54 protein-coding genes, 4 tRNA genes and 1 pseudogene are annotated in these 56317 nt (G+C 64.8%); 23 read left to right on the top strand and 36 right to left on the bottom strand.

What is annotated here, in order from left to right:
* The 3 genes from B4U45_RS10515 to ygfZ form a co-directional block, all read right to left on the bottom strand.
* Window positions 1-1004, bottom strand: a 1004-nt coding sequence (locus B4U45_RS10515) for a PE family protein (protein WP_219859394.1), incomplete at its 3' end; no start/stop codon positions are given.
* Between the two features lie 363 nt (window positions 1005-1367).
* Window positions 1368-1550, bottom strand: a complete 183-nt coding sequence (locus B4U45_RS10510; protein WP_075549438.1) for a DUF3073 domain-containing protein — start codon at window positions 1548-1550, stop codon at window positions 1368-1370.
* 157 nt (window positions 1551-1707) lie between these two features.
* The gene (gene ygfZ, locus B4U45_RS10505; protein ID WP_219859393.1) at window positions 1708-2799 is read right to left on the bottom strand and encodes a CAF17-like 4Fe-4S cluster assembly/insertion protein YgfZ; all 1092 of its coding nucleotides are present in this window, start codon (window positions 2797-2799) and stop codon (window positions 1708-1710) included.
* A gap of 128 nt (window positions 2800-2927) precedes the next feature.
* Between ygfZ and B4U45_RS10500 the strand changes: the two genes are divergently transcribed.
* Window positions 2928-3842 (top strand): aminodeoxychorismate lyase, encoded by a 915-nt coding sequence (locus B4U45_RS10500; protein WP_075549436.1) that lies wholly within the window; start codon window positions 2928-2930, stop codon window positions 3840-3842.
* Between the two features lie 242 nt (window positions 3843-4084).
* Here the strand turns inward: B4U45_RS10500 and B4U45_RS10495 are convergent, their stop codons facing one another.
* From B4U45_RS10495 to lmeA, 8 genes are all read right to left on the bottom strand, one after another.
* Window positions 4085-5596 (bottom strand): sensor domain-containing protein, encoded by a 1512-nt coding sequence (locus B4U45_RS10495; RefSeq protein ID WP_075549435.1) that lies wholly within the window; start codon window positions 5594-5596, stop codon window positions 4085-4087.
* Window positions 5597-5705: 109 nt separating this feature from the next.
* Window positions 5706-8108, bottom strand: a complete 2403-nt coding sequence (locus tag B4U45_RS10490) for a hypothetical protein (RefSeq protein ID WP_075549434.1) — start codon at window positions 8106-8108, stop codon at window positions 5706-5708.
* A gap of 111 nt (window positions 8109-8219) precedes the next feature.
* A complete protein-coding gene (locus B4U45_RS10485; RefSeq protein ID WP_075549433.1) occupies window positions 8220-8891 on the bottom strand; it encodes a heme-binding beta-barrel domain-containing protein in 672 nt (223 codons plus the stop codon).
* A 132-nt stretch (window positions 8892-9023) separates the two neighbouring features.
* Window positions 9024-9326, bottom strand: a complete 303-nt coding sequence (locus B4U45_RS10480) for a DUF1416 domain-containing protein (RefSeq protein WP_023367979.1) — start codon at window positions 9324-9326, stop codon at window positions 9024-9026.
* Between the two features lies 1 nt (window position 9327).
* Entirely contained in the window at window positions 9328-10170 is an 843-nt protein-coding gene (locus tag B4U45_RS10475; protein WP_075549432.1) for a sulfurtransferase, read from the bottom strand.
* A 38-nt stretch (window positions 10171-10208) separates the two neighbouring features.
* On the bottom strand, window positions 10209-10676 hold the full coding sequence (locus tag B4U45_RS10470) for a DUF4395 domain-containing protein (RefSeq protein ID WP_075549431.1): 468 nt from the start codon (window positions 10674-10676) through the stop codon (window positions 10209-10211).
* A gap of 99 nt (window positions 10677-10775) precedes the next feature.
* On the bottom strand, window positions 10776-10943 hold the full coding sequence (locus tag B4U45_RS30370; RefSeq protein ID WP_368076808.1) for an Ms5788A family Cys-rich leader peptide: 168 nt from the start codon (window positions 10941-10943) through the stop codon (window positions 10776-10778).
* An 18-nt stretch (window positions 10944-10961) separates the two neighbouring features.
* Window positions 10962-11762 (bottom strand): mannan chain length control protein LmeA, encoded by an 801-nt coding sequence (gene lmeA / locus B4U45_RS10465; RefSeq protein WP_075549430.1) that lies wholly within the window; start codon window positions 11760-11762, stop codon window positions 10962-10964.
* A gap of 631 nt (window positions 11763-12393) precedes the next feature.
* On the opposite strand from lmeA, the gene B4U45_RS10460 reads away from it, so the two are divergent.
* The 6 genes from B4U45_RS10460 to pstB all read left to right on the top strand — a co-directional run bounded on the left by B4U45_RS10460 (window position 12394) and on the right by pstB (window position 18128).
* Window positions 12394-13158: a winged helix-turn-helix transcriptional regulator gene (locus B4U45_RS10460; RefSeq protein ID WP_075549429.1), complete on the top strand. Its 765-nt coding sequence runs from the start codon at window positions 12394-12396 to the stop codon at window positions 13156-13158.
* A complete protein-coding gene (gene mshD, locus B4U45_RS10455; RefSeq protein ID WP_075549428.1) occupies window positions 13155-14099 on the top strand; it encodes a mycothiol synthase in 945 nt (314 codons plus the stop codon). The genes B4U45_RS10460 and mshD overlap by 4 nt, the downstream gene beginning before the upstream one ends.
* A gap of 117 nt (window positions 14100-14216) precedes the next feature.
* Entirely contained in the window at window positions 14217-15341 is a 1125-nt protein-coding gene (pstS, locus tag B4U45_RS10450) for a phosphate ABC transporter substrate-binding protein PstS (RefSeq protein WP_075549427.1), read from the top strand.
* Window positions 15342-15399: 58 nt separating this feature from the next.
* Complete coding sequence (gene pstC, locus B4U45_RS10445) at window positions 15400-16425, top strand: phosphate ABC transporter permease subunit PstC (protein WP_075549426.1); 1026 nt, start codon at window positions 15400-15402, stop codon at window positions 16423-16425.
* Window positions 16422-17336 (top strand): phosphate ABC transporter permease PstA, encoded by a 915-nt coding sequence (pstA, locus tag B4U45_RS10440; protein ID WP_075549425.1) that lies wholly within the window; start codon window positions 16422-16424, stop codon window positions 17334-17336. Before pstC ends, pstA begins: the two co-directional genes overlap by 4 nt.
* A 15-nt stretch (window positions 17337-17351) precedes the next feature.
* Window positions 17352-18128 carry a phosphate ABC transporter ATP-binding protein PstB gene (gene pstB, locus B4U45_RS10435; RefSeq protein ID WP_036407678.1) on the top strand — a complete coding sequence of 259 codons (777 nt, stop codon included), beginning with the start codon at window positions 17352-17354 and terminating at the stop codon, window positions 18126-18128.
* Window positions 18129-18138: 10 nt separating this feature from the next.
* Here the strand turns inward: pstB and phoU are convergent, their stop codons facing one another.
* From phoU to B4U45_RS10410, 5 genes are all read right to left on the bottom strand, one after another.
* Window positions 18139-18807: a phosphate signaling complex protein PhoU gene (phoU, locus tag B4U45_RS10430; RefSeq protein WP_023367957.1), complete on the bottom strand. Its 669-nt coding sequence runs from the start codon at window positions 18805-18807 to the stop codon at window positions 18139-18141.
* A 44-nt stretch (window positions 18808-18851) separates the two neighbouring features.
* Window positions 18852-21014, bottom strand: coding sequence for an LCP family protein (locus B4U45_RS10425; RefSeq protein ID WP_083028380.1), 2163 nt, complete (start codon window positions 21012-21014; stop codon window positions 18852-18854).
* A gap of 149 nt (window positions 21015-21163) precedes the next feature.
* Window positions 21164-22354: a tRNA dihydrouridine synthase DusB gene (dusB, locus tag B4U45_RS10420; RefSeq protein ID WP_075549144.1), complete on the bottom strand. Its 1191-nt coding sequence runs from the start codon at window positions 22352-22354 to the stop codon at window positions 21164-21166.
* A gap of 18 nt (window positions 22355-22372) precedes the next feature.
* Entirely contained in the window at window positions 22373-23389 is a 1017-nt protein-coding gene (locus tag B4U45_RS10415) for an acyl-ACP desaturase (protein ID WP_075549143.1), read from the bottom strand.
* Between the two features lie 110 nt (window positions 23390-23499).
* Window positions 23500-24141: a TetR/AcrR family transcriptional regulator gene (locus B4U45_RS10410; protein WP_075549142.1), complete on the bottom strand. Its 642-nt coding sequence runs from the start codon at window positions 24139-24141 to the stop codon at window positions 23500-23502.
* Window positions 24142-24217: 76 nt separating this feature from the next.
* On the opposite strand from B4U45_RS10410, the gene B4U45_RS10405 reads away from it, so the two are divergent.
* A complete protein-coding gene (locus B4U45_RS10405; protein ID WP_075549141.1) occupies window positions 24218-25267 on the top strand; it encodes an oxygenase MpaB family protein in 1050 nt (349 codons plus the stop codon).
* A gap of 9 nt (window positions 25268-25276) precedes the next feature.
* On the opposite strand, the gene B4U45_RS10400 is transcribed toward B4U45_RS10405, so the two are convergent.
* The 3 genes from B4U45_RS10400 to B4U45_RS10390 are packed head-to-tail and all read right to left on the bottom strand — an operon-like array spanning window position 25277 to window position 26502.
* Complete coding sequence (locus B4U45_RS10400) at window positions 25277-25516, bottom strand: zinc transporter Slc39a7 (protein WP_232341706.1); 240 nt, start codon at window positions 25514-25516, stop codon at window positions 25277-25279.
* Window positions 25517-25565: 49 nt separating this feature from the next.
* Complete coding sequence (locus tag B4U45_RS10395; RefSeq protein ID WP_082275612.1) at window positions 25566-25946, bottom strand: ArsR/SmtB family transcription factor; 381 nt, start codon at window positions 25944-25946, stop codon at window positions 25566-25568.
* Window positions 25947-25992: 46 nt separating this feature from the next.
* Entirely contained in the window at window positions 25993-26502 is a 510-nt protein-coding gene (locus B4U45_RS10390; RefSeq protein WP_075549146.1) for a nucleoside deaminase, read from the bottom strand.
* Window positions 26503-26594: 92 nt separating this feature from the next.
* On the opposite strand from B4U45_RS10390, the gene B4U45_RS10385 reads away from it, so the two are divergent.
* On the top strand, window positions 26595-27497 hold the full coding sequence (locus tag B4U45_RS10385; protein ID WP_075549140.1) for a class I SAM-dependent methyltransferase: 903 nt from the start codon (window positions 26595-26597) through the stop codon (window positions 27495-27497).
* Between the two features lie 21 nt (window positions 27498-27518).
* Here B4U45_RS10385 and B4U45_RS10380 read toward each other — a convergent pair whose 3' ends face one another.
* Together B4U45_RS10380 and B4U45_RS10375 are read right to left on the bottom strand one after the other, a co-directional pair.
* On the bottom strand, window positions 27519-28334 hold the full coding sequence (locus B4U45_RS10380; protein WP_075549139.1) for a TIGR04255 family protein: 816 nt from the start codon (window positions 28332-28334) through the stop codon (window positions 27519-27521).
* Between the two features lie 229 nt (window positions 28335-28563).
* Window positions 28564-28636 (bottom strand) — tRNA-Lys (locus B4U45_RS10375).
* A 123-nt stretch (window positions 28637-28759) separates the two neighbouring features.
* Here B4U45_RS10375 and B4U45_RS10370 point away from each other — a divergent pair.
* The 3 genes from B4U45_RS10370 to B4U45_RS10360 all read left to right on the top strand — a co-directional run bounded on the left by B4U45_RS10370 (window position 28760) and on the right by B4U45_RS10360 (window position 29051).
* Window positions 28760-28833, top strand: a tRNA-Glu gene (locus B4U45_RS10370).
* A gap of 38 nt (window positions 28834-28871) precedes the next feature.
* Window positions 28872-28945 (top strand) — tRNA-Asp (locus B4U45_RS10365).
* Between the two features lie 29 nt (window positions 28946-28974).
* Window positions 28975-29051, top strand: a tRNA-Phe gene (locus tag B4U45_RS10360).
* Window positions 29052-29083: 32 nt separating this feature from the next.
* Here the strand turns inward: B4U45_RS10360 and B4U45_RS10355 are convergent.
* The 5 genes from B4U45_RS10355 to B4U45_RS10340 all read right to left on the bottom strand — a co-directional run bounded on the left by B4U45_RS10355 (window position 29084) and on the right by B4U45_RS10340 (window position 33142).
* A complete protein-coding gene (locus B4U45_RS10355) occupies window positions 29084-30241 on the bottom strand; it encodes a site-specific integrase (RefSeq protein ID WP_012396382.1) in 1158 nt (385 codons plus the stop codon).
* Window positions 30242-30472 (bottom strand): helix-turn-helix transcriptional regulator, encoded by a 231-nt coding sequence (locus tag B4U45_RS29135; protein WP_012396381.1) that lies wholly within the window; start codon window positions 30470-30472, stop codon window positions 30242-30244.
* Between the two features lie 10 nt (window positions 30473-30482).
* Window positions 30483-31829, bottom strand: a complete 1347-nt coding sequence (locus tag B4U45_RS10350) for a cell division protein FtsK (protein WP_009954443.1) — start codon at window positions 31827-31829, stop codon at window positions 30483-30485.
* Window positions 31826-32248: a hypothetical protein gene (locus B4U45_RS10345; protein ID WP_012396380.1), complete on the bottom strand. Its 423-nt coding sequence runs from the start codon at window positions 32246-32248 to the stop codon at window positions 31826-31828. Before B4U45_RS10345 ends, B4U45_RS10350 begins: the two co-directional genes overlap by 4 nt.
* Window positions 32249-32347: 99 nt before the next feature.
* Window positions 32348-33142, bottom strand: a complete 795-nt coding sequence (locus tag B4U45_RS10340) for a GntR family transcriptional regulator (RefSeq protein ID WP_012396379.1) — start codon at window positions 33140-33142, stop codon at window positions 32348-32350.
* 77 nt (window positions 33143-33219) lie between these two features.
* Here B4U45_RS10340 and B4U45_RS10335 point away from each other — a divergent pair, with 77 nt between their 5' ends.
* The gene (locus B4U45_RS10335; RefSeq protein ID WP_012396378.1) at window positions 33220-33648 is read left to right on the top strand and encodes an NUDIX hydrolase; all 429 of its coding nucleotides are present in this window, start codon (window positions 33220-33222) and stop codon (window positions 33646-33648) included.
* Between the two features lie 70 nt (window positions 33649-33718).
* On the opposite strand, the gene B4U45_RS10330 is transcribed toward B4U45_RS10335, so the two are convergent.
* The gene (locus B4U45_RS10330; protein ID WP_031349047.1) at window positions 33719-34318 is read right to left on the bottom strand and encodes a TetR family transcriptional regulator; all 600 of its coding nucleotides are present in this window, start codon (window positions 34316-34318) and stop codon (window positions 33719-33721) included.
* Between the two features lie 405 nt (window positions 34319-34723).
* On the opposite strand from B4U45_RS10330, the gene B4U45_RS10325 reads away from it, so the two are divergent.
* Window positions 34724-35335, top strand: a complete 612-nt coding sequence (locus B4U45_RS10325) for a TetR/AcrR family transcriptional regulator (protein WP_080677207.1) — start codon at window positions 34724-34726, stop codon at window positions 35333-35335.
* Window positions 35336-35380: 45 nt separating this feature from the next.
* Window positions 35381-35803 carry a DUF6188 family protein gene (locus B4U45_RS10320; protein ID WP_012396375.1) on the top strand — a complete coding sequence of 141 codons (423 nt, stop codon included), beginning with the start codon at window positions 35381-35383 and terminating at the stop codon, window positions 35801-35803.
* A gap of 115 nt (window positions 35804-35918) precedes the next feature.
* Here B4U45_RS10320 and B4U45_RS10315 read toward each other — a convergent pair whose 3' ends face one another.
* The gene (locus tag B4U45_RS10315) at window positions 35919-36812 is read right to left on the bottom strand and encodes an alpha/beta fold hydrolase (protein ID WP_014941273.1); all 894 of its coding nucleotides are present in this window, start codon (window positions 36810-36812) and stop codon (window positions 35919-35921) included.
* Window positions 36813-36826: 14 nt separating this feature from the next.
* Entirely contained in the window at window positions 36827-39895 is a 3069-nt protein-coding gene (locus B4U45_RS10310) for an MMPL/RND family transporter (RefSeq protein WP_012396373.1), read from the bottom strand.
* A gap of 800 nt (window positions 39896-40695) precedes the next feature.
* On the opposite strand from B4U45_RS10310, the gene B4U45_RS10305 reads away from it, so the two are divergent.
* A complete protein-coding gene (locus B4U45_RS10305; protein WP_012396371.1) occupies window positions 40696-41382 on the top strand; it encodes a TetR/AcrR family transcriptional regulator in 687 nt (228 codons plus the stop codon).
* A gap of 12 nt (window positions 41383-41394) precedes the next feature.
* On the opposite strand, the gene B4U45_RS10300 is transcribed toward B4U45_RS10305, so the two are convergent.
* Window positions 41395-42588, bottom strand: a complete 1194-nt coding sequence (locus tag B4U45_RS10300; RefSeq protein ID WP_031349045.1) for a cytochrome P450 — start codon at window positions 42586-42588, stop codon at window positions 41395-41397.
* A gap of 66 nt (window positions 42589-42654) precedes the next feature.
* Between B4U45_RS10300 and B4U45_RS10295 the strand changes: the two genes are divergently transcribed.
* A complete protein-coding gene (locus tag B4U45_RS10295) occupies window positions 42655-43236 on the top strand; it encodes a TetR/AcrR family transcriptional regulator (RefSeq protein WP_012396369.1) in 582 nt (193 codons plus the stop codon).
* A 425-nt stretch (window positions 43237-43661) separates the two neighbouring features.
* Here B4U45_RS10295 and B4U45_RS10290 read toward each other — a convergent pair whose 3' ends face one another.
* Both B4U45_RS10290 and B4U45_RS10285 read right to left on the bottom strand, forming a co-directional pair.
* The gene (locus B4U45_RS10290; protein ID WP_012396368.1) at window positions 43662-44003 is read right to left on the bottom strand and encodes a hypothetical protein; all 342 of its coding nucleotides are present in this window, start codon (window positions 44001-44003) and stop codon (window positions 43662-43664) included.
* Between the two features lie 53 nt (window positions 44004-44056).
* Entirely contained in the window at window positions 44057-44614 is a 558-nt protein-coding gene (locus B4U45_RS10285; RefSeq protein WP_014941276.1) for a CAAX protease, read from the bottom strand.
* A gap of 295 nt (window positions 44615-44909) precedes the next feature.
* Between B4U45_RS10285 and B4U45_RS29130 the strand changes: the two genes are divergently transcribed.
* On the top strand, window positions 44910-45350 hold the full coding sequence (locus B4U45_RS29130; RefSeq protein WP_012396366.1) for a hypothetical protein: 441 nt from the start codon (window positions 44910-44912) through the stop codon (window positions 45348-45350).
* Here the strand turns inward: B4U45_RS29130 and B4U45_RS10275 are convergent.
* From B4U45_RS10275 to B4U45_RS10265, 3 genes are all read right to left on the bottom strand, one after another.
* Window positions 45329-46831: a rolling circle replication-associated protein gene (locus tag B4U45_RS10275; protein WP_012396365.1), complete on the bottom strand. Its 1503-nt coding sequence runs from the start codon at window positions 46829-46831 to the stop codon at window positions 45329-45331. The two genes, B4U45_RS29130 and B4U45_RS10275, sit on opposite strands and share 22 nt — an antisense overlap.
* A 319-nt stretch (window positions 46832-47150) precedes the next feature.
* Entirely contained in the window at window positions 47151-47879 is a 729-nt protein-coding gene (locus B4U45_RS10270; protein ID WP_075549138.1) for a hypothetical protein, read from the bottom strand.
* 253 nt (window positions 47880-48132) lie between these two features.
* Window positions 48133-49553 (bottom strand): IS3 family transposase gene (locus tag B4U45_RS10265; protein ID WP_423734687.1). Its coding sequence is split into 2 segments (ribosomal slippage): window positions 48133-49220 and window positions 49220-49553, totalling 1422 coding nucleotides; the frame shifts between segments, so codons are not numbered across the junction.
* 166 nt (window positions 49554-49719) lie between these two features.
* On the opposite strand from B4U45_RS10265, the gene B4U45_RS29125 reads away from it, so the two are divergent.
* Window positions 49720-50112 (top strand): HipA domain-containing protein, encoded by a 393-nt coding sequence (locus B4U45_RS29125; protein WP_232341708.1) that lies wholly within the window; start codon window positions 49720-49722, stop codon window positions 50110-50112.
* 63 nt (window positions 50113-50175) lie between these two features.
* On the opposite strand, the pseudogene B4U45_RS10255 reads toward B4U45_RS29125, so the two are convergent.
* Window positions 50176-50814: pseudogene (locus tag B4U45_RS10255) on the bottom strand (amidohydrolase family protein); the annotation flags it as partial.
* 88 nt (window positions 50815-50902) lie between these two features.
* Here B4U45_RS10255 and B4U45_RS10250 point away from each other — a divergent pair.
* The 4 genes from B4U45_RS10250 to B4U45_RS10235 all read left to right on the top strand — a co-directional run.
* Window positions 50903-52147 (top strand): molybdopterin dinucleotide binding domain-containing protein, encoded by a 1245-nt coding sequence (locus tag B4U45_RS10250; protein WP_198929501.1) that lies wholly within the window; start codon window positions 50903-50905, stop codon window positions 52145-52147.
* A 3-nt stretch (window positions 52148-52150) separates the two neighbouring features.
* The gene (locus tag B4U45_RS10245) at window positions 52151-52381 is read left to right on the top strand and encodes a hypothetical protein (protein ID WP_075545073.1); all 231 of its coding nucleotides are present in this window, start codon (window positions 52151-52153) and stop codon (window positions 52379-52381) included.
* Between the two features lie 220 nt (window positions 52382-52601).
* Window positions 52602-53990, top strand: a complete 1389-nt coding sequence (locus B4U45_RS10240) for a class-II fumarase/aspartase family protein (protein ID WP_075545075.1) — start codon at window positions 52602-52604, stop codon at window positions 53988-53990.
* Between the two features lie 831 nt (window positions 53991-54821).
* On the top strand, window positions 54822-56317 hold a 1496-nt coding region (locus tag B4U45_RS10235; RefSeq protein ID WP_219859392.1), incomplete at its 3' end, for a PE family protein.

Raw genomic sequence — 56317 nt, 5'->3', positions numbered from 1 at the left:
CCACCGCCGGTGCCGCCGATCCCGCCGCCGCCTCCGCCGCCGGCACCAAAGCCGGAGCCGGAGTCGCCGGCGCCACCGGCGCCGCCGGCGCCGCCGGGTGCCCCGGGACCACCTGCTCCACCAGCACCTCCACCACCCCCACCATTAGCCCCGGGGGCGGTGCTGTCGGTGCCGCCGGTGCCGCCGCTGCCCCCAGCTTGCCCGCTGACCGTGCCGTCGGAGCCGGGCCCCCCTCCGGCATGGGCGCCGGCGTTGACGCCGTGAGCCGCGGGCGTGGTTGGCGCGGCGAGACCGGGATTCACCCCGTCCGTGCCGAGTCCCCCGGCTCCACCGCGCCCACCGGCTCCGCCGAACCCGAACAATCCGGCGTCACCGCCGGCCCCGCCGCTGCCACCCAGGCCCCCCGCTACGGCCGCGGCCCCGCCGGACCCACCAACGCCGCCGTTGCCGTACAGCCAGCCGCCCGCACCCCCGGCGCCCCCTGCTGCCCCGGCCCCACCAGCACCCCCAGCGCCTCCATTGCCGATCAATCCCGCGGCCCCCCCAGCACCACCGGCAACCCCCGCGGTCGTGCTGGCACCACCATTGCCGCCGTTGCCGTACAGCAGGCCCCCGGGCCCACCGGGTTGACCCGGTGCGCCCGGCGTCCCGTCACCAATGAGCGGACGTCCCAACAACGTACGCGTAGGGGCGTTGACCGCATCGAGCACCAGCTGCTGCACATTGACCGCTTCGGCACCGCCATACGAGTTTGCTGCGGCCACCAACGCCCGCACAAATTGCTGTTCAAAGACAGCAGCCTGGGCGCTGAGCGCCTGATAGGCCTGCCCGTGGTTAGCGAACAACGCCGCGACGGCCACCGACACCTCGTCGGCAGCAGCAGCCTCTACCGTCGTGGTAGCCCCCGCCACGGCGGCATCCGCAACGCCAACCGCCGATCCCACCCGGGCCAAGGCCGCCGCCGCCTCTACCATCCATGCGGGTTGGGCCACCACTAACGACATCGCACGCCTTCCGTTCGACGGGCCACACCGAAATCAGACGTCCCGAGTATGACAGCAGATACTCACCCGGAATCCCGCATTTCGTCGCAACAGTGCGGATCATGCCCACGTGCTGCTCAGGATGACTGAGCGGGACAACAAACGGACAACGTCGTTGCCGTCCTTGCCGGAGGGGCACCGAAAGCAACACCACCCCGGTCCAGCCGTTAACAGGCCCACTCGTACCTACGGTTGGGGTGGATCGCCCCTACCGATGGCTCATCGGAAAACGCGGCCCGATCGCCGGGTATTCATTCGCGTAGTTGTGGATCCGACGGCCCGCACGGCCGCAGAACGGGGGAAAACGCGGCCCTGGGTGCGCTTCTAGCGGCGCCAGCTGTCCTCGTCGGCCCACGAGTCGTCGACGTCGTCGTCTACGTGGTCGGATGCATCGGCACTTGCTCCCGACAGCTCACGCTGAAGCCGCTGGAAGTCGGTCTGCGGGGAGCTGTATTTGAGTTCTCGAGCAACCTTGGTCTGCTTTGCCTTAGCCCGGCCGCGGCCCATGGGGGGACCCCCTCGCGAAATAACGGAGCGGCCTACGAGGAGGCGGCTCCGATCTCTTAGTGTCGTTATTGTCCTGCCGACAGCTTACCGTGCCCGTGCGCGAGCGTGGGCACGCCCTGGCACCCAAGTGCGGCCAGCATGGCGGACGTCACACGTTTCACCGAACACCGCGTCGTAATCGTTCGACGGCCAGCCGCCCGGCGCCAACGTGGTCGGCAGGCGGCAAGGACTCGGCGTCGATCACCGCGGCGATATCGGCATCGGGGCCGGTCGTGAGCTCGGTGTCGACAGGCAGGCCACGCTTGACCAGAGCCAGAGCGATGGGGCCGAGGTCGACGTGCTCGACCACCGTTCCGACGCGTCCGACGGCGCGACCGCCCGCCATCACCGCGTCACCGGTGGACGGCCGATCCCCCGACCCGTCCAGATGCAACAGCACCAGCATTCGCGGCGGTTTGCCGAGGTTGTGCACCCGCGCGACGGTTTCTTGTCCGCGGTAGCAGCCCTTGTCCGGGTGTACGGCCCCGAGCCGGGGCCCGCCGATCCCGCCCACCTCGTGGGGAATGGTGCGTTCGTCGGTGTCGACGCCCAGCCGGGGGCGTCTGGCGGCCACGCGGTGCGCTTCGTAGGTCCACACCCCGGCCGGTCGGACACCGGCGTGCGCCAAGCGGTGCTGCCAGTCAGCGCAGCCAGCGCGGGGTACAAGCAGGTCTGATTCGATATGCCCGGCGGGAGCCGGCATCCGGCGCACGAATCCACCGCCGGCGAGCGGGACCGCGGCCATTTCGGACGGCAATGCATCCAGGCCCAACACGTCCAGTACCGCTGGATCGGCCAATCGGGGGCCCAGCAGCGACAGCACTGCCAGGTCGGCGGCCTCAGGGGTGACGGCGGCCCAGAACACCATCTTTCGCAGATAGCTCAACAGCGGTTCGCCCCGCCACGGTTCGGTGTCGAGGTAGGTGGTGTCAGCCAACTCGGTTTGGATCCAGTGGTCTTCTACCCGGCCTTGCCCGTCCAGGCTGAGATTCTCGGTGCTGGCACCTTCGGGCAGATCACTGACATGCTGCGTGGAAATGCTGTGCAGCCAGGTCTGCCGGTCCTTGCCGGTCAAGGTGATGACGGCCCGGTGGGAGCGGTCGACGAATACGGCCTCGATTTCGGCCGCGCGCTGTTCACCCAACGGATCACCGAAATGCCAGATCGCGCCGGCGTCGGGACCTGGGTCTGGGGCTGGCACTGCGTTCACACGTCGACTCTACGGAAAGACTCTACGGAAACTCGACGCAGCGAACTCCCCGAACCGAGCGGGCTCGACCCGCTGCGCGCGGCACTGCCGCGCTTGCGATCACGGTGGCGCCATTAGGCTCCTGGGGCATGGCTGGGCAGACTGGCGTTGTCGTCACGCTCGACGGGGAAATCCTCGAGCCGGAGACGCCGTTGTTGCGCGCCGATGACCTCGCCGCGGTCCGGGGTGACGGTGTCTTCGAGACGCTGCTGGTGCGCGACGGCGCGCCATGTCTGGTGGAGCCGCATCTGCAACGGCTGACCCATTCGGCCCGACTGATGGATCTGCCCGAACCGGACCTCGCCGGCTGGCGGCACGCGATCAACCTGGCGACGCAGCGGTGGGTTGCCGGCACCCGCGACGAGGGTGCGATGCGGCTGATCTACAGCCGCGGCCGGGAGAGCGGTCCGCCGCTCGCGGCAGGTGAGCCCGCCGCGACCACGGCCTACGTGATGGTCAACCCCGTCCCGGACCGGGTCGGCGCGGTCCGGCGTTCCGGCCTCGCGGCGATCACCCTGGACCGCGGACTGCCGGCCGGCGGCGCCGACACCATGCCCTGGCTCATGGCCGGCGCCAAGACGCTGTCCTACGCGGTCAACATGGCCGCCCTGCGTCACGCCGCCCGGCAAGGCGCCGGCGACGTCATCTTCGTCAGCACCGACGGCTACATCCTCGAAGGACCCCGCTCCACGGTGATCATCGCTACCGACGATGACGGCATGGCCGGCGGTAATCCGTGCCTGCTGACGCCGCCGCCGTGGTATCCGATCCTGCGCGGCACCACCCAACAAGCCCTCTTCCACGTGGCCCGGGCCAACGGCTACGACTGCGACTACCGGGCCTTGCGAGTATCCGATCTGGTTGCCGCTCAAGGGGTTTGGCTGGTATCGAGTATGACCCTGGCGGCTCGCGTGCACACCCTCAACGGCCGGCGACTACCCCCCGCACCGATCGCCGCCGCGTTCGCCGAATTGGTCGATGCGGCCATCGTCAGCGACCGCTGAAGACGCCAATTCTGTTGTCGGCAGCTCGAAGTGAGGGTACGGTCAGCCGTACACAGGAAAGGAGGTGGTCCGCGAAATTGATAGCTTCATGGACATGTGAGGTGGCTACGCGCTAGCTGCAATGGCTCGGAAGAGCCGGCGTTCAACGCGCGCTGGCGAATCCCACGTAGCCACCCGGCCCTCGAGCTTCCGGTCTGTCCAACCGGAAATGCGCTCGGGGGCCGCTCCATTTGTAGCCGGTGTCACTTCGCCGCTTTGGTGCTCATCTGTTCCGCGATCTGGCCGGCTCCGTCACCGATGTCGGTACCGCAGGCCTCCACCTCGATGACCACATCCGATACCGCCCTCATGACATGTTGGCAGGCTTTCCCGCTGCCGCCGGTCTCGGTGCGTACCTGGGCGATCTTGGGGGAAGCCCCGGTCACATCCCCGAAGGTCCATTCGCTGGTTTTGGTCGAAGTGGTGAACTTGACTGTCTGGTTAGCGCAGGCCGCCCATTTGTCTGCGGACGCCTGTACAAATGCCCGAGCTTTCTCGGCCGACGGGAAGGTAGCTGCGGCTTCGATCACCCGGTGCGCCGGGTTCTCGCCTTGGGTGTGCAGGACTTGGCTGCGCACCTCGGTAGGGGAATGGGGCCGATACACCGACTCCTGGAGGGGTTCGTAGGCCCCCAGGCATGCCGGGTCCGAGAGCGTCCCCTGCGGGGTGCGCAGTTGGTCGCCGTGCGCAGAGACCATCATGTTCTGGTCTCCGAGAATCTGTCCGACTTCCGCGGCGCCGACCAGCATCGGTTCGATGCGGGATGAGGCCGCCGGAGCCGCCGGAACCGTGGAGCCACCCGGCTTGGCCACCGGTTTCCGGTTGCCGCCCTGAGTGGCGAACACCGCGATCAACGCGACCGCGACGACGACGGCCAAGACGGCGCCGCCGATGACGAGCAGCCGCTTGTTCGACTGGCCGTTGGCCCCGCTTGGCGCCACTTGCGCCGGCGATGGCCGAGACTGGGCGCTGGGTGCGGGCGCCGCCTCGGTCGCCGGCACCGGAGTCGGTTGCGGTTCGGCTTGCGGCGCTGACGATGCGGCGGCCGGGCCCGCTTCGACGGCGCCGATTTCGGCGAGCACATTGTCGATTTCGGTGCGGGTGCGGTAGGTGACGTCGTGTCGCATCCGCAGCATGCGCAGCAGCTGCGCGATATCGCTGCGAGCGCTCGGATCGTCACCGTCCTCGTCGAGCCCCGACCGCAGCTCCACCAGCATTTGGAGCTGTTGCTGGGGGCTGAGCTCCTTTTCGGCCAGGGTGTCGCCGAGCCGCATCAGATAGCCGAACGGTACGGGTGGTTCCTCCGGCAGCGGCGAGGGCAGCGGCGGCACTTTGTCGCGCAGCGCGTGGATCGCCGTGACCAATTGAATGCCGGCATCAACGGTCGGGTTCTGGTAGTTGATGATCTGCAACGTCGAGACCGGATTTACCCGCACACTGTCGACCGGCCCGACCTGTACCGGAAGGATCGGCCGTTGCAGAGCTTGCGCGTAGCGCAATTCGGCCTGGCTGGGCTTGGACTGCAGCCAGTGATTCGACAGCGCGACGATGAACACGTCCGATGCGCGAATCTGCTCCAGGATCTTGTTCCACCAAGCATCGCCGCCGCCCAGCTCTTGATCGAACCAAACCTGCTGCTGGGCACGCCGAAGCGCCGTCGTCAGGGCTTCCAGCGACGACCGGTCTTGGCTCGAGTAGCTGATAAATATGGCCATAGCAGTCTCCGATTGAGGGGGCGCGGGGAGCTAACACGGCGAATCCGTCAAGCGACGGTAGCGCATGGCATTGAGCACAGCAATCTGGCTTTGGCAAACGTGCGCCGCATCATGACGCCGGTTGGCGCCGATGGGTAGTACTATCCGGTCCCTCGTGGATGTCCGCATCCTCCGGCGGACGAAGTTCGACGTAGCGGCGGGCGAACTCGTCCCCGGGAACTGGCCATTGCTCGCCGTCACTGCCGCGTACCACCCAGTCTCCGTCCGCGGCGGTCGTCGGCCCCTCCAGGGTGTTGATCGTCTCGCCCGCGTGCGCGGGCCGACCCTGCACCTGCCCCTTCCTGCGCCATTGTCCGTCGCCAACGTCCTCGTAAGTGGCCCTGAAGATGTCGTCGCGCACCGACCAGGTCTTGCCGTCGGCGTGGACGGCCCAGTCTCCCGCGGCCGCGCGCATGGTCTGGCCCGAATCCGACTTCCATGTCCACGGGCTGCTCCGCTGCTCAGCGGTGACCGTCCCGACACGAGTGAAGGATCGCCACATCGGGCGTGACCGGTAGCCCAGCTGGCGCAGGCTCCACAGGGTGGCCGCCAGGCTGCGCACCGCGGCGTTGAGCAGGTCGGGATTGCTCTCCACCTCCGACCAGTCGACCAGCTTGTCGTGGATTCGGCGGGAATCGTCGCGGGGGGTTCCGTACTTCCAGCCGTTTCGACGGTAGTAGCGACACCAGTCCTCGTGTTCCGCCTTGGCCATGCTCAGCGCCGAGTAGCGGTCGAAGCCCATCAGGGCGAGCTGTTCCAGCGGCGGCAGATCGGCCATGTCCCGGCCGGAGAGCTGGGCCGGCGGGGTGCCCCAGGTGTTCCAGGTGTGTCCGGCGATCCGTTCGACCATCCAGAGCGCGTTGCGCACCTGGCGACGGTTGGACCCGCGGTAGAACTCGTCGAGTTGGGCCCACGGCATCACCGCCGGGGATCTCGGCGCGTTCGGGTCGATGGTGGCGACATAGCGCTCGTGGATCAGCCTCGCCGCGCGTTCCCAGGCGTCCTGTACCTGACCCTGGCGGGTGTCCAGCGCCAGGCTGTAGGTCTGCAGCAGGCCGACGATCTGCGAGGAATCGTCGGTGCCCCGGGCGTTGGGGTCCCAGGCGTAGACGGGCATCGCGGGCAGGCGGGCGCCCAGCCTGGTTCCGGTGGCCGCGGAATGGGTGTCGACCAGAATCACCGCGCACGTCGCCGGGTCGGCGTCACCGATCAGACGCAGCAGAGTCGGGACCGTCGGCGCCTCGGGCACCGCGTCGATCATCGGGCCCTCCGACAAGAAGCCAGCCTGCTGGCGGTAGAACTGGTGGTCCTTGAGGTAGTCGTCGGCGTCTCGTTCCACCAACGTGAGCGCCGGCAGCGGCGGCACCCCGGGCGGGGTGTAGAAGTCGCGTTCGAGGGCTCGCCGAGTCAGGTCGGCACACAGTGCCAGCGTCAATTGTGAAGTGCCGCAGATAAATACGCGCCGTATATTGGGTGTCGCGATGATGCCGTCGAGCAGTCGGCCGGCGGTCACCTCGTACCGGCCGACCACGTCGGCGGCCCATCTGGTGTCGGAGCCGCCGAACTGCTGGGCCCGCCATGCCTCGGCCAGCCACGGGTCGTCGATGCGAACGATCAGCGGCAACCGCTGTTTGTCGCCGATCTCGGCGAGCCGACGACCGATCAGGTCCAGCCACATCAGGTTGGTCGCCGGATCGGGCGACATCAGATAGAGCCGCCCGAGATGTCGCCACAGTCGCAGCGACACCAGGGTGGACGGGGCGTTGAGGTCGACCAGCACCACCCGGGCGCCCAACCTGCGGACCCGCTGCACCCGGTCATCGCCGGCGTTGGTGATCACCACCAGGGTGCTGCGCCGGTCCAGCGTCCGCGCGATCGCGCTGACCATCGATTCGGTGTCGTCGTCGACACCCACGATCGCGGTGACCGAGTCGGCGAGGTTGGCCCGCAGCCGGTCCACCTGGGAGCGGAAGACGCCGACCACGACGCCGCCCAAGCCGGTGAAGATCGCCGACAGCGCCGCTATGCGGGCCAGTTCCAGGCCGACGGGCGTGGGATTGGGGCAGGTGCGCCCGCTGAGCGAGGTGTCCCCGGTGCTGCCTTTGACTAGTTGGGCGGTCCACATCAGCGGGGTGAAAAAAGCCGGATGGTTGGCGTCATGACAACCCCAGTACGAGCTGAGGCCCAACACCGCGCTCATGGTGATGAGCAATGCAATCACGGTGAACGAAACACCCACCAGCCGGTGACTGCTGTTTCCCCGGAAGTTCAGCACCGAGACCGCGATCAAAACCGACACCACGACCGCGATGGTCGCCATCGATCCCGGGCGGCCGAACCAGCCCAGCCATGACGGCAGCAGATCGAGAATCGCTGGTTGCAGGGCTACCGCGGCGAGATATCCGATCAACAGCACCCCGATTACCGACACCACCCAGCGAGCCACCGGCGAGGGTGTCCTGCTGCGCGCCATCCGCCGGCTCCTTTCTTTGGTGTATCGGCTGCTCGGACGTCGAACAGTACACGCAGAACCAGTGGCCGAAGGCAACAAATGGGCCGGTGACCGTCAGCGGATCACGTGTCGTCAGCCCACGAATCTGGACAGGCGCGCCGACAGATGGGGTACCAATCCGCCGTCGGCGTCCACCCGCTCCTCGACATAGGCGAGGTCGCCGCCTTCGACGATGCCGTAGAGCCGCTTGGCCCCGCCGACCAGCACGCCGGAGCGGCTCCGGGCCAACGCGTCGGTGACCAACTCCCAGGACGACTGGTTGCGCGGGCGGCCATAGAACAACTCGACGTAACCGGCGGAGTGCGCCAGCAGCAACTCGATGGCCTGCGACTCGCTCGGGTCGTCGGGATCGCTGACAAAACGCCAGAAGCCCGTCTCGCGTAAACCCGGTTCGTGGTACTCACCGGTGTCGGTGAGACGCCACGACCGGGCTTCCCAATTCAAATAGTCTCCGCCGTCGTGGGAGACGACGATCTGCTGGCCGAAGCGGTAGTCCCCGTCGTGCGCGCGGCCCTCCCCTTCGCCACGCCACACACCGACCAGCGGCAGCAGTGCCAGCAGTGCGTCGTGCAGGCTGGCGCCTTGGCGCAGGTTCGCGGTGTCGGCGGGCAGCGGCAAATCATCGAAGGCGGGAATATTGCGGGCCGCGGTCAGCTTCGCGCGTTCGGCCGCTTGAAAAATTCCAGCGACGGCGCGGTCGCCGGAGCCCGCAACCGGCCCGTCACGGCCGTCGTCTGGGGTCACGACTCGTCGGTGATCAGCCGATACAGCGCATACAGCGCGAACCAGGAGATGACCACTGTCGCCAGGATCAGCATGATCTCGAAGAACAGCACCACGCGGATGAGTCTATCCGGGATCAGCCTGGAGCGGCCGTCAGGCGATCTTGACGTCGACCTCGTGAATGCCCGCGCCCGACGGTCTGACCACCGCGTCACCATTGCCGACTTTCGACAGTGCGCGCACCGTCCAGGAGCCCGGCGCGGCGAAGAACCGGAAGTCGCCGGTGGCCGACGCGACCACCTCCGCCGTGAACTCGTCGGACGAGTCCAGCAGTCGGACGAAGGCGCCGCCCACGGCTTGGCCGTCGCGGTCCACGACACGACCGGTGATCACTGTTTCCTTCTCCAGGTCGACACTGGCAGGCAGCGTCAGTCCTTGCTTCGGCGCAGTGCACATATCAGTTTCCCAACTCGATCGGGGCACCCACCAGGGAGCCGTATTCCGTCCAACTGCCGTCGTAGTTCTTGACGTTCTTGTGCCCGAGCAATTCGTGCAAGACAAACCAGGTGTGCGAGGACCGCTCCCCGATTCGGCAGTACGCGATCGTCTCTTTCGCGCCGTCCAGGCCGGCATCGGCGTACAACTGGGCCAGTTGCTCGTCGGACTTGAAGGTGCCGTCCTCGTTGGCGGCCTTGCTCCACGGCACGTTGATCGCCCCGGGAATATGGCCGGGCCGCTGGCTTTGTTCCTGCGGCAAATGCGCCGGCGCCAGGATCTTCCCGGAGAATTCGTCGGGGGATCGCACGTCGACCAGGTTCTTGACGCCGATGGCCGCGATCACCTCGTCGCGGAATGCGCGGATGGCATTGTCCGGCGGGGCCGCGCTGTAGGAGGTCGCGGGCCTGGTGACGGCGTCGGTGGACAGCGGGCGGCCGTCGAGTTCCCACTTCTTGCGGCCGCCGTCGAGGAGCTTGACCTTCTCGTGGCCGTACAGCTTGAAATACCAGTAGGCGTAGGCGGCGAACCAGTTGTTGTTGCCGCCGTAGAGGACCACGGTGTCGTCGTTGGAGATGCCGCGGTCGCTGAGCAATTTCGAGAATTGCTGGGCGTCGACGAAGTCGCGCTTGACGGGGTCCTGCAGATCGGTGCGCCAGTCCAGCTTGATGGCACCGGGGATGTGGCCGTCGTCGTATGCGCTGGTGTCCTCGTCGACTTCGACGAAGACGACGTTGGCTGCTCCCGGATTGCTGAGATTGCTCTCAGCCCAGTCGGCAGAGACCAGGACGTCGGAGCGTGCCATGGTGGGAATCCTTTCGATGAGCGTCAGATAAACAGCAGTTAGGCGGGAAGGGCGCCGCGCCGCAGCCGGGTTAGCAGCGGGTAAAGCTGGCAGCCCAGGCAGATGCCGAAGGCCGCGTTCAGGAACGCGGCCGCCAGCGCGAACGAAGTCGCAACGACACCCACCACGACGGGGCCGACGGCGAAGCCGATGATGCCGCAGACCGCGAAAACAAATCCGACCAGTTGGGCAAACTTCAGCGGTGGCACCGGCTCTCGTTCTCGCACCGGGCTCAGGCGGGGCGACACAAACGTCGAGAACAGCAGCCCATAGGGATGCCGGCGCGGCCCAAATGCGGCTCCGACCGCGAACACGACGGCCTGGATGCCCAAAGCGACCGCGGCAGCTACCGGGCTGACGGCGGAAATGATCAAGACGAGCCCCAGGACTCCCGTCGTCAGCCACGCGGCGAATCGCGGCCCGCGGACATCCACACCCAGTTGGGCGGGGGTGGTATCACTCGACACGAATTACTCCTAGATACGCCGATTGCACGGAAAAGGTGGGAGATATGCCACGGTGGGTCTCCGAGGCTGCTCCGAGCGCTGCGCGGACGACGCGGCTACTCAGCAGCTACAGCAACAACAACAGCCCGTGACGCGACACAGATCAACTGCGCGTCGCTTGGTGAGCTTGAGCTCGAGGCGGGCTGACACGTCGGTCAGCTTACCCAATGGCGTAGTGATCAAGCCAACAGCCTCGTCGGGGTGGGGCTGGCGGCGTTGAGCTGCCATGGGGCGTCGATCCGGTGGTCATGACTGCCGAAATCCGGTGAGCGCAACGGTGACGTCATAGGTGATGCCTTCGATGATGACGTCCGACCCGCGTGCGCCCACAGTGTTCGGCGCCACCCCGAATGGCAGTTTCTGGTTGGGCAACCTGCTACTGAAGGCGTGCAGTACCGCCTCCCGCTTGTCGTCCGGAACGGGCTGGTCCGCGGTGTCGGGGCCGGTCACCACTCCGGTCGGTGTGATCACCAAGGTCTCCCGGCTGCCAGGATCGATGGACAGATCCACCGCGACACTGACCCGACGATCGAAGTTGGCTGACTTCGGTGTTCCGCTGAAAACGAGCCCGCGACTGCCCGATATGCCCGATTCGGTGGTGCCGCCGGTGGCATCGTTGCTCTCCTGGGGAGGCGCCTGCACCATCAGATCGGACATTCCCAGGTAGCGGCCCAGGTGCATGGAGTCGATGATGATGCGGCTTTCCAGCTCGTGCACCGACAACCTCGAGTCGGGCCGTATCAGCCAGGATGCGTGAGACAAATCGATGGAGTGCATGGTGGCTTCGAGCGTGGCGGTGCCCACCGTCGGGTGCTCGATGGCGTACGCCTTGATCTCCAGCTCGCCGTAGCGGTCTCGCATCGCTTGTGGGATGAAGGGAAAGCCGAGGATGGCGACGAAGGGATCAGAGTTCAGGTTGGCTGCCTCGCGCACGCTGGTCGAAAGCCGATATTCGGCGTAAATACTGGCGCCGAAGTCGACGCCGACAGCGCCGAGGACGACGACGGCCACGGCGGCGACACCGATCAGCACCTTGCGCATCCGCATATTGTGGCCTATCGCCCCGAGCTATCCGATCGTCTGGCCGAGTTCGCTGGCGTCGCCGTCCACGGCGTTTCATGGCGATCGTGTCTGAAGTTGCCCATTTTGGGCGCAGCGTGTGGACGGCATCTGAATTTTGACCCGCTGGACGCAGGCCTGACGTCGGGTGTGCGCTGGTGGCGTCGGGTGTGCGCTGGTGGCGTCGGGTGTGCGCTGGTGGCGTCGGGTGTGCGCTGGTGGCGTCGGGTGTGCGCTGGTGGCGCCGGGTGTGCGCTGGTGGCGCCGGGTGTGCGCTGGTGGCACCGAGTGTGCCGTCAGGGCGGCCGATCGTGGTCAGAGCCGCCCTACATGCACAATCAAAGCCGTCGCCGCACACTCGATACGGTGGCATGACAGCCGATTCGGTGAGCACGTGAGACATGCCTCCCGGGCTGGTGTCGATTGCCCGGCTCCTCGGCAGGCAAAGCCCGCGTCGTCGCCGGGCTGGTGTCGATTGCCCGGCTCCTCGGCAGGCAAAGCCCGCGTCGTCGCCGGGCCAAAGACCAGGTGGCGAGTTATCGTTAGACGATCTGGCCGCTAGAGTTCACCGGTTGCGCTGAATCAGGGAGATGCCTTCCCCCGACGCTGGAGGGGATCGTTGGAATTACTACTACTGACCTCGGAGCTGTATCCCGACCCAGTCCTGCCGTCGCTGTCGCTGCTTCCGCATAACGTGCGGACGGCCCCGCCGGAGGCTTCGTCGCTTCTGGAGGCCGGTAACGCGGATGCGGTGCTTGTCGACGCGCGCAACGACCTGTCGGCCGCGCGCGGTCTGTGCCGTCTGCTGAGCACTGCGGGCCGGTCCGCGCCGGTATTGGCCGTGGTGACCGAGGGCGGGCTGGTGGCAGTCAGCGCTGACTGGGGGCTGGATGAGATCCTGCTTCCCAGTACCGGGCCGGCCGAGATCGACGCCCGACTGCGCCTGGTGGTTGGCCGCCGCGGCGGTCTATCCGAGCAGGAAGGCGTCGGCAAGGTCAGCCTGGGGGAACTGGTGATCGACGAAGGCACCTACACCGCGCGACTTCGCGGCCGACCGCTCGACCTCACCTACAAGGAATTCGAACTACTGAAATACCTCGCTCAACATGCCGGACGGGTTTTCACGCGTGCGCAGCTACTCCACGAGGTATGGGGATACGACTTCTTCGGCGGCACCCGCACTGTCGATGTGCACGTTCGGCGATTGCGGGCCAAACTCGGCCCCGAGCACGAAGCCCTGATCGGCACCGTCCGCAACGTTGGTTACAAGGCGGTGCGGCCCGCGCGGGGCCGAACCGCGGTCGTCGAGCCCGACGACGAAGGATCGGGACCCGACTCCGCAGATTTTCAGGACCCGCTGGTCGACCCGCTGCGCAGTCAGTGACGCCAGGGGAGTGGCGCTCGGCGCTGACAGCCGATCAGCAGCAGGAAGTACGCGAAATAATCTCGGCGGCAACAGAATTCGACGGCGTAGCGCCGGTGGGCGAGCAGGTGCTGCGAGAATTGGGACAGCAGCGCACGCACCATCTGGTGGTCTCTGATTCAAGAGCGGGCAACGCGATTGTCGGCTATCTCAACCTGAGCCCGGCTCACGACGCCGATTCCGCGATGGCCGAGTTGGTCGTTCACCCGCAGGCCCGGCGTCGCGGTGTCGGCACCGCCATGGTGTGCGCCGCGCTGACAAAAACCCATGGGAAAAACCAATTCTGGGCGCACGGCACCCTGCAAGCCGCGCGGGCCACCGCCGCGGCGCTGGGTCTGGCCCCGGTGCGCGAACTGGTGCAGATGCGCCGCTCGCTGCGCGATATCCCCGAACCGGCAATCCCCGACGGGCTGCGGATCCGCCGCTACGCCGGCCCGACCGATGATGCCGAGCTGCTTCGGGTCAACAACGCCGCGTTCTCATACCACCCGGAACAAGGTGGCTGGACGCAATTGCAGTTGGCCGAACGGCGCGGCGAACCATGGTTTGATCCGGCGGGCCTTTTCCTGGCGTTCGATGTTTCCTCGGGCCGCGAGGCCAAGCTGCTGGGTTTCCACTGGACCAAGATTCACCACGACCAGCCGGGCCTTGGCGAGGTCTACGTTCTCGGCGTCGATCCGGCAGCCCAAGGACGTGGACTCGGTAAGGCGTTGACGTTGATCGGTCTCAGCTCGTTGGCGCGGCGGCTGGCCGGCGCCGGCACTGCCCAAGAACCCACCGTGATGCTGTATGTGGAGTCGGACAACGTCGCAGCCATGCGGACCTATCACAGCCTGGGATTTGTCACCCATAGCGTCGACACGGCCTACGCGCTGCCCGGCTCGGATCCGGGACTCGACTGACGATCGCCAACCGGCAAGTTCCGGCACGACGCATAGTTAATGGTTGACTTGGCAATTCGTCCTGAAGACGGCCGTGCAGCGCCGCAATCGTCGAAATGCATTCAGGGAGCGAGATCGATGAGGCTCGACACGGTGGGCAGGGCATTTGCGGCGGCGGTGGCGGTAATCACCGCCTGCGGTGGGATCCTCACCGCATGCGGTAGCGATCAAAACCTCGGTGGTTCCTCGGCGAATGGCTCCGGAGCACCGCTGGCAAAGGCCGACTGCAGCGGCCGCGATGCGCTGACGGCCGAGGGATCGACTGCCCAGCAGAACGCCATGGCGTTGTTCAACCAGGTGTGGGGTCGGGCGTGTCCGGGCAAGAAGGTGTCCTACAACCCGACCGGGTCAGGCGCCGGTCGCGAGCAGTTCATCGCCGGGCATGTTGACTTCGCGGGATCGGACTCGCCCCTGGTCGCCGAACAGATCGGTCCGGCGGCCAACCGGTGCAAAGGAAACCCGGCCTGGGACCTGCCGCTGGTATTCGGGCCAATTGCGTTGGTGTACAACCTCGCTGAGGTAAAAACCCTGGTCCTCGACGCCGATACGATGGCCAAGATCTTCAGCGGCTCCATCCGGACGTGGAACGACCCGATCCTTGCGGCCCTCAATCCTGGTGTGGCACTTCCTAATACCAAAATCATCCCGGTGTACCGCAAGGATTCGTCGGGAACCACCGACAACTTTCAGAAGTATCTGACCGCCGCCGCGCCGCAAAGCTGGAGCCGAGGTGTCGGCGGCGAGTTTCACGGCGGCGTCGGGGAAGGCGTCGAAAGGTCGGCCGGTGTCATCCAAGCCGTACAGGTCACGCCAGGCTCGATCGGTTATGTCGAGAAAGGCTTCGCTGACCGCGCCGGTATACCGTTCGCCCAGATCGACACCGGCAACAGCGTCGTGCCGCTCACCGAGGAAACGGCTCGCAAGGCAATCGACTCCGTCACGTTTGCGGCCAGCGGAAACGACCTCGTTCTGGAGCTGAACTCGATCTTCGCCATCCAGGACCCGGGTGCCTATCCGTTGGTACTGGCGACCTACGAGATTGTGTGCTCGAAGGGATACCCGCCCGACATCGGTGCCGCGGTCAAGGCGTTTCTCACCACTGCCGTCAACAACGGTCAGACTGGCCTTCCGTCGGCCGGCTACGTTCCGGTGCCAGATAGAGTAAAAGAACGCCTGGTCACCGCCATAAACGCCCTGCAGTGACTGCTTGACCACGAACGACGCTGATGGAAGACGAGCCAACAGGATCGACGGGATCGCAGTGACAGTGCCCAACCCAGCCGAGCCGCGCGCGATTGTCGCCGCACCTTTTCCGGAGCCGCCGGCAACCTCCATCAACCCTTGGGGCAACGGCAAACCCAGTCTGGGAGACCGGCTGTTTCGCCGGCTGTCGCAGGGTTCCGGCGTCTTGATCATCGTTCTGATCGCCGCGATCGGCGCGTTTCTGCTGTGGCGTGCGATACCGGCACTGGCGCGCAACAAAGAAAACTTCTTGACCTACGGCGGAACCTGGAAGACCGCCGACCCGTCGGCGATGCACTTCGGAATCCCCGATCTGCTCCGGGTGACCACGTTCGTATCGCTATTCGCTCTGGTGCTGGCCATGCCCGTCGCGCTGGGCGTGGCCATCTTCCTGACGCAGTATGCGCCGCGACGGTTCGCCATGCCGCTGGCCCACCTGGTCGATCTGCTGGCCGCGGTGCCGTCGATCATCTACGGCGTGTGGGGTTTGCACGTGCTGGCGCCACGCCTGCGACCGGTCGCGACCTGGCTCAACCACACCTTGGGTCACTGTTTCCTGTTCGCCGGCGGCAATACCTCAATCAGGGGCGGGGGCAACGTCTTCACCGGCGGCATCGTCCTGGCGGTGATGATCCTGCCGATCATCACCGCGGTCACGCGCGAAGTGTTCGCCCAGACCCCGCACGGCCAGATCGAGGCGGCGCTGGCGCTCGGCGCCACCCGCTGGGAGGTCGTCACGACAACCGTGTTGCCGTTCGGACGGTCCGGATACATCAGCGGCGCGATGCTGGGCCTGGGACGGGCCCTGGGCGAAACGGTGGCGCTGTTGATCATTTTGCACGGTACCCAGCAAGCCTTCGGCTGGTCGCTGTTCGATGGTGGTTCGACCTTCGCCACCAAGATCGCCGCCGCCGCATCGGGTCTCGACAACCCCTACCAAGCCGGTGCCTACCTGGCCGCAGGACTGATGCTCTACCTGCTCACCTTCGTGGTCAATGCCGCGGCACGCACGGCCCTGGCCGGAGCGGGAAGGGCCACCCGATGACCTCGATGCTGGATCGGCCGGTCAAAGCACGCGCACTGCCCGCATTAGGCCGGCGCCGTCGAGTCACCAACAACGCGGCCGCCGTGCTGGTCACACTGTCGATGGCGGTCGCGCTGACGCCCCTAGCCTGGGTGCTGGGCTCGGTGCTGGTCAACGGCGTCCGGACGGTCATGTCGAGCACCTGGTGGACGCATTCACAGGCCGGGATGACGTCATTGAAAGCCGGCGGTGGCGCCTACCACGCGATCGTCGGCACGGTGTTGCAAGGTCTGGTGTGTGCGGCGATATCCATCCCGATCGGCGTCCTGGTGGCCATCTATCTGGTCGAATACGGCGGCGCCGGCGCGCTGCGCAGGGTGGTCTCCTTCATGGTGGACATCCTGACCGGCGTGCCGTCGATCGTGGCGGCGCTGTTCATCTATGCCCTGTGGGTCGCGGTCCTGGGCTTGCCCCGCTCCCAGCTCGCGGTGTCACTGGCGCTGGTGTTATTGATGCTGCCGGTGATCGTGCGGTCGACCGAAGAGATGCTGCGCATCGTCCCGGTAGATCTGCGTGAGGCCAGCTACGCGCTGGGAGCGCCCAAGTGGAAGACCATCGCCAAGATCGTGATACCGACCGGCTTGTCCGGCATCGTGACCGGCATCCTGGTGGCCTTGGCCAGGGTGATGGGGGAGACGGCGCCGCTGCTGATCCTGGTTGGTTATGCACAGACAATGAACTTCGACATATTCAGCGGATTCATGGGGTCGCTGCCGGGCATGATGTATGACCAGGCGACGACGGGCGCCGGCATCAGCCCGGTCCCCACAGACCGACTGTGGGGCGCCGCGCTGACGCTGATGTTGCTGATCGCGATGATAAATATCGGCGCCAGGGTGGTCGCCGCCATCCTCGTCCCCAAGAAGTCGTAGGCAGGAGCACTCAGAGTGGCCAAGCGGTTGGACCTCAAGGACGTCAACATCTATTACGGGTCGTTTCAGGCCGTCGCCGATGTGTCCTTGTCGATTCTGCCTCGCAGCGTGACGGCGTTCATCGGCCCGTCGGGGTGCGGCAAGACCACGGTGTTACGCACGCTGAACCGGATGCACGAAGTGGTCCCCGGCGGGCGCGTCGAAGGCACCGTGCTGCTCGACGACGAAAACATCTACGGGCCCGGCATCGACCCGGTCGGGGTGCGGCGGGCGATCGGGATGGTTTTCCAGCGGCCCAACCCGTTCCCCGCGATGTCGATTCGCGACAACGTGGTCGCCGGCCTGAAGTTGCAGGGCCTGCGCAACCGCAAGGTGCTCGACGAAACTGCCGAATATTCGTTGCGCGGCGCCAACCTGTGGGACGAGGTCAAAGACAGGCTCGACAAGCCTGGCGGCGGGTTATCCGGCGGGCAGCAGCAGCGGTTGTGTATCGCACGGGCCATCGCGGTCCAGCCCGACGTGTTGCTCATGGATGAGCCATGTTCGGCACTGGATCCCATCTCCACGATGGCGATCGAAGACCTGATCAGTGAATTGAAGCAGGACTACACGATCGTCATTGTCACGCACAACATGCAGCAGGCCGCCCGGGTGAGCGATCAGACGGCGTTCTTCAATCTGGAGGCCGTAGGCAAGCCGGGGCGCCTGATAGAAATCGACGACACCGAGAAGATCTTCTCCAACCCGAGCCAGAAATCCACCGAGGACTACATCTCCGGGCGTTTCGGTTAGCGCGCTCGAATTAGCGCGAGTGTGGCGTCGTCTCGTCTTCGGGGAATCTCCCGGTCGCCTGGAAGATCACGCGTCGCGCCACTTCGACGGCATGGTCGGCGAAGCGTTCGTAGAACCGGCCCAGCAGCGTCACGTCGACTGCCGCTGCCACGCCATGCTTCCATTCCCGGTCCATCAGCACGCTGAACAAATGCCGGTGCAGATCGTCCATCGCGTCGTCTTCCTCGCGGATCCGGGCCGCTTTCTCCGGGTCGCGGGACAACACGACCTCCTGCGCGCTGTTGCCCAATTCGACTGCGACTCTGCCCATTTCGGCAAAATAGCCTTTGACCTCTTCGGGTAACGCATGCTGCGGATGCCGCCGGCGGGCGATTTTGGCGACGTGCAGGGCAAGTGCTCCCATCCGGTCGATATCGGCCACCATCTGGATCGCGCTCACGATCGCCCGAAGATCACCGGCGACCGGGGCCTGCAGGGCCAGCAGGACGAACGCGCTTTCCTCGGCGCGGGCGCTCAGCGTTGCGATCTTTTCGTGGTCGGAGATCACTTGTTCGGCCAACACCAGATCGGCCTGCAGCAAGGCTTGGGTTGCCCGCTCCATGGCGATGCCTGCCAGCCCGCACATCTCACCGAGCCGCTCGGACAATTCCGAGAGTTGCTCGTGGTAAGCGGTTCGCATGTGATAAAGCCTACGTTCTCGACGCCGGATACGCCGTGAAGCGCTTACTCGCAGGTGGTGTCGGCGGCGTTGGTGACCGTCAGATCCTCGGGCAGCTTGGTCGGCGGGGTGCTGGAATTCCGGTTGATCTGCATGCTGACCGACGAGCCGCTGGGCGGCGGGGTGGACACCGAACTGAAATCCGGGCCGAGAACGACCTGAACCACGTGTCCGATCCCGGTGACCCGCTCGACTTTCGAATTGCCGAATGCCGCGGCCACGGTCGCCGCGGCCTGCTCATTGCCCGGGGAAAAGAAGACCGTGGTGGCCTTCAACGAACTCGGGTAGTCGTCCGGCGTCATCACGTTGAAGCCGTTTCGCTTGAGCTGGTTGGCCGCGGTGGTCGCCAGGCCGGCGGTACTGGTCCCGTTCGAGACCTGCACCGTGATTTCCTGCGGCGACGTGGTGATCACCTGTTCGCGCTGGACCTCGCCGGTGGTGTTGGGCGGGGCCGCCTTCTTCGTCGTGGTCGGCGCCGTCGTCGGCGAGTTCCCCAGCGTCTGCGCGTTGTGGTCGTTCTCCAACGGCAACGGATCGTCGTTGATGATGGCGGCGAACAGCGCTTTCATGTCGGCCGTCCGGGGCGGCTCGTCGCCGTTCTGGTCCGTCACGCCGGTGGGCACGGTGACGAACGTGACGTGGCCGGCCGCCATGTGCTGCAACGACTGGCCCAGCTGTACCAGATCCTTGGTCTTGACGTTGTCCACGTAGCTGTTGCCGATGAACATGTTGACGACGTTGTTGAGCTTGTTGAGGTTCATCAACGTGTCCTCGGAGATCAGCGAACGCAGCAGTGACGACAAGAACAGTTGCTGACGTTTGATGCGACCGTAGTCGCCGTTGCTCTCGGTGGTGACTTGGCGGGCTCGCACATAGTTCAAGGCCGTCGGCCCGTCGATGATCTGACGTCCGGCGTGTTCGAGCACCGTGCCCAATTCGTAGTCGCGCAGCGCAGTGGTGCTGCACACCTCGACGCCGCCGAGGGCTTCGACCATTCGCGCGAAACCGACGAAGTCGATGGCGATGAAGCGGTTGATGCTCAGGCCGGACAGCTTCTGGATGACCTTCACCAGGCATTTCGGGCCGCCGAAAGAAAACGCCGAGTTCAGCTTCGTTTCGGTGTAGACCATCCGGGGACCCCACGTCCCCCTCTTCTCGTCGTAGATCGGGCCGTACTTGCCGGTGTCGGGATTCCATGCCTCGCACTGGATGGGGGTGATCGCCAGGTCGCGGGGGAACGACACCGCCACCACCCGCTTCCGGTTCGCCGGGATGTTGACCAGCATGACGGTGTCCGACCGGGCACCGCCGGCGTCCTCGGTGTCACCGGCACCGATCTCGGAATTCGCGCCGGCGCGCGAGTCCATGCCGACGATCAGGAAGTTTTCGTCGCCGTACTGCCCGTTGGGGTCGACGATGTCGCCGGAGTTCGGGTCGAGCGCGCTTACCGTGTTCAGCCGTTCGTTTTTCGATGCGCTCCACTGCCACGCCCCGCCGGTCAGGACCAGCGCCAGCACGGCGAACATGGCCGCCAGTGACCGCCCGGCCAGCAGCATCGGCCGCCGGCGCGAACGCGGTTTCTTTGTCCGGTTCTCCCGGCGCTTCGGGGTTTTTGAGCGCTTGACGACAGGTGCCCGCGACGACGCGGCCGGCTCGCCCTCGGGTGGCTCGGATGCGGCGGTTTCCGGTGCGAAGGCGGCCGACCCGAGGTCGGGCAGCTCGGAGAGGAGTTCTGAAGAGTAGGCCGGAATGGCGATGACCTGGGTGTCCAGTTGGTCCGCGTCGTCGGGGACCGCCACGTCCATCCGGGATGGTTGCGACGGCTCCGCGACGGGATCGGGGTCCGGCGCGCTGTGGCGATGGGTGGGACGGGCGGGCGCAGGTGCGCCGAGTTTGGCGATCAGCTCCGCGACGCTGACTCCGCCGTTGACGTGGCAGCCGACCTCTGCGGGCTCTGCGTGGTCCGGGCCGCCGTGATGTCCGGCCGCATCGCCGGATGACACTCCCGACCAGCGGAGCAAGCTGTCCTCGGGCGGCGGCGCGAACAACCGCTCCCACGGCGCGGCGCCCAGTGTCGCCGGCGGGTTCAGGGTGACCGGTTGGGCGTCGTTGCGGGAGCCGGACACGCGCCGAAGGTCAGGAGTGGCGTCTTTGTCGCCGTCACTCATGTCCCATCGGCCTCCGAAAATATGATCCGGACATTTGGGTTGTCCGTGCACACGTCAGCGCAGCGCCGAGCCGATCGGCGCCGCGCCATGCATAAAGCCCACATCGTACTGACTTGTGGTCGCAGACGCGATCTCGGAAGAGTGTCGGTTCAACCACCAGAATGCATGACGTCGGCTCCGTCGGGCACCCGGCAGTCGTCGGCGTCGTCCAGCCAACCGTCGGGAAGGGCCACCCGGGCGGGTGAGCCCTGCCGGCCGCGGGGGCCGTTGCCGGCAGTCGGGAACGGGACGCTGCCGTCCAACCGGTTCAGCAGGTCGTCGAGTTCGCTCAACGTTTTGACCAGCGCTAACGCTCGCCGGACGTCTGATCCGGCCGGGAACCCATGCAGGTACCAGGCGATGTGCTTGCGGATATCGCGCATGCCCTTGTCCTCACCGAAGTGTGCCGCCAGTAGGGCTCCGTGGCGGCGGATGACGTCGGCGACCTGACCGAGTGTGGGCGGGGTGGGAGCCGGGCGGCCGGTAAAGGCGGCCGACAACTCGGCGAATAGCCATGGTCGGCCCAGGCATCCGCGGCCGATGACCACGCCGTCACAGCCGGTGGTGGCCATCATGGCCAGCGCGTCGCTGGCGTCGTAGATGTCGCCGTTGCCCAGCACCGGAATGGTCGTGACCTGCTGCTTGAGCTCGGCGATCTGGTCCCAGTCGGCGGTGCCGGAGTAACGTTGCGCGGCCGTACGGGCGTGCAGGGCGACTGCGGCGGCGCCCTCGGCTTCCGCGATGCGACCAGCGTCCAGATGGGTGTGGTGGGCATCGTCGATGCCGATGCGGAACTTGACCGTCACCGGTATCCCGGTGTCTTCGGTGGCGCGCACTGCCGCGGCCACGATTCGGCCGAACAGCCGTCGCTTGAACGGCAGGGCCGCCCCGCCGCCGCGCTTGGTCACCTTGGGCACTGGGCAACCGAAATTCATGTCGATGTGGTCGGCCAGGCCTTCGTCGGCGATCATCCGCGCGGCCGCGTAGGTGGTGTCCGGGTCGACGGTGTAGAGCTGCAGCGAGCGGGGCGATTCGTCCGGGGCGAACGTCGTCATGTGCATGGTGACCGGGTGCCGTTCGACCAGCGCGCGGGCGGTCACCATTTCGCAGACGTAGAGTCCGCTGACGGTGCCGACCTTCGCCTGTTCCCGTGGCGATCGCAAGGGCGGCGAAGCCGGACGCAGCGGGTCGCCACGCATCGAACCGAAGTCACGGCACAGGGTGCGGAACGCGACATTCGTCACACCGGCCATCGGTGCCAGCACAACCGGGCTGGCAAGCTCGATTGAGCCGATACGCATCTATTGTCCCGAGCCGGGCTACCGCCGGCTCATCGCCAGCTTGCCCGCGGTCTTGTGCAGCTCGTGTGCGGTGACCCTCTTGCCAGTACGGGCTTCCCTGTCGAGTTGGCGCTGTTTGGACACCTCGAACTTCTCGCAGGCCAGCTCGAGCTCCTTGATCAGCAGGGCAAGATCATCGCGCATGCGGGCGGCCTCACCGGTGAAGTCCTCGCGCTCGAAGATGCGCCACTTCTTCAGCACCGGCATGACGACCTCGTCGAGGTGGATGCGTGGGTCGTAGACGCCTCCAACGGCGATAAAGACGGCCTTGCGCCGGAACTCGGGCACCTGGAAGCCGGGCATCTGGAAGTTACGCAGGATCAGGTGCAACGACTTCATCGCCTGGTTGGGGGCGAGGTCGAACGTGGCCTCGCTGACGTCGCGGTAGAAGATCATGTGCAGATTCTCGTCGGCTGAGATCCGGGCCATGAGCTGGTCGGCGACTGGGTCGTTGCAGGCCTTGCCGGTGTTGCGGTGTGAAATCCGGGTTGCCAGCTCCTGGAAGCTGACATAGATGACGGAGTGGGTGACGCTCTCTGCGAATAAGTCGCCCTGGTGGTTCTGGCCCGGGCTGAAGCCCCGGTTGACCACCTCCAGGCGAAGTTTCTCCAGCTCCACGGGATCGACCGATCGAGTCACCACCAGGTAGTCGCGCAGCGCGATGCCGTGCCGGTTCTCCTCGGCGGTCCAGCGGTTGACCCATTGTCCCCAGGCGCCGTCCATGCCCATGTTCATCGCGATCTCACGGTGATAGGACGGCAGGTTGTCCTCGGTGACCAGGTTCTGCACCATGGCCACCTGGGCGACGTCGGAAAGCTTGCTCTCCTCGGGATGCCAATCCTGGCCGCCGAGCGCGTAATAGTTCTTCCCGTCCGACCATGGGATGTAGTCGTGCGGGTTCCAGTTCTTGTGCATGCTGATGTGCCGGTTGAGGTACTTCTCGACGACCGGTTCGAGTTCGTGCAGCAGCTGTAAGTCAGTCAGCTGGGCTGACATAGTCCCTCCGGTATCTGTGTCGATGGGTTGCACTCAATATATCTGTGTCGACCGGTATCAACAAGTTTGCTCGAAGCCCGGTGAGTCCCCCGGTCGTGGTGGTGGCGACGTCAGTCGCGAGGCCGCGCCGCTGCTGGCTGCCCGGCTTCGTGGCCGGGTCGGTGCGGCACATGGCTGGCCGCCGCATTGAGCAGCATGTCGACGCAGTAGTCGATGAATTGCTGGCGGGTAGCTCCTAGTTGACCATTCAGGTAGGCGGTAAACAGGCCGGTCAGAGCGCCGATCAAGCTGGTGGCGACCAGTTTCTGCACAACCGGATCGACAATGCGGGAGAGCTTGCGCTGCAGCAGCTCGATGAAGTTGGGCATCCACTCCGCGCCGGAGCGGGTCAGTACCGGTTCCACCGTCGGCGCCAACAGCAGCACCCGCCCGCGCACCGGATCATCGACCATCAGGGCGACGAATCTTTCCACGGCTTCCCGGGCGGTATTGGCCGACATGAGTGTGGTCATGGCCCGGGTACAGACGTCGTCGTACACCGCGCGCACGAAGTGTTCGCGGTCGGTGAAGCTTTCATAGAAGTAGCGCTCGGTCAGGGCCGCCTTGCGGCAGACGGCACGTACGGTCAGCGCCGGCCCGTCCTTCCCGCCGAGCAGTTGCACGCCGGCGGCGATCAGATTTTCCCGACGTACGGCGTGGCGATCTTCCAGCGGGACGCCGGTCCAGCGGCCTCGTTTTTGACCGGCCTGCACATCGCTCCTAAACTTCATGTGACAACGCGTGTAGTCAGAATTGCTGACGTCGCCCTAATCCACCGGGAAACCATCAGTGACTCAAGATACGTCTGCTTCGTGCCCGCTGACCAGCGCTAAGGTGCATCCCTCGACGGGTGGCGCTGCCGCTGTGGCGCCGAACGACTCGGTAGCGGCCGGTTGCCCGGTTTCGCCGCTGGGTTACGACGCACCACCGGTGCCGCTCGGCCCGGATTCGCTGACCTGGCGATACTTCGGCGACTGGCGCGGCATGCTGCAGGGTCCGTGGGCCGGGTCCATGCAGAACATGCATCCGCAGCTGGGTGCGGCGGTCGAGGAGCATTCGACGTTCTTTCGGGAGCGCTGGCCGCGACTGTTGCGGTCGTTGTACCCGATCGGCGGCGTGGTTTTCGACGGCGACCGGGCTCCGGTCACCGGCGCCGAGGTACGCGACTACCACGTGGACATCAAGGGCGTCGACGCGGCGGGGCGCCGCTACCACGCGTTGAACCCGGACGTCTTCTATTGGGCGCATGCCACGTTCTTCGTCGGGACCCTGCACGTCGCCGAGCGGTTCTGCGGCGGCCTGACCGAGGCGCAGAAGCGTCAGCTTTTCGACGAACACGTCCAGTGGTATCGGATGTACGGCATGAGCATGCGGCCGGTGCCGGCGTCCTGGGAGGAATTTCAGGTCTACTGGGACCACATGTGTCGCAACGTGCTGGAGAACAACTTTGCGGCGCGGGCCGTGCTGGATTTGACCGAGTTGCCCAAACCTCCCTTCGCCCAATGGATTCCGGACAAGTTGTGGGCGTTGCAGCGCAGGCTGCTGGCGCCGTTCTTCGTCTGGCTCACGGTCGGGCTCTACGATCCGCCGGTGCGCGAACCAATGGGCTACCAGTGGTCACGCCGGGATGAATGGCTGCACCGGCGCTTCGGCGACCTTGTCCGACTGGTCTTCGCCGTCGTGCCGCGCCGGTACCGGAAGCACCCGCGGGCGCGGGCCGGCTGGGACCGGGTCAGTGGGCGGATCCCGGCCGACACCCCGTTGGTGCAGACGCCGGCGCGCAATTTGCCGCCCCTGGATGAGCGCGACAACCCCGCGCACTACTGCCCGAAGGTCTGAACCCTCGACTTAGCCGTGGGTGTGGCTGTGCACCTCTTTACGGCCTTCAGGGCCTTCAAGGCCTTCGAGGCCTTCGAGGCCGCGCTGATGGACGTGCTCGTGGGTGTGCTGGGTCCCGTCGTCGTGTGAGTGCGGGTGCTCGTGGGCGACGTGCTCGTGCTCATGGCTGGTGTGCGCGTGGCTGTGGGTCATGTCGCCGTGCTGGTGGTCGTGCGCGTGCGGCGCGTCATGGGTGTGGGTGGCTACCATGATCGTTACCTCCTCAATGTGAACTATGTTGTGGTGCTAGCGGATTCGGTTATCCCGCGTCTGGTGTTGCGGGGACTGCCTGCAGTCCGTCGCCGTGGTGGTGGCGGGGCACGCCGGGGCCGGCGTGCTCGGCGTTGAAGACCGCGTCGATGACGAGTTGGCGCACGTGGTCGTTTTCCAGGCTGTAGAAGATCGTCGTACCGTCGCGGCGGGTGCGCACCAAGCGCGCCATCCGCAGCTTGGCCAGATGCTGGGACACCGATGGCGCCGGCTTGCGTACGTGTTCGGCCAACTCGTTGACCGACATCTCGGTATTTGCCAGGGACCACAGAATCTGCACGCGGGTGGCGTCGGCGAGCATCCGGAACACCTCGACCACGAGGCCGGCCTGGTCGTCGGGCAACCTCGTTGGTCTATTATTTGCGTGCATACGCAAATAATAGTGCAGGTTGATGTGCTGTCAAGGTTGCGCCGGGTCAGCCGGGCGAGTCGATGCTCGCTATGCGCTCGCCGCCGTTACGTTCCTGCCAGAACTTGAAGACCTCTACGGCAGCAGCCCTGATTTCGGGACGAGATTCATGGCGCATCGGCAGGCGTCGGTTCTTCCAATGCTTGGCGAACTCGTCGTAGAGGGTGGCGGGCTCGAAGTATTTGCGCACATCGACGTAATGCGGCTCGAACGCATCACGCAGCGTCAGAAATACGACTTCGTCGGGTGAGCAGTAATAGAGGGAGCCCAGGCACATCGGGCATGGATGGGCCAGCGCGTAGATGGTGGTACCAACCAGGTGCTCGGTGCCCAGTTTGATACAGGCCGCGCGGATGGCCACGATCTCGGCGTGAGCGGTCGGGTCGTTGGTCTGCACAACCTGGTTGGCGCTCTCGGCAAGGATCGCGCCGTCTTTGACGATGACCGTCGCAAAGGGGCGGCCGCCCTCGGCGACGTTCTGGCGGGCGAGATCGATGGTGCGCTGGGCGAAGTCGATCATGGTTGGTCAGAGTAGCCCGCCAGGTGCGATCGAGCATGTGATAGTAACTAGGTTATCTATCTTTTTTCTGGTTCGACGAAGGAACTTCCATGGTGCGTGCCGATCGTGATCGCTGGGATCTCGCGACGAGCGTCGGCGCGACGGCAACCATGGTGGCCGCTCAGCGCGCGCTGGCCGCTAGCCGCGAGTTTGCGTTGATCGACGACCCGTTCGCCGCGCCATTGGTGCGAGCGGTCGGCATGGACGTCTATACCCGGATGGTGGACGGGCAGATTCCGGTCGATGAAGATTCCGAGTTCGACCCGCAGCGGGTGGCCCGCGGGATGGCCTGCCGGACCAGGTTCTACGACCGGTTCTTCCTCGAGGCCGCGGGAAACGGCATCGGCCAGGTGGTCATCCTGGCGTCCGGCCTGGATGCCCGCGCCTACCGGCTGCCGTGGCCGAAGGGCACCGTCGTCTACGAGGTCGACATGCCAGAAGTGATCGCGTTCAAGACGTCAACGCTGAGCGGTCTCGGCGCCGAGCCCACCGCCCGGCGTCGCACCGTCGCGGTCGATTTGCGCGACGACTGGGACACCGCGCTGCAGGCGGCGGGATTCGACGGTCAGGTCCCCTCGGCCTGGAGCGCCGAAGGGTTGCTGGTCTACCTTCCTGAGGACGCGCAGGACGCGCTATTCGACAACATCAGCGGGTTGAGCGCACCCGGCAGCCGGCTGGCGTTCGAATTCGTGCCGGACACCAAGGTTTTCGCCGACGAGCGGTGGCGCTCCCATCACGACCGGATGAGCGAACTCGGGTTCGACATCGACTTCAACGACCTGGTGTATCACGGGAAACGCAGCCATGTCATCGAGCATCTATCTCGCCAGGGTTGGCAGACGTCGTCGCACACCGTCAAGGAACTCCACCAAGCCAATGGCTTCGAATATCCCGACGACGAACTTGCGACGGTGTTCGCCGACGTGACCTACACCAGTGCGGTGCTGAGGTAGTCGGCGCCTCGCCTGACTGGTTTATTGGCGCAGCAGCTCGTCTTTGAGGCGGGCGGTGATCAGGTCCTGGAACACCTCGCGGGCGGGACCGTACAAGTCGGTCAAGGTGGACACGAGCGCGTCTCGGTTGTATTCCGGAATGGAGCCCCCCACCGGAGTCCAGAAGCTGTCGATATCCATGAGGAAGAACGGACCGGTCTGCGGCGGCGTGATGCGGCGCAGATGGTAGCTCTGATCCAGCGCCTGGCCCACACCCGGCCCGTACCGCAGAATCAGCGACTTGCCCGGTTGGGGTTCGCGGTAGACCGCGGCACCCTGCCACTCGGTCAGCGACAGGCCGCCCGGAGCGATGCGGTAGGGCCCGAGCAGTTGCTCGTCAATCCAGTTGCCCCAGTTGACCCGGCCGTCGACCCCAACCGGGACCCGGATCTCGAGGACGTATCGCAGGCCAATGCGCTCTACCCCGACGATCGACGAAACCTGCGCGCGGGCGTCGGCGACCCGTAACACGAGGTCGCAAAAGGTCTCGAAGTCGCGGTAAGCGCTGGTTTCGACGACGATCGCCTGGTTCTTCAGTGAGGCCGAAACGGTGTTGTCCCGGTTGCCGTAGCGGACGAAGCGGTCCGCAACGGGGGTCGGGGCGGCGCCGGGGGCCGTCACTCCCCAACTCACGTCCTGCGCCTGGCGCTCGATCGGCAAGTCGTTCATGAGGAGGTGTTTGAGTTCCCGGCTCGTTGATTCGGTGAGGGAATCCGTTGCCGGGTGCCGGATTTCCATTGTCACCAGGGCGACGGGCGCGTTGGGTTGGATTCCATCCTGACTCATTTCGGGAAGCATAGCCGCAGCATAGCCAAGCGATGTGCGGCTCTGAACGCGGGCTGACCATGCGCGGCTTGGTTGGTGCCGCTCGTTGCCAGGAGCCCGTCGATCGGCACGATCGGCGGCCGCGGTTGGGCCGGTTGCGCGGGCGGTCTGAACGGTGGCCGCGGGTGATCGGCCGGGGTACTGCCCGGCGTCGACGGCGGGCGAATTCGTGGTTCTCGATGCGTTCTCGGTGCGTTCTCGGTGCCCCCACCAGGACTCGAACCTGGGACCTGCGGATTAAAAGTCCGTAGCTCTACCAACTGAGCTATAGGGGCGCGGAGTCCCAGGATACTGCGTGCCCGGGCGAAGCTCGTTTGAGGATTCGGCCCGCGGTGACCTAAGCTGACGTGGCTCCCAATGATGACCACGTTGCGAGTGCCCCGGAGAGATTCGGTTCTGCCCCCTTCGTCTAGACGGCCTAGGACGCCGCCCTTTCAAGGCGGTAACGCGGGTTCGAATCCCGTAGGGGGTACCCTGCGATGCGGGTATCGCGGAGCAGTAGCAGAGCATGGCCCTGTGGCGCAGTTGGTTAGCGCGCCGCCCTGTCACGGCGGAGGTCGCGGGTTCGAGTCCCGTCAGGGTCGCCGATACGGCCAGGCACATGCTGCCTTCCGGCCAGGTAGCTCAGTCGGCATGAGCGTCCGCCTGAAAAGCGGAAGGTCGGCGGTTCGATCCCGCCCCTGGCCACCAATCTTGAGCTGCACGGACGCGGTGACAGCACTCTATGGATGTTTCGGTGTGTCCGGTTCCTGTCCGTTCGCCTGGTCTTTGGCGACGTCATTGAGCCGGTCGAGATTCGTAGCGACGTGGTCGAGTTCGTCTGAGTAGAGGTCGCTGTAGATGTTGGCGGTGACGGTCGGGGTCGAGTGCCCCATGGTCTTCTGGACGTAGCGGAGGTCGGCCCCGGATTTGCGGGCGAGGCTGGCGTACGTGTGGCGGAGGTCGTGGATCGTCAGCGGCGCCAGGCCGGTTTTCTTGAGGGCTTTGTTCCAGTGGGTGTGTCTGCGCCAGTTGTTTGATCTCAGGAAGCCGCCATTTGGTGATGTGATCGCTTGCTCTTTAGTCGAGCGGTTTTCGATTCGTGGCTTCAGCGCGTCGATGACGATTCGGGGGAGTGGGACGGTTCGGACGGCTGCGCGAGTTTTCGGCGGCCCGACGATGATTCGGCCCTCTACGTCCGGGGCGGCTTGGCGGACGTAGAGGCGGCGTGCTTTGAGGTCGATGTCGCCGACGCGCAGGCCGACGAGTTCGGACCAGCGCAGACCGGTAAAGGCCAGGATTGTGACGATGTCGCCTTGGTCGCCGCAGGCGTGTGCCAGGGCGGCGACTTCCGTGGCGGAGAGGTAGCGGTGACGTTCCCGCGCCGGAATCCGACCGGATGACACACCCTGGGCCGGGTTGATGTGAATTCGGCCGTCCTCGCGAGCCATGTCGAGAATCGAGCGCAGCAGCCGGAGCGTGGCGAGTTTGGCCCACGGGCCCACGGTGAGGCCGCCGATGAACTGCTGCACGTCCTTCCGGCTGATCTCGTCAACCGGGACATGGCCGAAGCGCGGGCTGATACGTAGCTCCCAATGCTGCGCGTAGCCGCTCCACGTCTTGGGGGAAACGGCCGGCTGCTTCGATGCGCTGTATTGCGTCCAGATAGCGGAGAGGCTGGCGCGGCCAAGTCTGGGGTCGAATCGTCGGGCGCCGATCGCCGCCTCGCCGTCGCGATCGGCCTTGAACGCGCGCGCTTCCCGCATGGTGGCAAACGTCGATGACGTCTCGACCCATCCTGACGGGGAGTTTGGATCGCGCACCAGGTAGCGCACTTGGTAGCGCGCCTGGCCGGCTGAATTCGTCCGCTTTCGGATGCCGCGCGGTACTGATCCGGCCACTTAGCGGCGCACCTGCTTGAGCCACGCGCGGACTTCCGCTGCGTCCCAACGTCTTACGCGATCGGATAGCGTGTAGCACGGCGGCCCCACATCTGCGCCGTGTACGCGTAGCGCGCCCCATCGGCTCACGGTGGCAGTGGACACGCCAAGCAGCTCCGCCACCTGTTCCGCTGTCAGCAGCTCTGGAAAGGTCGCTATTGCGGTGGTGGCGTTGATGCCAAGAATTGCCATGCCGCTGTCCTCAGTTCTCTGTGGGGCCAGTGGGTCTTTGGCAAGTGAGACCGTATTCTTGTGCAACAGAACGGATTAACGAATCTGGCCAGTAGTCGGCACGTACTCGCATCGTTGATCCGTCTTCGGCGATGACGTATCCGGTCCCAGGTTCACTCGGGTTGATGCGGTGCGCGGGTGCGGCATCAGCGAGGCCATCACCCAGAACCATCGCGACTTCGTCGCGTGAACGCAGCCGCAATGCAACGGTCTGGGTGAACAACCCGCGCATGGGCAGAATCTCCTTGCGAGGGTCCTGCATGAAGGCGGCGACCACGATGCCTACGGCCCTGCCCTTCGTCAGAATGCGTGAGAGCGAGCCCGCAACTTGCTTCCTCAGGGCGGCGTCCGTCATGTACGCGGTCAAGCCCGCCAATTCATCTATAAGCAGCACGACTAGCGGTTCGGCGGCGCTCGGTGTGTGCGAACGTGCTCGGCCAGCCATCCTGCGGCCACGGCTATCCAGCAGCTCCTCCAACTTGTTTAGCAAGCTCGCGGCCTCGACCTCGGTTGTCGCAATCTTGCTGAATAGGGCGGAGCCGACTGACACTTCGATCCCGTACTTGAGGTCGACGGCGAACAGCCGGACGGTTCCTGACTTGACGGCTGGGCCCAGTCCGCCTGCGATGCCCCAGAAAATGGAGCCTTTGCCCGCCCCTGAGCACCCAACAGTGAGGGTGTGGAGGCCAGCGACGCGGAGAATCCAAGCCGAGCCGTTCTCGCGTCGGCCAATCTTAACGGCAGTTGCCTCGGTGCAGGTTGGCCGTCTAGCAGTTTCGATGGCCGACAGCTGTTGTCGCATAACCAATTCCATGCGAACCGTCCCGGGTGCAACCACCGTGGAACGGGCGGAATGTGCCCCGACAGCGTCGCGGATTGCGGGGACCGCGGTTTCGAGGTCATCGACTGTCTGGCCCGTTCGTGTGCGGACGGTCATGTGCAGACAGTGATCGGAGATGCTCACTCCGAGAAGGCGAGGGTGGGTCCAAACCGTCTTCGTCGTGGTCTTGCCCTGCGAGTCCGTACCTGCCACGCGCTCGGAAGTCGACAGCCCGCAGGCCTTGGCAACTCGTGGCCAGGAAATCAACGCCCATAGCAGCCATCGGGCCCGCCGCGCAGGGGTTGCGACATAGCGCCTAAATGTGGCGGGCGAACGCAGTCTCCAAACGACGAGCGAAAGGGTGACCACCCCGGTCACCGCGGTGAGCCACGTGGCGCCGACCGTCAGCACGTGCGTGAGGTCAAAGAGGTCCGTCCCGGCGTCGGGATCTGGAATCGAATACGGATCGCTAGGTACTACGGGGTCGTACTGACTCATGCTGACGCCCGGTCTGCCGCTGAGGACCCCGCCTTGCCGGTGTCCGCGGTCATGCCCGAGGCCCGAAACGACCACGCAATGCGGCCGGATTCGCTCGAACGGTCTACGTACGGCAACACGCACAGCCCCTCGAAAATCACTGGTGTGAAAGGCATTCCGGCAGTGTTCGGTGGGCACACAGGCTGCTTTGGCGTTGCGAACTTGACGGTCAGGGTGCGTGCCCGCTTGCTCGCGGCCGGATCGCCGTCGAGGACTTCCACCTGCCACAACGGCAGGCCTGATTCTCGATCAGTCGCCTGAACCTTGTTGTCTTTCGTTGACCGCTCGTAATCGATCACCGGCGTCACGTCGGACACCACGAACGCTTTGTGTGGGAAGACCTGCTGGTGAGACAGCGTGAGCCACTTCGGCACAGACATTTTGTCGACCTTTCGTAGAACTGCTCTAGACAAGTTGAGGTTACATAGTCGTCTAGAGGAGTGCAACGGCCGACACGTGATTCGTGTGAGACTTTGCGCTCAGCGGGCCGGGAACTCGTATTCGAGCAGGTAGGCGGAGGCCACCTTCACGGTGTCGCAGACCTCCACCGCCACGTCATTGGTGTCGTAAGCGGTTCGCAGCACCGTCAGCACCGGAACTCCCGAGTCGAGCTCCAGCTGCCGCCGTTCTTCAGGAGTGGGCATCCGAGCGGCGACTTCTTCAGTGAAGCGAGCAAGCACATGACCGTGCTCTTCTAAGCGCGCGTAGATACCACCGGGTCCGGTATCCACCTGCTCGATCCTCGTGCCTTCGGCAAATGCCGCCGGAATGTACGAGACGGCCGTCTCAACGGGTCGTCCATTCGCCAGGTAACGCCTCGATCGCACGACGATGTCATCGTCGGCTGATATTCGAAGTTGTTCCGCTATAAACGAATTCGGCTTCTCGCGGCTGACGGCGATATTGTCGACTTGCGGCGAGTAGCCAGATTTCTCTGCCTCGACGGAAAAAGCCGCCTTTCCTTCGGCGCGATGCTGTCGTGCGAATCTATCCGACGCCAGCCTGCGGATTGGTGGCGTCGGCCGGACGAACACTCCGCGGCCGTGTTGCGAGATGACGAGTCCGTCGGAACGAAGCTCCTGCATGGCCTGTCTTACGGTCATGCGGGCCACACCGAAATGCTCGATCAGTTCCGCCTCGGACGGCAGTCGTTCCCCAGGCGGGAACCGACTGGAACTGATCGCCTCCCGCAACATGCTCGCGATCTGCCGATACGGTGGTTTGTCATCGGTGCGATCGATTTGTCCAAGTTGCAGCACCCGGCAGCCTTCCATTACATGTCTAGACGACTAGTCTAGGAAGCCAGTCAACCGGTGTCACGTCTGCCGGCGTCGAACAATGGAGACCAACGATGGGAACTACGCCAAAGCACTCGGTCAGTGTCGCCGGGGTCGTTGTACGGGATGACGGTCGGGTTCTCGTCATCCGGCGAGAGGACAACGGCCGCTGGGAGGCTCCCGGCGGAGTACTCGAACTGCACGAGTCCTTCGAGGACGGCGTTCGACGCGAAGTGCTCGAAGAAACTGGATTGAAGGTCACAGTGCAACGTCTCACCGGGGTCTACAAGAACCTTACTCAGGGCATTGTCGCGCTGGTTTACCGGTGCGGTCCTGCCGCCGGCGACACGCACCCGACTGCCGAAGCTCGGGAAGTCCGTTGGATGACGAAAGAACAAGTTGAGGGTGAGATGAGCCCTGCCTTCGCAGTGCGGGTTCTAGATGCATTCGATGAAGATCCGCACTCCCGCGCCCATGATGGAGTAAATGTCGTTTCAGGTTAAAGGTTATGACGGACCAGATTGCCGGGCAGTTGGCCAACCGTACGGCCCGGACTTCCAAAGCGGTCTGCACTCAGTCGAATCCAGCCAACGTAACCCTCAAGGCCCGTTCCAACTCAACGTGGAGCGGTGGTCTCGTTTTAGTGTCTTCACTCAGCCGGCGTCGAAGTATGAATTGTGCGGTGGCCAAGGCCGTGTGGACAAGCAGCGAGGGACGAATGTCCAACCCTGCATCGACGCCCATCCGTGCAGCGACGAGTTCGATGAACTTGCGGCCATCGTTATCGCTGATCAGTGCCGATTTGCTCAGTAGGTGGGGGGCGGTCAGTATGGCTTGTTGCCAGTAGTGCGGCTTCGGATTGGTTTTGTCCCACGCGGTTTCGGCGAACAACGCGATCAGCGCGTCGGCTGCTGATTGGTCCGATGGCTGAGTGCCATAGGCGGCAACGATTTCAGCGACCGTTTGCCGCAAGGGGGCGATCAGCAGATCTTCCTTCGTAGGCGCGTAGCGGAAGTACGTGCTGATGGATATCCCGGAAGCGGCAGCGATGTCCTCGGTGGTCACCGCAGCAAATCCACGTTCGGCAAAAAGTTGATGTGCGGTTCCCTGGATCTGCGAGAGCAACTCGGCGCGGCGTCGGTCCCTTAACGAGCCAGTGTTTGCGGAGGGCATGACATCGCCTTCGTCAATCCGACATTCCAGGCTTCCTTCTGCGCTATGGTACGAACAGTAGCGTAGCGAAACCAACAGTACTAGGGGTTGTTTTGCTGGTGTCGCGATGTCGGGGACCGAGGCAGGCGACGCGGATTGCACGGGAATGGCGGTCGCCTCACGAATATTCGCGAGTAGCCGCGGCCACAGGTGCCCGCCAATCGGGCTCAGGTTTCACACCGGCTCGGCATGGCGCAAATTCGGCGCTGGCTATATCGGTCGCCAAACAGTGCGCTCGTGCCTGCCGTTCTCGGTGCTGTCCGGGTTGTCGACATTCCGCTGAGAAGTGGCGCTCCGCAAGCCTCAGGTTGCTAGGTCCATCCCCCAGTAGAGGTCTGTGTCTTGTTGGCTGAGGTAGAGGCCGCGATGTCTCGTCCAGGGGCACACACCGCGAGCAGCGCAGCAGTCCTCGACGCCACCCGGGCGGTCGCAACGTTGGGCGGCTTCAAGGCGGTCCACTTCAAATCGGTCGCCAAGCAAGCCGGCGTCACGGTCGGGTCGGTGTATGACCATTTCACGTCGAAGACCCACCTGCTGGTGACGCTGCTCGCCCGCGAGTTCGTGCGCCTGGATGAAGAACGCGACTGGAGCACGTGTGCGGCGTCCCCGATTCGGCGAGTGGAATCCTTGACTCGGCGGCTTCACGACGAATGGCAGCAAAATGTGAAGCTCACCGAGGCCGTGGTTCGCGCATTCGTTACTGCTGGCACCGATGAAGCTCTGGCGGCCCAACATGCCGCCGATCTGATCGAAAGCATGCTGGCGCGGGCACTGAGTGGCGGTACGGAAGGAATCCACGAGCGACAGATCGCAGGGCTCATCGCTGATATCTGGCTGGCCAACTTGATGGCCTTCGTCGGCGGCCGGGCAACAGCGGAGCAGACACGCGAGTGCATCGACGGAGCTATGCGACTTGTTCTTGATGTGGGCGGGCGCCAACGATCTCTAGCAATACCGACAGTATCGCTGCGATACTAGAAGTCTTATAAGTGTGGCTCCGCTGACGTGTCGAAGGGAGCGGCTATGCCTGCACAATGGATCGAGCAGTGCACTGTTCAGCGAGTCTCACTGCAAGGTGGCCTGGTACTCGACCTCGACGATTACAGCGAGCTCGTAATCTCCCGTCCGATGCGGCTGACGCTTCCTGCAGTAGGAGCCTGGCCCGAGGAAGAGGTGTTGATCGACCCCGCCCACCTTTCGCCGGAAGAGCGGACGTTGTTGGACCTTGCCGGAGCGGTATGCACGCGGGCCTGGTTCGACGATGACGGGTCGCTCCATCTCGGGTTCTCCCGCGGACACCGCATCGATGTCCTCCCAGATGCAGCAGCGACCGCGTGGGAACTCTATGGCAAAGGCCATGGCTACATGGCGTGTCTGCCTCGGGGCCGAGTCCGAGCGGTTCGGCACGACCTTTCTGCCGAAGACGACGACTTAGATACTACGTAAATCACTACATGCGGGGCGTAGGGAACAATCTGGAGCGCTTAGTCGTAATGGCAGCCGGATTCGTCGAATTCAACGAGATCAATAGCAGGGCGGGCCGTGTCCATTGATTGGATCTTCATGTCATCCCCATTGTGCGGTCGAGGAAGTCGGTGACCGCGGCGGTGAACGCGTCGTTGTTGTCGCCGGCAACCATGTGACCGGTCCCGGTGACGTCCGTCGTTTCGGCGTGTGGGACGAGCTGGAGGAATTCGTTGACGGTGTCCTGGGAGACGACGTCTGACAGTGCGCCGCGTACTAGCAGCGTTGGGGCCGTGATTCGACGTGCTGCGTCGGCGAGAAATCCACTGATGGCGTCGAACTCCTCGCTGCCGGTCATGAGATTGCCTTGCAGGACATCGAAGTTGGAGCTGATGAAGGCGGGGTCCCAGCGCCAGATCCATCGCCCGTCGCTCCGTTGGCGCAGAACCTTGTGCAGGCCGTCGAGATTTTCGGGTCGCGCGCGGCGTGGGTTGTATTCGGCGATGACATCGGCGGCGTCATCGAGCGTGCCGAATCCGTCGGGGTGTGCGGCCATGAATGACACGATGCGATGGGCCCCATCAAATTCCATTCGTGGGGTGATGTCGACCAGGACAACGGCTGCCCAGAGGTCGGGTGGGGCCAGCAGGTGGGTAGCGAGGATGATCAGCCCGCCCAGCGACGCGCCGACGACGGCGGGGGGACTGTCGGGGCTGACGTGGTCTCGTACCGAGATCAGATCGGATACGAACCGTTCGACGTCGTATTGTCCGCTGGGGTCCCAGTCGCTGTCGCCGTGACCTCGTGTGTCGTAGGCGACGACGGTGTAGCCGTGGGAATGGAGTCGGCGAGCGGTGGTGGCCCATGCGTGACGGTTCTGACCGCCGCCGTGGAGCAGCAACACGACGGGGCGAGTCGCGGCGTGGCGGTAGCAATCGGCCACGAGGGTGATCCCGTCGCTGGTGCGGATGCGCCCCTGGCTAATCGTCATGTGGTCCGATGTGGTCAGCCGTTGTGAGTCAGGGGTTTCCGTTGCGGCCACCAGCTCGCTTCGCGCAGCAGGGTGGCGATCGCGGGAACGGTGAGGGTGCGAACGACGAAGGTATCCAGTAGTAGGCCGCAGCCGATGATGAATCCGGCTTGGATCATGATCGCGATGGAGCCGGCGATCAGGCCGAACATGCTGGCGGCGAAGATGAGCCCGGCCGAAGTGATGACTGAGCCGGTGTTTGCGACGGTTCGCAGGACGCCGACGCGAATGTTGTGGGCAGATTCTTCGCGTAGTCGCGAGATGAGCAGCATGTTGTAGTCGGCGCCGACGGCGACCAGGATGATGAACGCCAGAAGCGGTACGGGCCAGGCGATTTCCTTGCCAAGGCCATATTGAAAGACGAGGGTTCCCAGTCCGAGCGCGGCGCCGTAGTTGAGCACGACGGTACCCAACAGGTAGAGCGGGGCGACCAGGGCGCGCAGCAATACGACCAAGATGAGGCCGACGATGACGAGGGTCGCAAAGGCCAGCTGATGAAAGTCGGCGGAAAGCAGGCGTTGGATGTCGGAGTTGACGGCGGGGAATCCGGCCATCGACACCGTGGCGTTGGCCAGCGAGGTGTTGGGTCGTGCGGCATCGGCGACCTCGGTGATTTTGTGGGCGAGGTTCATCGCGTCGCTGCTGTAGGGGTCGTAACTGGATTCGATGGCGAAACGTGCGGTTTTTCCGTCGGGTGACAGGAAATGCTTTGCAACGTCGGCGAATTGGCGGTTCTCGAAGGCATTGGTGGGCAGGTAGAAGCCGCTGGCGTTGTCGGAGCCGGCGGTGGTTCGTGCGGAATTCTGCAGTTGGGTGGCGATTTGGCTCATGCCTGACAGCATTTCGATGTTGCTGTCGGCGAGTGTATGCACGCCGGTGGCGAGCGCCTGTGCGCCGGAGGCGAGTTGGCTGATGCCGCTTTGGAGGCGGCGGATGTTGCCGGCCAGGTCGGCGGGGTCGCCGAGCGCTCCGAAAGTCTTGTCCAGCGACGTGATTGTGTTTTGGACGTCGGCCACGGTGCCGGCCGCGGTGTCGCTGCCGGGCTGGTACAGGTCGCCGAGGTTGGCGAGCTGGTTGAAGAAGCCGGTATGGCGCAGGGTCACCAGGATCTGGACCTGGTCGCGGAGTTGGGTGCATTCCGGTGTGGTCGCACACCACGGGGAGGTGTTGAGCGCACCGACGAGCGGGTCGATGGCGGCGATCGCGTTTTGGGCCTGGTCGGCTTGCTGGCGCAGTCCCGGACCGGTTCGGATGGCTTGGTCGACGGCCGGGGCGGTAGCCGAAAGCTGCTGTAGCAGCGGACGGAACCGCTGGACTTGGGATCCACTGGATTGGGCTTGGGTGAGGAGTCCGGTCAACGGGGTCAACGCGGTGCGCAAGGTGGTGTCCAGTTGCGCGAGACCGCCGGCGAGTTGGTCGGCGCCGTGGGTGAGTTTGGCCAGGTCATCCTTGTGTGCGTCGCCCTTGGCGACCGCGCCGGCCATCTTGTCGCCAATCTCGCCGTTTTGCCACGACAGTTGAGCCTGGTCCAGACGCGCGCCCGTCGGCCGGGTGACACCGGAGACCTTGGTGACGCCGGGCAGTTGCGAGACCCGAGAGGCCATTTCATCCAGGTCGGCCAGGGCCTTGCTGGTGCGCATATCGGTGGGCGATTCGACGACCATGAATTCGGTGACGATGGCGTCCTTGCGAAAGTGCCTGTCCAGCAGTCGATATCCCTCATTGCTGGCCGTGGTCGCCGGCTGTCCTCGGCGATCGTCGTAGCTGATGTGCATAGTCAGCGCGACGGCTGCCAGGCCTAGCACCAGCGCCAGACTGGCGACCAATAGCGGCACGGGTCGACGGACCACCGCCACGGCGATCCAGTTCCAGTAGCGGCGAGTGCGATCTGCCTTGGGTTCACCGATGCCGCGTTTGGCCGCCAGCGCCAACACCGGGGGAAATAACGTCACCGTGGCCGCGAATCCGACAAAGACGGCGATAGCGCACGCCGGACCCAACGCGGCGAACACGCTCAACTTCGCGAACACCATGGCCAGAAACGCAAACGCCACGGTGGCGGCCGAAGCCAAAATCACGCGCCCGATGGTGGCGGTCGCGTTGATCACCGACAGATCCGGCGGAACGTTTTGGCGTCGCTGCTCGTGATATCGGCTGATCAAAAACACCGAATAATCGGTGCCGGCACCCAGCAGGATCACCGTCATGAAGGCGATGGTGAACTGCGATACCGGCATGCCCGATTCGCCCAACGCCGATAGCACTCCGCGCCCCACTGCCAGGCTTACACCGATGACCAGCAGTGGCAGCAAGGCGGTAAACACCGACCGATACACGACCAGCAAGATCATTGCGATCAGGCCTGCCGTCGCGATCGAGATGACAACCAAATCCTCTTCGGCCGAGGCGATTTGATCGTGGAAGGTGGCTGGGGGCCCGGTGACGCGAACATTGGTGGGTGAGCCGCTGAATGCTTGGGCGGCGATCGTGCGGACCGCCTGGACCGATTCGGCAGCTTTGACATCGCCCAACGTTCCGGCCACTCCCACCGGTACATACCAGGCTTTGCCGTCTTGGCTGACTGCCTGGCTTGCGGTGACGGGGTCGGCCAACAAGTCTTGAACCAGGCGTACGTGCTCCGAGTCGGCACGCAATCGCGAAATCATGGTGTTGTAGCGCTGGCGCACCGGCGCAGTCAGGCCCGCCGGATCCTCCATCGCGACAAATATCGTTGTCTTGGATCCCTGCTCGCCGAAGGCCGCGCCCATGCGGTCTACCGTCTGCAGCGATGGCGCATCGCGCGGTATGAGATTCACCGACTGCTGTCTAACAACGGTTTCCAGCTGCGGGAACAGCACCGCCAGGGCGGCGGCGGTCACCACCCACATGCCGATGATCAGCACCTTATGCCGGATGCTGAAACCCGCCAGGCGGGCCAGCCGATCGCTGTATGCGCCCTCACCGGCCGCCACTTTTTGCAGTCGCTCCCGAACGGGGCGACTCAAGGTCGCCACACCCGAAGAAACCCACCCGTAATCCGCCATCCCCCGCCCCGCTACCTCAAAAGAAACCAACGGTATCGCAACAGTACTACTAGTACCCTTCCGCCTGCCCGGCAAAACTGCCACCGGTGACCGAATCACTCCGATCGCCGCCGCGCAACCAGCAGCTTCGGGCGGTGGCCAACGCGCCGTCGACTGTCCAGCATGTCCGGTATAGCGATACGTGATCCCTTTGCGCACAGTTGATTTGGCAATAACGATGCACTCCGCACTGTGATAGTTTCATCAACGGCGCAGGCGAAATCCCAGCCGGGATATCAACCTGATTGGCTCCTCGCGCACGTGGTCATACATTTCCCGGTTCATCAACTCGTCGTCCAAGTAAGAGCACGAGCGAGGGGGGTAGTGACGGGGACGAACGCGGCCTTGGTCGTCGACCGGCGGCCGTGGGTGTAGGCGCCGGGTGATAGCGCGGCGGGCCAGCCTGAAATCGCGAACCCCGAGCGCCCACACATGCGTCTTGGTTAGCGCAAGCGCGACATTCATCGCCGACCAGCCCCGCCCGAGTGCACGATTCCCCCTCGCGCCCGCCGGCAGAGTTCGTTCGTCCGCCACACGAATCGGCCTGTGGTAGCCACGCCCTGGGGCTGCTCAACCCGGGATTGTCCGACCCACTGCCCGATCATGCTCCCTCCTTCCCCGCACAGACCCCTACAAGAAAGGGTACTAGTAGTAGCGCTACGCTACTATAGGTAGCATTAGTTGCCTAGAGTCCAGATCAATCGACCGATGCAGGGGCGATTCGGTGCGGGCTGGGTACGCGTGAGGTTTACGGTGACTACGTGGAGCGTGACACCCTGGAATTCCCGGTCGACGACGATGACGACGTTGACCCGCGCCGGCTGCGCTCACGAACCCGGCTCTTGGATGCGGCCACCAAACTCCTGAGCGCCGGCGGCATCGAAGCCGTCACCATCGATGCCGTCACCAAGGCCTCCAAAGTCGCGCGGACGACCCTGTACCGCCACTTCAGCAGCTCCACCCAACTGCTGGCCGCCACATTTGAGCGGCTCCTGCCGCAAGTCCACCCGCCACCGGCGACGGGATCTATGCGCGACCAACTCATCGAACTGTTGAGCCGACAGGCCACGCTGTTCCAGGAAGCCCCGCTGCATGTCACCACCCTGGCTTGGGTCGCGCTTGGCCCAACACCCGACGGCACCCAGGAAACCCAGGACCGACACGCGCTGCGCGCGCGGATCATCGACCAATATCGACAACCGTTCGTTGCCCTGTTGCAAAGCCCCGAAGCTCGCGCCGACCTGGATGACTTCGACATGGAGCTGATCCTGTGTCAACTCATCGGGCCTGTGGCGTTCGCCCGCCTCACCGGGCTGCGTGCCATCGATCGTCAAGACTGCGAGCGCATCGTCGATGACTTCCTCGTCGCGCACCGCCGCCAGGCAGATAAACCCGCACAGCGGGCCGTCAGCCGTAAACCAGTTTCGCGCCGCAGCGGCTCCGACTAGCCTGCAGCGCGGCTAATTCGCCGACCACGAGATCGGCAACGACAGATAACCTCGGATGGGGCCCGACCGCAGGCGTTGCGCGCGCTCTAGGTCGACCTCCCAGTTGGGCACCCGGGCCAGCAGGGCACGCAACGCAATCCGGGCCTCCATCCGCGCTAACGACGCGCCGAGGCAGAAGTGAATGCCCCTGCCGAATGCCACTTGGTGTTCGGGTTTGCGCCCGATATCAAATACGTCGGGATCGGCGAACACGCGTTCGTCACGATTAGCCGAGCCGAACAACAACAGCACCGATTCACCGGCGGACATCCTGACGCCATGCACTGTGACGTCGCGGGTCAACGTTCGCGAAAGTCCTTGCGCCGGTGAGTCATACCGCAGCAACTCCTCAACGGCTGCCCCGAGCAAGCTCTCATCGCCAGCCAGCTGGCGGCGGGTGTCGCGATAGTCGGCCAGTACCACCGCGGCGTTGGCCAGCAGATTCGACGTCGTCTCATGACCCGCGATCAGCAGCAGCAGGCAAAAGCCAAGCAGTTCGTCGTCACTGAGGTGCTTTCCGTCGATCTCGGCACACACCAACGCTGACATCAAGTCGTCGCGCGGTTGGCGGCGGCGGTCGGCGAGGAAATCGGTGAAGTACCCATAGATCGCGGCCGCGGCTGCCAAAGCCTCGCCGGTCTCGCCGTGGGTGGGATTGGATTGCACCAGCGCGTTCGACCATTGCCGAAATTGTGTGCGGTCCTCGCGCGGCACACCGAGCAAATCAGCGATCACCATCGCTGGTAGTACAGCTGCGAAGTCGGCGACGAAATCGGCCGAACCTGCTTCCTGTATTAGGCCGCCCGTCAAGTGATCAGCGAGGTCCTCGATCGCGGACGTCAGCGCCGCGATTCGGCGTGGTGTGAAGGCTTTGCTCACCAATGCCCGCAGCTGATCGTGTCGCGGGGGATCCATCAAAATCATCATCGGCAGCAGCGATTCGCGAAAAGTCGAGCCCGGCGGAGTCGGAAATACTCCGTCGACCGACGAGTAGCTGTGATGGTCCAGCAGCGCGCTGATGACATCTGCGTGGCGACTCAGTACCCACGTGTTGGTATCGGTGGCGTGGTAGACGGGTGCGTCGTCGCGTAGCTGCCGGTAGACGGGGTAGGGGTCATCCTGAATTTCCGGGTCAAAGGGGTCGTAGCGAAGTTGTACGGTCGACATGAGCGTCTCCTGCCACATTGCAGAACACCGGTTTAGACTGAGAGTTTAAACCGAGGGGAGGACTTTATGCGTAAGATTCCCGCTCAGATTTCCGAACGGTTGCCGGCTGCGGCCGAACTCTTTGCCGAGCGCGGACTCAACGACACAAAGATCGAAGACGTGGCCGCGACCACGGGCATCGCCAAGGCCACGCTCTACTACTACTTCGCCGGTAAAGAAGAAATACTCGCCTTCCTGCTCGAAGACGTCCTACAACACGTCGCGGACGAGGTCACCGCGATCGTCGAGGCAGACGGCACCGCCGCCCAACGCCTGCACACCGTCATCAATGCTCAACTGCGCGTGATGGCCCAGCGGCCCGCGGTCTGTCGCGCCCTCATCGGGGAACTGGGCCGCGCCGCCCGCATGCCCGCCATCGCGGACATGATCACCACTGCCTACTTCGAACCCGTCGAGACCTTGCTTCGGGCGGGTGCCGCCGACGGCTCACTCGTGGCACTCGACAAACCCAGAGCTGCCGCCATCGCCCTATTCGGTGCGGTCACGATCAGCGCACTGACCTACCTCATCACCGACGATGCGCTCAACGAAGAGCTAATCGCGCGAACAATCCACGACGTCGCGTTTATCGGCTTACGGCCACGCTAGCTGCCCCTGGGGGACCAATCTGGGACCGGCAAGCCCGGCACGACATCTCGCAGGAATACCGCGGGTTCGGAATACGTCCACCCGACCAACACGAGCAACGGCGGCAGGATTTCACAGCGCACTGGCTGCTGTGTAGCGGACGAGGGACTGTGTGGCTATGGCTGACCTGCGCCTGCTGTCCCTCATGAAGGACGGGATACGCACGTCATTGGCAATCTACGCCGGTCAGATATGCCCTACCCGAGACTGCCTAGCGGACGCAGGGCGATTCGGCAATTACAACCGCCAATGTGCCTGCAGCAGAACACACTTCACACGTTCAATGATGCCACACTAAGAGTGGCTGAGCAGAGCCAGCGCAACACCCAATGCCTAGCGCTACTAACTCGTTTTCCCATCTTTGTGGCGGATCCGCCATTTCTACGTCACGAAGTTTGGAAATCCGCCACGTAAAACTGGAACCTACAGTGGTCGTGGCGCCAGCGGGTGAGCTGGTCGTGGAATGCTACCGCCTTCTCTCCTCCAGATACTCTCAGCAACTCGTCATGGGCAAGCTTGCGCTTCTTGTCGCTGAACGCCATGCGCCCATAGGTGATGACCGCAGACTCCCACAGAGCGCGCCGTGTGAAGGCGTTGGCGGCGGTCTCCGGTAGGTTTTGACGTTCATGCAGGACCATATCGGCGCGGAGAAGGTCCAGCCACAGAGATCCCCACTTTCGGAGTCGATTCGCTTCGCTGGTGGGCAGCTCCACCTGAACGTCCGTCATGCCACGATCACACCATCACAGGGCCGACTTCTGGCCTTCGCCGCGACAGTTGGCTATGGCCGGTTCCGAATGATGGTTTCGACGGTGCTCGTTGCATCGATGTGTTGGGCAAGCTCCGCCGATATGTATCGGGCGTGACCGCGGATTCGGCGGATTATCTCGCGCCCCGAACGAGCGGTCGCCGGCTCATGATGAGCAACCCGATTGCGGGCCTTCAAAAGGTCACTCAAACCATTGTGCAGTTGCACGCGGTGGGTTCCGCTGGGGTAAGCGTGTGCTAGATGCGGCAGCCAGACGAGAGGTTCGTGCCGACGTGACGTTAGGAAGACCCAGAAACCGAACGTTAGCTCGGCAATCACCTTGCCGGCCGGCGCCGCGTTCCCGCCAGCATTGTCACGCGCAGTGGCGATGTCGCGATGCGTTCGTGCGTTCCCGGCCACACTTCGGGGGAACAGGTGATCGGCCGAAGTGCTGTCGAGCCAGTGGATGTCGCCACCTGCGACCGCCCCCTTTAGAGCGGTGTCATACATGTTTCGGAGTCCGACCTCCAGGTGGGCGAAGTCGTGCAGCAGGGCAGCGTTCAGGCTGGTGCTCCATTCGTACAACGCCAAGGCACGAGACCTGTCGTGGCCCGCCATTCTCAAGTAGGTTGCGAACCGGTCGGAACTAAACCAGCTCTCGACCCAAGGCCCGTACGGCACCGCCATGCAGGCAGTCAACCACGGCGTTGCTGGTCGACACGGCGGCCGTGTAGAATCCTCTACATAAAGGCCAGAGTTGCATCCCCAGGGATGTTCTGGTTGAGAATTCAGAAGAGCCCGGTATTCGACCCTCGCGGTCGACCCGGGTTCTTTGCTATTTGGTCGAGGGGCCCCCGCGTTCGTCATCGTCCATACGGTGGCCAGCATGACGGCCACCCTGGCGGTCGTTCATGCCTACACTTTGGGGATGGTTCGAGAACTCTGGCCCACGCCGCCCGGCCAGCCCACTGAACCCGGTGTCCCTGACTTCGCGCGTTGGGGCGACTCGGCACCCTTCGTCGCACAGGCCGAATATCTGCATGCGCAAATGTGCACGTTGTCGCTCGACATTGATGCCTTCGGAGCCGATGTGGGCGATCCCGCGGTGGTCAACTGGGTTGTCAATCGGCTGGCTGGCACAGGTTTGACGATCGCCGACATCGTCCGTTCTTTGTCTACGAGGCTGAACTGGGCGATTATCAACCCCAATCACGCTCTCGAAGTGATGGAGGCGTTCGACAGAGCTCGTCATGCCTTCACCGAAGCCTGCGGCGCGGCTCAAGCCGCCACCGAGGCGTTGCGCAATCACACGCAATTGCCGGGGTGAGGTGCCGCAAGCGTGTTAACCGCCGTGCCAAGTAACGCTGTCGCGAGTCGGGATGCGAACGCCGGCCCGTCATTCACTAGCGCGTATCCGCCGGCGACGCCGCCTTGGTTGCAGAAGGCTCGTCGTCGTCGCACCCTCCGATGAGTCACGGCACCGGTGTTCCGACCAACACGTGGGACCAGCCGAGTGGCCGTGCGCGGCACGACGGCGGTGGGGAAGCTGCTGGCAGGATTGCTGTAGATCGCTTGGCTACGTGACCACCGCCGCACGATTCGGCGCGCTGCCAGGTACGCGTCCTGGGCGATCTCGACGACCGCGATGGCCTTTTTGAGTCCGTAGACGCCCCAGAACCTTCCGGGACCACGTCCGGGCTGCTGCCACAACTCAGGCACGACATGCTGGTATTCCTTGTCGCCCAACGTATTCGGCGAAGAATGTTTGGTGAAGTAAATGGCCAGGCGCTTGGGATCGCACGCACGCAATCCGTTGAGGATGTCGATCCCCGTGCCGGCGAGCAAGTGACGCGCGCGTTGTTCCGGATCTGGATGGCCGACAATGTTTGCCCATTCCTGCGACAGCCAGTCTCGGAACGTGCGACCTGATCGCCCCACAGCGGGCGGCGGAGTCATCCACAAGTGAATGTGTGGTGCGCCGCGGCGTTGAAATTCGAGCTTCCAGATATAGCGGGCCGGTTCACCCCATTCGCGTTGAAACCGCTTGCGCCACAAGGCCATATGTCGTTTCACACTGGCGCCGTCTGGCGCAACGGATTGCCATTCGCCTGGGTAGGTCAGGGTCACCATCGCTGGCACACGGCCGCATTCCACCAGCGGTGTGTAGTCGAGCTCGGCGAAGGTGCGGCACATCGCGGCACGAGATTTGCGAGACCATTCCGTGATCGCTCGCCCAGGCGGGTTGGACATGTTACGGCCCGTCTTTATGCGGTCCTCCTCGGCGGCCACATCCAGCCGGTGACGGTCGACTGACCGCTCCGATGCCTTCTCCGCACGCACAGGACTGGTCCAGCCGAGGCGGACTACACCGGGGCCGATCGTGATCCGGAACCGGCCGGACTCCGGTTCCACCCCGAGACGGTCTTGCCCGTCTGCCCATGGCTGTGCCGGCTCAAACAGCGCTGCCGCCGAGGCCACCAAGTCGGAGCTCGGGAACCGCAGCCCCAGCGCATCTGCGGCCGACAGTTCCGCATCGGCGCCGCCCTCGATGCTGTCGCGGACACTTTTGGCACATATAACAAGCCCGTTGGTCCCAGCCGGAACACCGTCTACGTCGCTCCCACCGTCCGACCGACCGCTACCGCTCTCGCGCCCTCCGGCCGTGCCGGCCTCGGGCCCTCGCGGTCTACCGGCGTCCGCGACTCCGTCCGTGTTCCGGCTGGCCGTTCGGGTCGTGCCCGGGCGAAGAGTGGGTCGCTCCGCAATCGCGCTCGTTGAATGCGCGCTCGACCTCGTGATGCTGGGCATCGGGTGCCTGCTCCCCGGGAGCCCGCGGCGCGCGTCCCTGGGTGACGGGCGATGATGGGTTCCCTGACGGGAGTGCTGTCACCGTGTCCGGTTCTTGTCCGATCGTCGGACGAGCACCCTGCGTCAGACGCGCTCAGCGCGCCGTATTTGACGTATGGGTGTCGTTAAGCCGCAGGCCAGCGGCCGTTCCGCCCACCTGAAAAGCGGAAGGTCGGCGGTTCGATCCCGCCCCTGGCCACCATGTATCTGCCCAGTTCAGGGTATTAATTTGCTCGTCTTGCTCGCAGAACTCTGTCCGTTCGGAGCGCTGCACGCATACCTACTGGATTGGCGACCATGTGGCGGTCCACTCAGATACCGGTTCGCGGTTCGGGTCCTCCCCTGAATTGGGCGGTGGCTGGGAGGTTAGACAACTGTTGGTGAAGGTCCGTTGGTAGGGGCCCCAACGCGCCGAAAGGGTTCCGTCCGGACGGAAGATGTAGGAGATCGGCCCGGACATCTCGGCGGTGCCGGTGCATTCGGGACTTTGTGGATCTGGATTCGTCGCGTACGACCTGGCGTATCCGGTCACCGTCATCCCGGACAGCTTCCCCGTCATCGTGCCTGTGTACGACGCTGTCGGCTTAAGGTTCTTCAAAGTTTCGTTGCAAGTTACCGAATTCGCGCTGACACGGCAGTCGGAAACCAGGTCACCGTACTGAATCTCGAAATGCTGGGGCAAGGTCGCCTCGCCGCCACCCGCGGAGGAGGTTGAGGTCGACACCGGAGCAGTGGGGCGTGGCTCGGCCGGCGTCGGTTGTACGGATTGGTGGCTGCCAGTCGCGCAGCCCGCAATTTGCCATGCGGTCGCCCCCGCCGCCGCGGCCAAGAGAAGTTTGGGCCTCAGTCGCGTCACCATCTGCGCCTTGCCGTCGTTGATGGCGTGGCCGGTCTCGGCCACCGGCGGCTTGCCAAGGGGCTGTTTGTTCGGACTGCAGCCGCTGACAAGACGCAGTGCGGTGACTTCAGGCAATGGGTCGGTGGCCACGCGAATGGGTGTCGTCTGCATTGGTTCTCGCCTCCATGTTCGGAGTGGCTGGACGTTCGACGGAGGTGCGCCTACTCGTTGGGTGACCATTCGACCGGTCCTTCGAAGCCTTCCACCGTTTCGGTGAACGTGCCTGAGCACGTGCCGCTGAGAGTCTGCTCGTTGTGCCCCTGCCCCATCCTCAGGTAGCTAGTGCGATCAGATTTGAATTGGTAGGTAACAGGCCAGAAGTAGCGGAATTTGTCAACCTGAATGAGGCACCGTCGAGCGGTATTTACTGAGTGGCCTCCTCGGTGTCGTCGGGCTTGTTAATCCACGAGCCGCTGGGCAGTTTCGGTGGCTCGGGCGGCTTGCTGACGAACCGTTCCGGGTGTGCGTCGTAAGCGGCGTTTAGCACGCCGGCGCGCTTGGCGCGGATGATGACAGCGGTGCCGTAGTGCACGTCGGCGGGAAGGTGTAAGCCCAGCCCGGTATGGCGATGTTCGTCGTTGTACCAGCCGAAGAAGACCTGGCAGTGCCTGCGGGCGGCCTCGATCGAGTCGAACCGGTCTGGAAAGTCGGGCCGGTACTTCAGCGTCTTGAACTGCGCTTCGCTGAACGGGTTGTCATCAGAGACATGCGGACGCGAATGCGACTGTGTGACACCAAGGTCGGCGAGCAGCAACGCTACCGGCTTGGAGGTCATCGACGAGCCCCTGTCGGCGTGGATGGTCAACTGGTCACGGCCGATGCCCTGCTTGGTGCATGTCTGGCGGATCAAAACCTCTGCAAGCGCGGCACTTTCGCGGCTGGCGACCATCCATCCGACCACGTAGCGCGAGAAGATGTCCAAGATCACGTACAGGTAGTACCAGCTCCATTTGGCCGGGCCACGCAGTTTGGTGATATCCCAGCTCCACACCTGGTTGGGCGCCAAGGCGACCAGCTCGGGTTTGACCGTCGCCGGGTGGGTGGCCTGGCGGCGGCGCTCCCGGCTCTCACCGGCTTGGCGTAGCAGCCGGTAGAAGGTCGATATCGAGCCGAGGTAGCGGCCTTCATCGAGCAAGGTGGCCCACACCTCGGTCGGCGAGATGTCCACGAACCGCTCGCTGTGCAACTCATCGAGGATCGCGGCCCGCTCGGCGGCCGACAACGCCCGCGGCTGCGGCCGATCTTTGTGCGGGACCGGCCGCGGCCGCTGCGCAGGCGGGCTTTGCCGGTGCCGGCGGTAGTAGCTGGCCTGGGCCACACCCACGGCATCGCAGGCGCCCCGCACGCCGATCTCCGGCGCCAGCTCGGCGATCATGGCGTCGCTCACTTCCTCGACCCGTTCTCGGGCTCCGCGCTCTCGGAGAGCGTCTCCAAGAGCGCGTGCAGTTTTGCCTGGACATCCACCACGAAGCGGGCCTTGGCCAGCTCCTGCTCCAGTTGGCGTTTCTCGGCCTCCAGCTGGGCGATCCGCTCACCTTGTGGGTCGCGCCGCTTGCGTCCACGCGGGGCAGCCAACCCCGCCAACGCGCACGCGTCGCGGGCCCGCCGCCACTCAACGATGTGGCTGGAATACAGGCCCTCACGGCGCAGCAACGCGCCCTTCTCACCCTCGGCCGCAGCCTCATAGGCCGCCAAGATCTCCAACTTGTACTTGGCGGTGAACGTCCGCCGTTTCGCCCGCTCGGGCACCTGCGGATCGGGCCGCTGGGTACTATCGCCATCCACCCGACCAGGATCATCGATCCCTACCGGGGGGGCCAATACGGTCACCTTGCTCGTCATCTCGGGGAAACTCTCCATCCCCGCCCTCGGGTCACTAATTATCAGGGGGCGAGTGCCTCACCCAAGGTTGGCAGAGAGGGCGAGGACGCCAGATCCGGACGGATTCCGGTTGGCGTTGCTACAGGCTGTCACGTTCAACGTTGTGATTGGCAACGCTGATGCGCACTCGAAGAACTATTCAGTGATGATCGATCGCGATGGAAGTGTGTCGCTGGCCCCGATCTACGACGCCGCCCCGGTTATGTACCTGGATCCCGCATTCAAGGGCACAGGTCACGTGATCAACGGCAAGACAGGTATTGACACCATTGATGTCGAGGATCTAATCGCTGAGGTGACATCGTGGGGCATGGGGGAGCGGCGTGCGGCTGCGGCGGTGCGGTCATGCATGGAACGGGTGTACAGCTCGGTCGGGCGCGTCGCGCTTGCTTCCGAGACAGAGCAGGTGCGGTCAAACCTTGAGCGCCTTTGGATTAGACGCTCGTGGCCGACAGCGTCTTGAGCTGGTCCACTGCGTCAGCGTGTTCGGAAACTGGCAAGCCGTGGCCGCGCCGGATTGCAGCCCTCAGCTCTGCACCAGCTCGGGCAACGGCTCGGCACCCGTGAGCCAGTGGCGTCCGGCCTGCCGGGCCGCCTCCCACTTGGGGGCGCTCACCGCGTCGTCCTGTCCCAGGTCCTCGGGCGTCGGGCCGATGCGCTCGGCCAGGGCGGCCAGCGCGCCCAGGTCGAAGTTGTACACCTCCGCTGCCGCCAGGCCCAGGATCTGCCGGGTCTCCGCCACCGGAATGTCCCAGAACGAGCGTTTCAGCCAGTCGCGGGTGTGCGGCCAGGTCCCTTCCGGATGGGGAAAATCGTTGCCCCACAGAATATTTGACACGCCGATCTCGTGGCGCCGGGCCAATTCGCGCCGCTCGGTGGTGGTTGCCCCGATAAAGCAGTTGCGGTCGAAGTACGCCGAGGGCGGCATCGTCAGATCGCCCTCCATCCGTCGGCTCATCTTCTTGGCCGAGTGCTCACGCAGGTACCGCGTGTCCATCAGCCAGAGCAGGTCGCTGGCCCAAAACGCGCCGCATTCGGTGGCTCCCCAGCGCAGCCGGGGGAAGCGCTCGAAAACCCCGGACCACAAGGCGAACCACAGCGGCCGGACCCCCCACCAGCGCACCTCGGTGACATAGATGCCCAGGTGCTCGCCGTAGTCCTCCTCCTGGACTCCCATCACCGACCAGCAGCTCTGCTCGACGTCGGCGATCCGTCTGCAAAGCATCCTGCGGGCCATCACCGGCAATATCGACGTGCCCGGCGGGGAGACATTTTCCGGGTTCAACCCCGACTACATATCCGACTCGCAGATGGCGATGCATGAGCTGCTCACCCAGGAACAGCGGGACAAGCAGCTGGGCTCAGACCTACATCCCGTCTACACCTACCGGGCGCAGGACATACTCGGCGACTACAGCGAAAAGGTGTGGGGCTATCGGCACGTCGACCTGGTGATGGGCTGCTACATGGCCAACCCATCGGCGGTCTTTCGCGCCATGGCGACCGAAAAGCCTTATCCGGTCAAGGCGTTCGTCGCGCTGGGCAACAACGCACTGCTGAGCTACCCGAACCAGCACCAGATCTATCAGGGCCTGATGAACCAGGATCTGATTGTCGCCCATGAGATCTTCCAGACCCCGACGTCGATGCTGGCCGACTACGTACTGCCCGGCGACGTCTTCAGCGAACGCAACAACATCCATGACTTTTGGAACTGGGTCGCCCGCCTCACCGTGTCGGAGAAGGTGGTCGAGCCGCCGGAACAGGCGTCCAGCACCTACCAGTTCTGGCGCGACCTGGCGATCCGTATGGGATTCGCCGAGTACTTCCCATGGGAGACCGTCGAAGACGTACTCGACTACCGACTTTCACCGTCGGGAATGACGTTCAAGCAGTTTGCCGATGAGCATTACATGAAGGCCGACGTCCCGGTCTTCAAGAAGTACGAGAAGACAGGGTTCGCCACCCCCTCGGGCAAGGTGGAGCTGCGGTCAAGTGTCCTCGGCGAGTTGGGTTTTGACCCACTGCCGTATTACCGCGAGGCCCCGATGCCGGACGCCGACTACCCGTACCTGGTGTTCACCGGCGTCCGCGAGGACCCGTTCTTTCAGACCGGGCAGCGCAACATCGACGTGCTGCGCAACCGCGCCCGCTCGCCGAAGCTGTTCCTGCACCCCGTCGACGCGGCTCGGGAGGGCATCGTGGACGACGACTGGGCGCGGCTGGAAACCGCGCACGGCGCCGTCGTGGCGCAGGTGCTGGTCCAGGAATCGATGAAAGAGGGCCACATCCGCGTCCCGCACGGGTGGTGGTATCCCGAACTGCGCGGAAAAGAGCACTTGGCCGGCGCTTTCATCAGCAGCGACGCCGTCCTGTGCGGAGACGATCCTGAGATGCTCGACCACGAGCAGGGCATCCCACACTTCAAGGGATTCCCCGGCCGAATCGTCAAAATCGCTGAGCCACCAGCCTTTTCGACCGCGGCCAGGGAAGGTTAGTCGATGGCACGCAAGACGGGTCGCTCAACGATCGTGAACAGGATCCTGGCGATCACTCCGCCGCGGGGCAAGATCGCCGAAGTGCGTGCACGGCTGCTGACGAGAATCGTGAATCGCACACTGAAGTCCAACCCGTCGTTCACGGACCGCCTAGCCCAACAGCTCATCGTCCGAGTTTCGGGGCGTCCGGAACACGATCCTGAGCTGGACCACGACGCATATCTGGACAAGTAGGGGTAGTCGCCTGGACGCGTTCACATTTCCGCGCCCATGTGGACGACGCGATCGATTTCACTTGGTGGTATGACGACTCACTCCCACGCCATGCCATTGCGCTCGCGAACTCGTGGGGGCCCACAAGGTCAGCGACTTTTCATTTGCGGGGCGCGCATTCCTGTCCCGGTGTAACGTGGGGCCGCCCGCGACCCCCATACTTCGGCGCACAGGAGTGACCATGATTCCATCGACGGCGCTGTCTGCGCTGGACAGCGCAGTGCTCGGCGGCTTGCACACCACCGACGAACTGCGAGCGATCCTCGGCGAGCGAGGGTTGCTGGCGCGGTTCCTGCAGGTCGAGGCGGAGCTGGCGGCGGCACAAGCCGACCTGGACATGGTCCCGGCCGAGGTCGCACCGGCGCTGCGCGCCGTAACGCCTGAGGACCTCGACATCGCGCGCCTCGCCGACCGCACGGAGGCGGCCGGGTATCCGATCGTCGGCCTCGTCGAACAACTTGCCGCGATAGTGCCCGACGGTCTCGGCCAGTACGCCCACTGGGGGGCCACCACCCAAGACATCATGGACACCGCTGCGGTGCTGCAGATCGTCGCGGCACTTGACGTCATCGAGCGGGATCTCCTGCAAACGTTGGCTGCGCTGACGACGCTGGAAACCCGGCATGGCAGCGAGCTGATGGTCGGTCGCAGCCAACTGCAGCACGCCTTGCCGATCACCTTCGGGTACCGCGTGGCGTGCTGGACCGCCCCGCTGCTGCGCCATCTGGACCGGCTCGCCGAGCTGCGGCCCCGGGTCGCGGTGGTTCAGCTCGGCGGTGCCGTCGGCAGTCTCGCCTCCATGGCGCCGCACGGTCTGGACATTCGCCGCGAGCTGGCTCGGCGTCTCGGCTTGGCCGCACCGTCAATCAGCTGGCACGCCACCCGTGATCGCTTCGTCGAGGTCGTCACCTGGGCCGCGCAGGTGGCGGCCTCGCTGGGCAAGATCGGGCTCGACATCGTCGTGGGTTCCCAGACCGAGCTTGCCGAGCTGAGCGAGCCCAGCGCACCGGGTCGCGGCGTCAGCAGCACCATGCCGCAGAAACGCAATCCCATCGGCTCACAACAGCTCATCCGAGCCGCGCGGCTGACCCGCTCCTACCTGGACCTTGCACTCGACGGCGCCGTGGCCGACTGTGAACGGGCCACGGCGGTGTGGTCGCTCGAGTGGCACACGGTGGCCCCGGCGCTGGCCGTCTGCGGCGGCGCCGTTCGCATCGCGGCCGACGTGCTCGCCGGGCTGCACGTGGACTCCGCGGCAATGGCGGCCAATCTTGAGCGGACCCACGGGATGATCATGGCCGAATCGGTGATGATGCGGTTGGCGCCGGTCCTCGGCCGCCAGGCCGCCCACGACCAGTTGGAAACGCTGGTCACCGCCTCCATCGAGAGTGGCGAGTCGTTCGCCACCCTGGTTGCGCGCCGCGATCCGAAGCTGGCTGACGCCGTAACGCCGGCCTCTTATCTCGGGCACGTCGACGAACAAACCGTCGCCGTCATGTCCGAGGCGACCGCGCGAGTAGCCGGACAGACATCAAGCAACGCACCTCGACATGACCTCGTTCGCCGCTGAGGAACCTGTTGGCGGCGAGCGGCCGGATGGTCGAAGTACCTGACTAGGTTTTGGGTCAGTCAGCGACCCCGGCGGTGATCCGGGCATCGGGTGCCGGTGCGGACGGGCTTGCGTATGCCGTGCTGTTTTCGGCAGTGCCCGGTCGGTCAGCACGCGCAGCAGGAGGCGGCCGCCGACCCCCAGCGCCCCCACAACGCTGAGCGACGGCGCGAACACGGTCAGCGGTAGCCAATCGGTGTCGACGATCACCTAGTCGTGCTGTCGACGTTCCTGCGCGGGGATGAGGTCATCGCGAAAGTAGTCCCTAATCAAGGGAACTGAGCGGGCTATTTCAAAAGCTTACGGTCCAAACGTAATTCGGCGCTTCACGGCGCATACGCTCCAGCTCGGCGTTCGTCGGCATCGAGCACGGCACTAGTGTCGCGAGCCGAGGCCGCTTGGCGTCGAAGGCGCAGCCATCGCCCAGCGGTTGATCACTGACACCGACCTCAGCGGCCACGTGAGCCACCGGCCACCAGGCGGGCAGCCCGCTTGGGAAACTCCGGGGTGTACTTGCGACGGTTACTCGACATACGGACATCCTTTCCGCGGGACCAGCGGTCCCACCAGTCCGGTGTTCACTATCGGGGGTCGACTCCACCGAACGGTCACGCGATCGAACGAACTCTTACACCACGTGCTTGGCCACCAGTGCATTTCACAATTCGCGAACGATTGCCGAAAGGCCGCGTGGGCATCATTGATCACGCAAACTCTGTGCTTGCCGTAAACGGTCAGGGTCGTGGGCTCATGGCGCGCCTCGGATTCCCGCCTTACTACTGAGGTCTTCATATGACGCTTCTGATCGCAACACCGGAACTCCTGGCAGCAGCAGGTGAGGAGCTAGCCGCCATCGGCTCAGCGATCGACGCCGCCAATGCCGGCGCAACGGCGGCAACAACGCGCATAGCCGCGGCGGGTAGCGACGAGGTCTCGAGGGCTGTTGCGGCGGTCTTCGCCGCGCATGCCCAGTCATATCAAGCGGTTAGCGTCCGCGCGGCGGCCTTTCACGACCGATTCGTTGCCAGCCTCTTTGCCAGCGCAGAGTCATATGTGGCCACCGAAGCCGCTAGCGCAATGCAGAATTTGCTCAATGTGGTCAACGCACCCACCCAAGCGTTGTTGGGGCGCCCTCTTGTAGGAGACGGCGTGAACGGTGCCTCGGGCACCGGGCAAGACGGCGGGCCCGGAGGAATCTTGATCGGCAACGGAGGGTCCGGCGGGTCCGGAGCCCCAGGCAAACCCGGAGGCAACGGCGGGTCTGCCGGGCTGATCGGTCACGGCGGCAACGGCGGCGTCGGTGGGAACTCATCGACGGGCGGGGGTGGTGCCGGCGGCAATGGCGGCAACGGCGGGCTGCTTTACGGGAACGGCGGATCAGGCGGTATCGGCGGGGCAGGTGGCATTGGCGCCTTCGCCGGCGGGCCCGGCGGAATTGGCGGTAACGCTGGGTTGTTCGGCAATGGCGGGGCTGGCGGGCCCGGCGGCATTGGAGGTACCGGATCGGCCGGGCTCGATCCGCCGGTTGACCCTCCACCGAAACCCCCAGACGGCATCACCGATCCTGTCTTCGGCACCGGATTCGACGGGAGCGCCGGCTTGAACGGCACCGCGGCGGGACAGGCCGGCGGGGAAGGCGGCACGGGCGGCGACGGCGGAACGATACTTAACGGAGCGAGAAGTCAAGGTCGACTGGGTGGCGACGGCGGGCCCGGCGGCACCGGTCATGACGGTGGTGTCCCAGGCGGCCCTGGCGGCGCCGGCGGCGCCGGCGGCACCGGCGGTCATGGCGGGCTACTCATCGGCAGCGGCGGCAGCGGCGGCAGCGGCGGCACAGGAGGCAGCGGTGGCACCGGCGCTTCTGGCGGCGCCGGCGGCAGCGGCGGCATCGGTGGCAACGGCGGCCCAGGTGAAAACACGGGTTTCGGCGGTGATGGCGGCGACGGAGGTACAGCTGGTATGGGCGCCCCCGGCGGAGCGGGCGGTGCAGGCGGTGCTGGCGGCGCCGGCGGCCATGCGGGGCTCATCGGCAACGGCGGCAGTGGGGGCATCGCCGGTGGCGGCGGTGCCGGCGGCGCCGGTGGTGCGGGCGGCACTGGCGGTGGCGGAAGTATCGGTGGCCGCAGCCCCCATGCCGAATTTTTTGGTGGTGGCGGCGGGGACGGTGGGCGGGGTGGCACAGGTGGTGCGGGCGGGGTCGGCGGCAGCGCCGGCGCCGGCGGCGACGGCGGCAGCGGAGGAAAGGGCGGCCTGCTCCTCGGAAATGGCGGCCACGGGGGTAGCGGCGG

Source organism: Mycobacterium persicum (genome assembly GCF_002086915.1).
GTDB lineage: Bacteria > Actinomycetota > Actinomycetes > Mycobacteriales > Mycobacteriaceae > Mycobacterium > Mycobacterium persicum.
This window is presented reverse-complemented; position numbering and strand designations above follow the sequence as displayed.

Coding starts and splice junctions, on each gene's coding strand:
- B4U45_RS10510 (WP_075549438.1), bottom strand. CDS start 1,550: ATGGGCCGCGGCCGGGCTAAGGCAAAGCAGACCAAGGTTGCTCGAGAA.
- B4U45_RS10500 (WP_075549436.1), top strand. CDS start 2,928: ATGGCTGGGCAGACTGGCGTTGTCGTCACGCTCGACGGGGAAATCCTC.
- B4U45_RS10495 (WP_075549435.1), bottom strand. CDS start 5,596: ATGGCCATATTTATCAGCTACTCGAGCCAAGACCGGTCGTCGCTGGAA.
- B4U45_RS10490 (WP_075549434.1), bottom strand. CDS start 8,108: ATGGCGCGCAGCAGGACACCCTCGCCGGTGGCTCGCTGGGTGGTGTCG.
- B4U45_RS10480 (WP_023367979.1), bottom strand. CDS start 9,326: ATGTGCACTGCGCCGAAGCAAGGACTGACGCTGCCTGCCAGTGTCGAC.
- B4U45_RS10475 (WP_075549432.1), bottom strand. CDS start 10,170: ATGGCACGCTCCGACGTCCTGGTCTCTGCCGACTGGGCTGAGAGCAAT.
- B4U45_RS30370 (WP_368076808.1), bottom strand. CDS start 10,943: ATGGCAGCTCAACGCCGCCAGCCCCACCCCGACGAGGCTGTTGGCTTG.
- lmeA (WP_075549430.1), bottom strand. CDS start 11,762: ATGCGGATGCGCAAGGTGCTGATCGGTGTCGCCGCCGTGGCCGTCGTC.
- pstS (WP_075549427.1), top strand. CDS start 14,217: ATGAGGCTCGACACGGTGGGCAGGGCATTTGCGGCGGCGGTGGCGGTA.
- pstA (WP_075549425.1), top strand. CDS start 16,422: ATGACCTCGATGCTGGATCGGCCGGTCAAAGCACGCGCACTGCCCGCA.
- phoU (WP_023367957.1), bottom strand. CDS start 18,807: ATGCGAACCGCTTACCACGAGCAACTCTCGGAATTGTCCGAGCGGCTC.
- B4U45_RS10425 (WP_083028380.1), bottom strand. CDS start 21,014: ATGAGTGACGGCGACAAAGACGCCACTCCTGACCTTCGGCGCGTGTCC.
- dusB (WP_075549144.1), bottom strand. CDS start 22,354: ATGCGTATCGGCTCAATCGAGCTTGCCAGCCCGGTTGTGCTGGCACCG.
- B4U45_RS10415 (WP_075549143.1), bottom strand. CDS start 23,389: ATGTCAGCCCAGCTGACTGACTTACAGCTGCTGCACGAACTCGAACCG.
- B4U45_RS10400 (WP_232341706.1), bottom strand. CDS start 25,516: ATGGTAGCCACCCACACCCATGACGCGCCGCACGCGCACGACCACCAG.
- B4U45_RS10395 (WP_082275612.1), bottom strand. CDS start 25,946: ATGCACGCAAATAATAGACCAACGAGGTTGCCCGACGACCAGGCCGGC.
- B4U45_RS10385 (WP_075549140.1), top strand. CDS start 26,595: ATGGTGCGTGCCGATCGTGATCGCTGGGATCTCGCGACGAGCGTCGGC.
- B4U45_RS10380 (WP_075549139.1), bottom strand. CDS start 28,334: ATGCTTCCCGAAATGAGTCAGGATGGAATCCAACCCAACGCGCCCGTC.
- B4U45_RS29135 (WP_012396381.1), bottom strand. CDS start 30,472: ATGGCAATTCTTGGCATCAACGCCACCACCGCAATAGCGACCTTTCCA.
- B4U45_RS10350 (WP_009954443.1), bottom strand. CDS start 31,829: ATGAGTCAGTACGACCCCGTAGTACCTAGCGATCCGTATTCGATTCCA.
- B4U45_RS10345 (WP_012396380.1), bottom strand. CDS start 32,248: ATGTCTGTGCCGAAGTGGCTCACGCTGTCTCACCAGCAGGTCTTCCCA.
- B4U45_RS10340 (WP_012396379.1), bottom strand. CDS start 33,142: ATGGAAGGCTGCCGGGTGCTGCAACTTGGACAAATCGATCGCACCGAT.
- B4U45_RS10335 (WP_012396378.1), top strand. CDS start 33,220: ATGGGAACTACGCCAAAGCACTCGGTCAGTGTCGCCGGGGTCGTTGTA.
- B4U45_RS10330 (WP_031349047.1), bottom strand. CDS start 34,318: ATGCCCTCCGCAAACACTGGCTCGTTAAGGGACCGACGCCGCGCCGAG.
- B4U45_RS10325 (WP_080677207.1), top strand. CDS start 34,724: ATGTCTCGTCCAGGGGCACACACCGCGAGCAGCGCAGCAGTCCTCGAC.
- B4U45_RS10320 (WP_012396375.1), top strand. CDS start 35,381: ATGCCTGCACAATGGATCGAGCAGTGCACTGTTCAGCGAGTCTCACTG.
- B4U45_RS10315 (WP_014941273.1), bottom strand. CDS start 36,812: ATGACGATTAGCCAGGGGCGCATCCGCACCAGCGACGGGATCACCCTC.
- B4U45_RS10310 (WP_012396373.1), bottom strand. CDS start 39,895: ATGGCGGATTACGGGTGGGTTTCTTCGGGTGTGGCGACCTTGAGTCGC.
- B4U45_RS10300 (WP_031349045.1), bottom strand. CDS start 42,588: ATGTCGACCGTACAACTTCGCTACGACCCCTTTGACCCGGAAATTCAG.
- B4U45_RS10295 (WP_012396369.1), top strand. CDS start 42,655: ATGCGTAAGATTCCCGCTCAGATTTCCGAACGGTTGCCGGCTGCGGCC.
- B4U45_RS10290 (WP_012396368.1), bottom strand. CDS start 44,003: ATGACGGACGTTCAGGTGGAGCTGCCCACCAGCGAAGCGAATCGACTC.
- B4U45_RS29130 (WP_012396366.1), top strand. CDS start 44,910: ATGACGGCCACCCTGGCGGTCGTTCATGCCTACACTTTGGGGATGGTT.
- B4U45_RS10275 (WP_012396365.1), bottom strand. CDS start 46,831: ATGCCCAGCATCACGAGGTCGAGCGCGCATTCAACGAGCGCGATTGCG.
- B4U45_RS10270 (WP_075549138.1), bottom strand. CDS start 47,879: ATGCAGACGACACCCATTCGCGTGGCCACCGACCCATTGCCTGAAGTC.
- B4U45_RS10245 (WP_075545073.1), top strand. CDS start 52,151: ATGGCACGCAAGACGGGTCGCTCAACGATCGTGAACAGGATCCTGGCG.
- B4U45_RS10240 (WP_075545075.1), top strand. CDS start 52,602: ATGATTCCATCGACGGCGCTGTCTGCGCTGGACAGCGCAGTGCTCGGC.